Annotated in this window: 39 protein-coding genes and 1 pseudogene (1 of these 40 running past the window's edge); 23 read left to right on the forward strand and 17 right to left on the reverse strand. The window is 70.7% G+C overall.

Features of this window, described 5'->3' with window-relative positions; genetic code table 11:
* The coding region (locus FPZ47_RS01010; RefSeq protein WP_145039309.1) for a septum formation family protein at positions 1-1,193 on the reverse strand (1,193 nt) is incomplete at its 3' end.
* Positions 1,194-1,305: 112 nt separating this feature from the next.
* Here FPZ47_RS01010 and serS point away from each other — a divergent pair.
* A complete protein-coding gene (gene serS, locus FPZ47_RS01015; RefSeq protein ID WP_144956063.1) occupies positions 1,306-2,565 on the forward strand; it encodes a serine--tRNA ligase in 1,260 nt (419 codons plus the stop codon).
* A gap of 125 nt (positions 2,566-2,690) precedes the next feature.
* On the opposite strand, the gene FPZ47_RS01020 is transcribed toward serS, so the two are convergent.
* Positions 2,691-3,182 (reverse strand): DUF2834 domain-containing protein, encoded by a 492-nt coding sequence (locus FPZ47_RS01020; protein WP_144956060.1) that lies wholly within the window; start codon positions 3,180-3,182, stop codon positions 2,691-2,693.
* Between the two features lie 88 nt (positions 3,183-3,270).
* Between FPZ47_RS01020 and FPZ47_RS01025 the strand changes: the two genes are divergently transcribed.
* Together FPZ47_RS01025 and FPZ47_RS01030 are read left to right on the forward strand one after the other, a co-directional pair.
* Positions 3,271-3,894, forward strand: coding sequence for a TetR/AcrR family transcriptional regulator (locus tag FPZ47_RS01025; RefSeq protein ID WP_144956057.1), 624 nt, complete (start codon positions 3,271-3,273; stop codon positions 3,892-3,894).
* A gap of 122 nt (positions 3,895-4,016) precedes the next feature.
* Positions 4,017-5,600 (forward strand): phytoene desaturase family protein, encoded by a 1,584-nt coding sequence (locus FPZ47_RS01030; protein ID WP_144956082.1) that lies wholly within the window; start codon positions 4,017-4,019, stop codon positions 5,598-5,600.
* Here the strand turns inward: FPZ47_RS01030 and FPZ47_RS01035 are convergent, their stop codons facing one another.
* Positions 5,601-7,334: an AMP-binding protein gene (locus tag FPZ47_RS01035; protein WP_144956054.1), complete on the reverse strand. Its 1,734-nt coding sequence runs from the start codon at positions 7,332-7,334 to the stop codon at positions 5,601-5,603.
* A 211-nt stretch (positions 7,335-7,545) separates the two neighbouring features.
* On the opposite strand from FPZ47_RS01035, the gene FPZ47_RS01040 reads away from it, so the two are divergent.
* From FPZ47_RS01040 to FPZ47_RS01050, 3 genes are read left to right on the forward strand one after another with little or no spacing between them, the layout of a single operon-like run.
* The gene (locus FPZ47_RS01040; protein ID WP_168209319.1) at positions 7,546-11,127 is read left to right on the forward strand and encodes a type I polyketide synthase; all 3,582 of its coding nucleotides are present in this window, start codon (positions 7,546-7,548) and stop codon (positions 11,125-11,127) included.
* A complete protein-coding gene (locus FPZ47_RS01045) occupies positions 11,090-12,532 on the forward strand; it encodes a condensation domain-containing protein (protein WP_144948070.1) in 1,443 nt (480 codons plus the stop codon). Before FPZ47_RS01040 ends, FPZ47_RS01045 begins: the two co-directional genes overlap by 38 nt.
* 19 nt (positions 12,533-12,551) lie before the next feature.
* On the forward strand, positions 12,552-15,743 hold the full coding sequence (locus tag FPZ47_RS01050) for an MMPL/RND family transporter (protein ID WP_144948067.1): 3,192 nt from the start codon (positions 12,552-12,554) through the stop codon (positions 15,741-15,743).
* A 13-nt stretch (positions 15,744-15,756) separates the two neighbouring features.
* On the opposite strand, the gene FPZ47_RS01055 is transcribed toward FPZ47_RS01050, so the two are convergent.
* From FPZ47_RS01055 to FPZ47_RS01065, 3 genes are all read right to left on the reverse strand, one after another.
* Positions 15,757-17,628: a PPE family protein gene (locus FPZ47_RS01055; protein WP_210419799.1), complete on the reverse strand. Its 1,872-nt coding sequence runs from the start codon at positions 17,626-17,628 to the stop codon at positions 15,757-15,759.
* A gap of 183 nt (positions 17,629-17,811) precedes the next feature.
* The gene (locus tag FPZ47_RS01060; RefSeq protein WP_144948064.1) at positions 17,812-18,885 is read right to left on the reverse strand and encodes a PE-PPE domain-containing protein; all 1,074 of its coding nucleotides are present in this window, start codon (positions 18,883-18,885) and stop codon (positions 17,812-17,814) included.
* Positions 18,886-18,914: 29 nt separating this feature from the next.
* Entirely contained in the window at positions 18,915-19,592 is a 678-nt protein-coding gene (locus FPZ47_RS01065) for a GAP family protein (RefSeq protein ID WP_144948061.1), read from the reverse strand.
* Positions 19,593-19,749: 157 nt separating this feature from the next.
* Between FPZ47_RS01065 and FPZ47_RS01070 the strand changes: the two genes are divergently transcribed.
* Positions 19,750-21,180, forward strand: coding sequence for a condensation domain-containing protein (locus FPZ47_RS01070; RefSeq protein ID WP_144948058.1), 1,431 nt, complete (start codon positions 19,750-19,752; stop codon positions 21,178-21,180).
* Here FPZ47_RS01070 and FPZ47_RS01075 read toward each other — a convergent pair.
* From FPZ47_RS01075 to FPZ47_RS29160, 3 genes and pseudogenes are all read right to left on the reverse strand, one after another.
* Positions 21,164-21,508, reverse strand: a complete 345-nt coding sequence (locus tag FPZ47_RS01075) for a hypothetical protein (RefSeq protein ID WP_144948055.1) — start codon at positions 21,506-21,508, stop codon at positions 21,164-21,166. The two genes, FPZ47_RS01070 and FPZ47_RS01075, sit on opposite strands and share 17 nt — an antisense overlap.
* Positions 21,505-23,055, reverse strand: a complete 1,551-nt coding sequence (locus FPZ47_RS01080) for an MBL fold metallo-hydrolase (protein WP_144948053.1) — start codon at positions 23,053-23,055, stop codon at positions 21,505-21,507. The genes FPZ47_RS01075 and FPZ47_RS01080 overlap by 4 nt, the downstream gene beginning before the upstream one ends.
* Before the next feature lie 48 nt (positions 23,056-23,103).
* Positions 23,104-23,253: pseudogene (locus tag FPZ47_RS29160) on the reverse strand (aminoglycoside 3'-phosphotransferase); the annotation flags it as partial.
* A 97-nt stretch (positions 23,254-23,350) separates the two neighbouring features.
* Here FPZ47_RS29160 and FPZ47_RS01090 point away from each other — a divergent pair.
* The 4 genes from FPZ47_RS01090 to FPZ47_RS01105 all read left to right on the forward strand — a co-directional run bounded on the left by FPZ47_RS01090 (position 23,351) and on the right by FPZ47_RS01105 (position 26,612).
* Positions 23,351-24,118, forward strand: a complete 768-nt coding sequence (locus tag FPZ47_RS01090; RefSeq protein WP_144948050.1) for a lysophospholipid acyltransferase family protein — start codon at positions 23,351-23,353, stop codon at positions 24,116-24,118.
* Positions 24,118-24,873, forward strand: a complete 756-nt coding sequence (locus tag FPZ47_RS01095) for a lysophospholipid acyltransferase family protein (RefSeq protein WP_144948047.1) — start codon at positions 24,118-24,120, stop codon at positions 24,871-24,873. Before FPZ47_RS01090 ends, FPZ47_RS01095 begins: the two co-directional genes overlap by 1 nt.
* A 40-nt stretch (positions 24,874-24,913) precedes the next feature.
* Positions 24,914-25,699, forward strand: a complete 786-nt coding sequence (locus FPZ47_RS01100; protein ID WP_144948044.1) for a lysophospholipid acyltransferase family protein — start codon at positions 24,914-24,916, stop codon at positions 25,697-25,699.
* 97 nt (positions 25,700-25,796) lie between these two features.
* A complete protein-coding gene (locus FPZ47_RS01105) occupies positions 25,797-26,612 on the forward strand; it encodes an HAD family hydrolase (protein WP_144948041.1) in 816 nt (271 codons plus the stop codon).
* 3 nt (positions 26,613-26,615) lie between these two features.
* Here FPZ47_RS01105 and FPZ47_RS01110 read toward each other — a convergent pair whose 3' ends face one another.
* Together FPZ47_RS01110 and FPZ47_RS01115 are read right to left on the reverse strand one after the other, a co-directional pair.
* On the reverse strand, positions 26,616-28,268 hold the full coding sequence (locus FPZ47_RS01110; RefSeq protein ID WP_246133260.1) for an LGFP repeat-containing protein: 1,653 nt from the start codon (positions 28,266-28,268) through the stop codon (positions 26,616-26,618).
* A 134-nt stretch (positions 28,269-28,402) separates the two neighbouring features.
* The gene (locus tag FPZ47_RS01115; RefSeq protein WP_210419800.1) at positions 28,403-29,299 is read right to left on the reverse strand and encodes a PirG; all 897 of its coding nucleotides are present in this window, start codon (positions 29,297-29,299) and stop codon (positions 28,403-28,405) included.
* A 212-nt stretch (positions 29,300-29,511) separates the two neighbouring features.
* Here FPZ47_RS01115 and glf point away from each other — a divergent pair, with 212 nt between their 5' ends.
* The 12 genes from glf to FPZ47_RS01180 all read left to right on the forward strand — a co-directional run bounded on the left by glf (position 29,512) and on the right by FPZ47_RS01180 (position 49,111).
* On the forward strand, positions 29,512-30,723 hold the full coding sequence (gene glf / locus FPZ47_RS01120) for a UDP-galactopyranose mutase (RefSeq protein ID WP_144948035.1): 1,212 nt from the start codon (positions 29,512-29,514) through the stop codon (positions 30,721-30,723).
* Positions 30,720-32,615 carry a glycosyltransferase gene (locus FPZ47_RS01125; protein WP_144948032.1) on the forward strand — a complete coding sequence of 632 codons (1,896 nt, stop codon included), beginning with the start codon at positions 30,720-30,722 and terminating at the stop codon, positions 32,613-32,615. Before glf ends, FPZ47_RS01125 begins: the two co-directional genes overlap by 4 nt.
* Entirely contained in the window at positions 32,608-33,204 is a 597-nt protein-coding gene (locus FPZ47_RS01130; protein WP_144948029.1) for a phosphatase PAP2 family protein, read from the forward strand. The genes FPZ47_RS01125 and FPZ47_RS01130 overlap by 8 nt, the downstream gene beginning before the upstream one ends.
* Entirely contained in the window at positions 33,197-34,108 is a 912-nt protein-coding gene (locus FPZ47_RS01135) for a decaprenyl-phosphate phosphoribosyltransferase (RefSeq protein WP_144948027.1), read from the forward strand. Before FPZ47_RS01130 ends, FPZ47_RS01135 begins: the two co-directional genes overlap by 8 nt.
* A complete protein-coding gene (aftB, locus tag FPZ47_RS01140) occupies positions 34,095-36,071 on the forward strand; it encodes a terminal beta-(1->2)-arabinofuranosyltransferase (RefSeq protein ID WP_144948024.1) in 1,977 nt (658 codons plus the stop codon). The genes FPZ47_RS01135 and aftB overlap by 14 nt, the downstream gene beginning before the upstream one ends.
* A 399-nt stretch (positions 36,072-36,470) precedes the next feature.
* Positions 36,471-37,532: a diacylglycerol acyltransferase/mycolyltransferase Ag85A gene (ag85A, locus tag FPZ47_RS01145; protein ID WP_144948021.1), complete on the forward strand. Its 1,062-nt coding sequence runs from the start codon at positions 36,471-36,473 to the stop codon at positions 37,530-37,532.
* A gap of 109 nt (positions 37,533-37,641) precedes the next feature.
* On the forward strand, positions 37,642-38,556 hold the full coding sequence (locus tag FPZ47_RS01150; RefSeq protein WP_144948019.1) for an esterase family protein: 915 nt from the start codon (positions 37,642-37,644) through the stop codon (positions 38,554-38,556).
* Between the two features lie 87 nt (positions 38,557-38,643).
* On the forward strand, positions 38,644-39,654 hold the full coding sequence (gene culp6, locus FPZ47_RS01155; protein WP_144948016.1) for a carboxylesterase Culp6: 1,011 nt from the start codon (positions 38,644-38,646) through the stop codon (positions 39,652-39,654).
* Between the two features lie 174 nt (positions 39,655-39,828).
* On the forward strand, positions 39,829-41,721 hold the full coding sequence (gene fadD32, locus FPZ47_RS01160) for a long-chain-fatty-acid--AMP ligase FadD32 (RefSeq protein ID WP_144948013.1): 1,893 nt from the start codon (positions 39,829-39,831) through the stop codon (positions 41,719-41,721).
* Between the two features lie 13 nt (positions 41,722-41,734).
* Positions 41,735-47,059: a polyketide synthase Pks13 gene (gene pks13 / locus FPZ47_RS01165; protein WP_144948010.1), complete on the forward strand. Its 5,325-nt coding sequence runs from the start codon at positions 41,735-41,737 to the stop codon at positions 47,057-47,059.
* Positions 47,059-48,639 (forward strand): acyl-CoA carboxylase subunit beta, encoded by a 1,581-nt coding sequence (locus FPZ47_RS01170; RefSeq protein ID WP_144948007.1) that lies wholly within the window; start codon positions 47,059-47,061, stop codon positions 48,637-48,639. The genes pks13 and FPZ47_RS01170 overlap by 1 nt, the downstream gene beginning before the upstream one ends.
* Before the next feature lie 178 nt (positions 48,640-48,817).
* The gene (locus tag FPZ47_RS01180) at positions 48,818-49,111 is read left to right on the forward strand and encodes a Rossmann-fold NAD(P)-binding domain-containing protein (protein WP_144948004.1); all 294 of its coding nucleotides are present in this window, start codon (positions 48,818-48,820) and stop codon (positions 49,109-49,111) included.
* Between the two features lie 106 nt (positions 49,112-49,217).
* Here the strand turns inward: FPZ47_RS01180 and FPZ47_RS01185 are convergent, their stop codons facing one another.
* The 6 genes from FPZ47_RS01185 to FPZ47_RS01210 all read right to left on the reverse strand — a co-directional run.
* Complete coding sequence (locus tag FPZ47_RS01185) at positions 49,218-50,990, reverse strand: acyl-CoA dehydrogenase family protein (protein WP_144948001.1); 1,773 nt, start codon at positions 50,988-50,990, stop codon at positions 49,218-49,220.
* Positions 50,991-51,011: 21 nt separating this feature from the next.
* Positions 51,012-51,779, reverse strand: coding sequence for a Crp/Fnr family transcriptional regulator (locus FPZ47_RS01190; protein WP_144947998.1), 768 nt, complete (start codon positions 51,777-51,779; stop codon positions 51,012-51,014).
* Between the two features lie 11 nt (positions 51,780-51,790).
* Positions 51,791-52,162, reverse strand: a complete 372-nt coding sequence (locus FPZ47_RS01195; RefSeq protein ID WP_246133262.1) for an FHA domain-containing protein — start codon at positions 52,160-52,162, stop codon at positions 51,791-51,793.
* 68 nt (positions 52,163-52,230) lie between these two features.
* Entirely contained in the window at positions 52,231-52,698 is a 468-nt protein-coding gene (locus FPZ47_RS01200; RefSeq protein ID WP_144947995.1) for a hypothetical protein, read from the reverse strand.
* 180 nt (positions 52,699-52,878) lie between these two features.
* Positions 52,879-56,136, reverse strand: a complete 3,258-nt coding sequence (locus FPZ47_RS01205; protein ID WP_144947992.1) for an arabinosyltransferase domain-containing protein — start codon at positions 56,134-56,136, stop codon at positions 52,879-52,881.
* Positions 56,133-57,671, reverse strand: the final stretch of a protein-coding gene (locus FPZ47_RS01210) for an arabinosyltransferase domain-containing protein (RefSeq protein WP_144947989.1). The gene runs 1,725 nt beyond the window's last position; 1,539 of the gene's 3,264 nt are visible here — the last part of the coding sequence; the start codon falls outside the window, past its right edge; its stop codon occupies positions 56,133-56,135. Before FPZ47_RS01210 ends, FPZ47_RS01205 begins: the two co-directional genes overlap by 4 nt.

Raw genomic sequence — 57,671 nt, forward strand, 5'->3', positions numbered from 1 at the left:
GCCGGGGCCTGCGGAGGGGGCGCGGCCGGCTGCTGGTGCGGGAGGTGCTGGTTGTTCGGCGGGACCGGGTTCGCCGGCGCGCTGGGCGGGCCGGCCGGCGCCTGGACGGGGATCGGCTGCAGCGTGAGCCGCTCCTCGGGGATGTCCGGCGGCGGCACCGGCGGCTGGCCGTTGATGAGCAGTTCGCCTCCGGCGCCGTTGACCAGCGTGGCCCAGCCCCCGGTGCCCAGCGTCGCGCCGATGCTGCACGCGACCTCCCGGCTGCCCGCCGACCAGCTGGGCAGCGAGACGGTCGGATAGATCAGCGTCAGGGTGGTGGTGCGCAGCTTGACGGGCGCCAGGTAGGCGTCCGTCATCTTGGTGCACGCGTCCTTGATGAAGGCGTCCTGGTCGGGCTCCGCGGGCAGCGACCCGGGGAACTTCTCGGCCAGGTTCACCGTGCCGGTGACCTCCATCGCGTGCGGGGCCGCGCAGTCGACCGGGACGTCGATCGGCTGGTTGGTCGCCGGGTCGATGCCCAGGCAGGTGCCGGCTGGCCAGACCTTGGACTGGTCGATGTCGGCGACCCTGCCCTTGAAGACCTGCTGCTGATTGTTCGCGCCGGGCAGCTGCAGCCCGCACAGCATGCGGCGCTCGCCGGACTGCCGCCAGGCCCGGTCGCCGGGCCACAGCAGGCTCACCGTGAACCTGCTGTTGGGGTCGAACTTGGATCCGAGGTAGTTGCGGACCGCGGGTTCGCATTGCTCCTGGGTGATCTGCTGGATGCGGGCCGGCGACGGCGGTTCGGCCTTGGGCCCGTATTCGGAGCCGGGGAAGGTCCGCATGTCGACGGACTCGGCGACCTCGAACTTGTGGTCGTCGGCGCAGCCGACGATGGTTGCGGACTCCGGGCCGAGGTCCGGCCACATCAGGCAGTCGCCGGCGGCGGCGCGGTTGAAGGCGGCGTCGCTCTTGCTGCCTGTGCTGGCGACCGGATCCGCGTCGAGGTAACCGGCCAACCGTCCCGGTCCGGTGCCGGCGACCGGGATCGCGGTGACCAGCCCGGCGATCATCAGGCCACCGAGAGCGGTGAGCAGCAGCCCGCGCCGCGTGGCCCGCGCCCGCACGGCGCGAAGCGTACGCGGCCGGCCCGGTCCAGGCGAAGTGCTGGCTTCCGGGGCTTCGGGTGCGGGGGCTTCCGACATCTGCTCCATTCTGACAGGAGCCGCACAGCCGCGTGACCAATGTTGCGGATGTAGTTTCGTGGGATCGGCCGGGCGGGACGCTCCGCCGTCGGGCCGGAGCGGCGAAAGTAGTCTCAGGGCCGTGATCGACCTGAAGCTGCTCCGGGAAGACCCCGACGCCGTACGCCGTTCCCAGCTCAGCCGCGGTGAGGACCCGGCGCTGGTGGACAAGCTGCTGGAAGCCGATGCCGCGCGCCGGGCAGCGATCTCGGCGGCCGACTCGCTGCGCGCCGAGCAGAAGGCCGCCAGCAAGAGCGTGGGCGCCGCCGCGGTCGAGGAACGCCCGGCCCGACTGCGGCGCGCCAAGGAGCTCGCCGAGCAGGTCAAAGCCGCCGAATCGGACCAGGCCGCGGCCGAGGCGGCGTTCACCGCGGCGCACCTGGCGATCCCCAACGTGATCGTCGAGGGGGTCCCGGCCGGCGGGGAGGACGACTTCGCCGTCCTCGACGTGGTCGGCGAGCCGGCCGTGTTCGTCGACCCGAAGGACCATCTGGAGCTCGGGGAGTCGCTCGGTCTCATCGACATGCAGCGCGGCGCCAAGGTGTCCGGCTCCCGGTTCTACTTCCTGACCGGGCGCGGGGCACTGTTGCAGCTGGGCCTGCTGCAGCTGGCCCTGCGGCTCGCCGTCGAGAACGGCTTCGTCCCGATGATCCCGCCGGCGCTGGTGCGCCCCGAGGTGATGGCCGGCACCGGATTCCTCGGCGCCCACGCCGACGAGGTGTACCGGGTGGAGGCCGACGACCTGTACCTGGTGGGCACCTCGGAGGTGCCGCTGGCCGGGTACCACGCCGACGAGATCGTGGACCTGTCCGGCGGCCCGCTGCGGTACGCGGGCTGGTCGTCGTGCTTTCGGCGGGAGGCCGGCAGCTACGGCAAGGACACCCGCGGCATCATCCGGGTGCACCAGTTCGACAAGGTGGAAGGGTTCGTCTACTGCGTGCCCGACGAGGCCCAGTCCGAGCACCAGCGGCTGCTGGGCTGGCAACGCCAGATGCTGGCGCAGATCGAGGTGCCGTATCGGGTGATCGACGTCGCCGCGGGCGACCTCGGCTCGTCGGCCGCGCGCAAATTCGACTGCGAGGCGTGGGTGCCCACTCAGGGGACCTACCGGGAGCTGACGTCGACGTCGAACTGCACCACCTTCCAGGCGCGCCGGCTGTCGACCCGTTACCGCGACAGCCAGGGCAAGCCGCAGACCGCGGCCACCCTGAACGGGACCCTGGGCACCACGCGATGGCTGGTGGCGATTCTGGAGAACCACCAGCAGCCCGACGGAAGCGTGCGGGTCCCGAAGGCTCTCGTCCCGTTCGTCGGCGCCGAGATCCTGGAGCCGCGGGCCTGAGGCGTCGACGTCCGGCGGGGTGCCGGCGCCGCGCTGTACGCGGCCAAACGCCGCGGCGCAAACCCGGCCGGCCGTCACGTGCTCCCGACGTCGTGCGGCGGCGACGGGCCAGCGCCTGGAAAACGCTAGGCGTCCACGGTTGTCGGCGCGGTGGCCGATCGCGCGTGCCGATGTTGGCGCTCGACGGTGGCGAAGTAGAAGGCGAACGCGAAGGCGAAGCTGGTGAACAGGCTGGACACGAAGTACAGCCACGGATGCCGCAGCCCGCGGCGACGGCCGTCGACGATCGTGAACAGCGGCAGCAGAATCACGTTGGCGATCGTGTAGTCCTGGCCGGCCGAGCTGGCCGCGGGGTTGGTGAACATCAGCCGGATGTAGTCCGCCCAGCTGCCGGGCCCCCACAGGGGGTTCGTCGACCCCTGCGCGTACTGCTGCACGAAGTGGATGTTGAACCACCAGCCCAGGACGACCGACGCGATGCCGACGGCGTAGTAGACGAACTCCAGCGGGGAGAACAGGGGACCCCCGGCGGGGCGGGCGAACACCTTCGGGTTCGACGCGACGATCCAGCCGATGACCGCGAGCCCGAGAACCGCGTGCACGAGAAGCGAGACCATGGGCGCAGTCTCCCTGCGCCCGCCAGTTATGTCAATATTGACATAACCGACATAATCGACATAACGTCCGGTGCGGTAGGTTACTGCCATGGCCAGGCCCGCGCAGACCGTGCGCAGCGAGCGCACCCGGGAGGCGCTGCGCCAGGCCGCGGCGGTGCGATTCCTGGCCCAGGGCGTCGAGGACACGTCGGCCGAGCAGATCGCCGCCGACGCGGGGGTGTCGCTGCGGACCTTCTATCGCCACTTCAAGTCCAAGCATGATTTGCTGTTCGCCGACTACGACGCCGGTCTGCACTGGTTTCGGGCCGCGCTGGACGCCCGGCCCGCCGACGAGCCGATCATCGATTCGGTGCGGGCGGCCATCTTCTCGTTCCCCTACGACGTGGACGCGGTCACCAAAATCGCGTCGCTGCGCGAGGGTGAGCTCGACCCGGGCCGGATCGTCCGCCACATCCGGGAGGTCCAGGCGGACTTCGCCGACGCCGTGCAGGCGCAGCTGCAGCGACGTAGCTGTGCGGCGGAGCCGCGCGGGCAGTCCCCGGACGCCCGGCTGCGCATCGCGGTGACCGCGCGCTGCATCGCGGCCGCGGTGTTCGGCGCGATGGAGGTCTGGATGCTCGGCGACGACCGCTCGCTCGGCGAACTGGCGCGGGTCTGCCATGCGGCGCTGGAGTCGGTGCGGGTCGGCATCGCCGGCACCGGGTTCACCTGACCCGGCTTTCGTCATAATTGACCTTCGTCATCATTGACAATGACTTTCGTCATAATTGACAAAACTTCGGCTTCGTGCCAGCCTCCTCTCATTCCCGGCGGCTGGACATGACGGGGCGGGACATGACGGGGCTGGACATGACGTATGACGCGATAGTCGTCGGTGCCGGGCACAACGGGCTGACCGCGGCGGTGCTGCTGCAGAAGGCGGGTCTGCGGACCGTGTGCCTGGACACCAAGCTCTACGCCGGTGGGATGGCCTCCACCGTGGAGCTTTTCGACGGATACCGGTTCGAGATCGCCGGGTCGGTGCAGTTCCCGACCTCGTCGGTGGTGGTCGGGGAACTGGGCCTGGACACGCTGCCGACGATCGACCTCGACGTGATGTCGGTGGCGCTGCGCGGGATCGGCGACGACCCGCTGGTCCAGTACAGCGACCCGATCAAGTTGTTCACCCACCTCAACGAGGTGCACGGGGCCGACGCCGTCAACGGCATGGCGGGGCTGATGGCGTGGAGCCAGGCGCCGACGCGGGCGCTGGGCCGGTTCGAAGCCGGAACCGCGCCCAAGACCTACGACCAGATGTATGCCTGCGCCACGAACGAATTCGAGCGCTCGGCGATCGCCGACATGCTGTTCGGGTCGGTGACCGACGTGTTGGACCGCTACCTGCCGGACCGCGAGAAGCACGCCGCGCTGCGCGGCTCGATGACCGTGCTGGCCGTCAACACCCTCTACCGCGGGCCGGCCACGCCCGGCAGCGCCGCGGCGCTGGCCTTCGGCCTGGGCGTTCCCGACGGCGACACCATGCAGATGAAGAAGCTGCGCGGCGGGATCGGCGCGCTCACGGCGCACCTGTGCGAGCTGCTCGAAAGCCACGGCGGCGAGGTCCGCCTGCGCACCAAGGTCACCGAGATCGTCGTCTCCGACGGCCGGGTGACCGGGGTGCGCACCGAGGCGGGCGACACCATCGGCGCCCCGATCGTCGTGTCCGGCATCGCGCCCGACGTCACAGTCAACGACCTGATCGATCCGGCGGCGCTGCCCGCCGACATCCGCGCCCGCTACGCGCGCACCGACCACCGCGGCAGCTACCTGCAGATGCACTTCGCCCTGGACGAGGCCCCCGGGTTCGCGGCGCCCTACGAGGCGCTCAACGAGCCGGCCATGCAGGCGTCGATCGGCCTGTTCTGCACGCCCGAGGAAGTGCAGCAGCAGTGGGAGGACTGCCGCCGCGGAATCGTCCCGGCCGATCCGACCGCGGTGTTGCAGATTCCCTCGCAGAACGACCCCGGCCTGGCGCCGCCCGGCAAACATGCCGCCTCGGCGTTCGCGCTGTGGTTCCCCATCGAGGGCGGCGACGACGCGGGATCCTATGGCCGGGCCAAGACCGAGATGGGTCAGCGCGTGATCGACAAGATCACCCGGCTCGCGCCGAACTTCGAACGCAGCATCATCCGGCACACCACGTTCACGCCCAGGCACATGGGCGTGATGTTCGGGGCGCCGGGCGGCGACTACTGCCACGGGCTGCTGAACCCCGACCAGATCGGCCCCAACCGCCCGGGCCCGAAAGGGTTTGTCGGCCAACCGCTTCCGATCGACGGACTGTACCTGGGCAGTGCCGGCTGCCACGGTGGGCCGGGGATCACCTTCATCCCCGGCTACAACGCCGGCCGCGCGGCGCTCGACGAACGGCGCGGCTAGCTAGGTTTCCAGGCGGGTGAACAGGCCGCTTCGGTAGAGGCGGACGCACTCCGCTCGTCTGACCTTGCCGCTCGTGGTGATCGGGATGCAACCGGGGGGGACCAGCACGACATCCGAAACGCCCACGCCGTGCCCGGCCGAGACCGCCGCGGTCACCTCCCGCGTGACCGCGGCGAGCCGGTCCGCGTCCGCATCGCCGCGCGCCCCGAGTTCGGCGACGGCTACCAGCCTCTCGGTACTGTCGCCGGGAACCGCGATCGCCGCGCAGCGGCCCCGGGTGATCTCCCGGATGGTCGCTTCGATGTCGTCGGGAGAATGGTTGCGCCCGTAAACGATCAGCAGGTCCTTGATGCGGCCGATCACGAACAGTTCGCCGGCGGAAACGAAGCCGGAATCGCCCGTTCTCAGCCAGGGTGACTCGGGTGTGCCGGGCGACGGCGCGGCGATTCTCCCGCCGAAGGTTCGCTCCGTCTCACCCGGCCTCCGCCAGTAGCCGGCCGCCACGTTGTCGCCGAGCACCCAGATCTCGCCGACGGTGCCCTCCGGACGCTCGGCGCGGGTGTCGGGGTCGACGATCCGCACCAGCGGCGATGCCCGCAGGGGGTAGGCGACCAGCGCGGTGCCCGACGCGTCGGGGCACCGCCGGGCGCGGCCCGCGGCGAGTTGCCCGGAGTCGAAGTGGGCGATCGTCGCCGGCCGGCCGGGATCGCCGGTCGCCACGTACACCGTGGCCTCGGCGAGCCCGTAGGAGGGCCGGACGGCCGAGGGGCGGAGGTTGAAGCGGGCGAAGCGCTCGGCGAAGCGGCCGAGGGTCGCGGGTTGGACGCGTTCGCTACCGCTGAGGATGGTGTGCACACCGCCGAGATCGAGGCCGGCCATGTCGTCGTCCGGCGTCTTGCGCGCGGCCAGTTCGAACGCGAAATTGGGGGCCGCCGAAAATCCCCGAGAATTGTTCGCCAGCAATTGCATCCACCGGGCGGGCCGCTGCAGAAACGACGCCGGACTTGTGAGCACGGCGTGAAATCCGCCCAATATCGGCGCGCACACTCCGAGCACAAGACCCATGTCGTGATAAAACGGCAGCCACGACACCAGCGTGAGGTCCGGCGGTGCGACGCCCCCGCTGTCGGCGAAATAGCCGGACATCAGCTGCGCGAAATTCGCCAGCACGTTCTGGTGGGAAATGATCACGCCCGCCGGTTGACGTGTCGATCCCGACGTGTACTGCAGGTAGGCGGTGTCGGTGAAACCCGCGCGGCCGTGACTATCCGATTTCATCGGATGGTCGCCGTTCAGCAAATCGACCTCGATGATCGCCGGGGTGCAGACGCACGGCCCCGCCGCAATCCGCCGGGCGACATCGTCGACGGCGGAGGATGTCGTGAGAATTGCGGTGGGCGTGGCATCGCGCAGCACCGCATCGACGCGTTCGTCGGCGGTGCCCCCAAGGGGAACGGAAAGCGGAACCGCGATGATTCCGGCCTCCAGCGCGCCCAGAAAAGCCACGACGTAATCGAGCCCCTGCGGCGCAAGCAACACGGCGCGGTCACCGGGTGATGCACGACGCCGGAGTTCCCCTGCGACGGCGAGCACCCGCCGATACGTCTGCGACCACGTGAGGCTTTCGGTGATCCCGGCCGGGTCCCGCTCGTAGTCGACGAACGTGAAACCCGTGCCGTCGGGCTGCAGGTTGACGCACTCGCGCAGCATCGCCGGAACGGAACGCACGATCATGAGGCGCCACCCTACCTGCGGGCGATTTTGCCGCGAACTCGCGAATTCCGACTGCGCCGGCGGGGCGGCGGCTAGGCTGTCGCTCAACTTGGCGTGCGGCATACGGCCCCGATGCGGGGTGGCGGTGCCGCCGGCGACGCCCCAGGTGCCCGGCCGGATCGGAACCGGCGACAACGGCATCGACCGCTGGTGACAGAGGGGGTTGACTTACGTGGGCCAGCCACGTGTGACTCCGGTCGCCGTCGTCGGCATGGCGTGCCGACTGCCCGGGGGGATCGACTCTCCCGAATTGCTGTGGGCGGCGCTGCTCGATGGTGACGACGCGCCGGCCGAACCGCCCCGGCAGCGATGGGATGCGGACGTTTTCGACTGCGACTTCTTCGGGATCGGCGAGCGCGAGGCCGTCGCGATCGACCCGCAGCAGCGGCTGCTGCTGGAGGTCTCCTGGGAGGCGGTGGACCGCGCCGGCCTGCCCGCCGAGGCGCTGGCCGGCTCGTCGACCGGCGTGTTCGTGGGCCTGACGCACGGGCCACACGGATTGCCCGGCAACGGTTTCGGGACGGCGTCCGGGTGGATCGCCCACGCCGTCGGGTCGCACGGCCCGGCGATGACGGTGGACACCGACTGTTCCTCCGGCCTGACCGCCGTCCACCTGGCATGCCGCAGCCTGCACGAGGGCGAGAGCGACCTCGCGCTGGCCGCGGACGGGTTCGCGCCGGGCGAGGGCGCAGCCGCGCTGGTGCTCAAGCGGTTGCCCGACGCGCTTGCCGGCGGCGACCGGATCCTGGGTGTCATCCTCGGCACGGCCGCCACCCACGCCCCGCCCGCGCGGGCCGCGGCCTGCCTGCGGGCGCTGGCCGCGGCGGGCGTGGACGCGAGCACCGTCGGGATGGTGCAGGCGTACGGCGCGGCCGCCGCGATCGGTGGTCCCGCCGGACATGCGGGCGTCGCGGAGGTGTACGGCGTCGACGCGCCCTGCGCCCTGGGGTGGGTGGGGACCGGCGGGGGGATGCTGGCCCTGATCAAAACTGTCCTGGCCGTCGGTCACGGGGTGGTCCCGCGCGCTCCGCGCCTCGACCGCCTGCCCGGGGAGCTCGGTGATGTCGACACCAAACTCTTTGTCCCACAAGCGAGTACGGCGTGGCCCGCGCACGGTCGGGCACCCCGGCGCGCGGCGGTGTCGGCGTACGCGGCCTCGGGGACCAACCTGCACGCCATCGTCGAAGAGGCCCCGCCCCACGGGGCGGGCGCATCCGCCCCGCCGGGTGCGGCCGCGTTCCTGCTGTCGGCTTCCTCGGCCGACGCGCTGCGGGAGACCGCGCACCGGCTCGCGGGCTGGGTGCACGAGCGCGCGCACACCGTGGTGCCGTCGGACCTGGCCTACACACTGGCGCGCCGGCGCACGCACCGGCCCGTGCGGACGGCGGTGATCGCCGGCGGCGTCGAGGAGCTCGTCGCCGGCCTGCGGGAGGTGGCCGGCGGCGCCACCGCGTACCGGCCCGCGGTGGGCAGCGACGACCGCGGGCCGGTGTGGGTGTTCTCCGGCGCGGGCTCGCAGTGGGCGGCGATGGGGGCCGACCTGCTGGTGAGCGAACCGGTGTTCGCCGCGACCGTGGCGACGCTGGAACCGCTGATCGCCGAGGAGTCCGGATTCTCGGTGACCGCCGCGATGACCGCGCCCGAGGTGGTGGCCGGAACCGACCGGGTGCAGCCGACGCTGTTTGCGATGCAGGTGGCGCTGGCCGCCACGCTCGGGTCCTACGGGATCCGCCCGGGCGCCGTCATCGGTTACTCGCTGGGCGAGGCCGCGGCGGCCGCGGTGGCGGGAGCGTTGTCGCTGCAGGACGGGGTGCGGCTGGTCTGCCGCAGCTCCCGCCTGATGGCCACGGCCGCCGGCCCGGCGGCGATGGCGTCGGTGGAGCTGCCCGCGCTGCGCGTGCGGTCCGAGCTGACCGCCCTGGGCGTCGACGACGTCGTCGTCGCGGCGGTGACCTCGCCGCAGACCGCGCTGATCGCCGGGTCCCCGGAGTCGGTCCGCGCGCTGCGCACCGCGTGGCAGAGCCGCGGGGTGACGGCGCGGGACGTGGCCGTCGATGCCGTCGGCATGGCGCACACCCCGCACGTCGACCCCGTCCTCGATGAGTTGGCCCGGGCGCTGGCGCTGCTGCGCCCGACGGCCCCGCAGGTGCCCTACTACTCGGCGACCCTGTTCGACCCGCGCGAACGACCGGCGTGCGATGCCGGCTACTGGGCGGACAACCTGCGCCACACCGTGCGGTTCTCCGCGGCGGTGCGCGCAGCGCTCGACGACGGGCACCGCGTCTTCGCCGAGCTGTCCCCGCACCCGCTGCTGACCGACGCAGTCGGGCACACGGCCGCCGCCGCCGGCACGCCGGTGGCCGCGTTGGCCGTCATGCGGCGCGGGGAACGGCCACCGCACGGGCTCCTGGGCGTGCTGGCCGAGCTGTACCACGCGGGCGCGGCGGTGGATTTCTCGGTGCCCTACCCGCGGGGCCGCCTGCTCGACGCGCCGCCGGCGGCCTGGACCAGGCGCCGCCTGCCGGGCCGTCGCGCCGGCGCCGACGGTCACGGGCGGACCGGCGTGAGCGTCGCGGTCCATCCGCTGCTGGGGGCGCACGTGCCCCTGCCCGAGGAACCCGAGCGGCACGCCTGGCACGCCGACGTCGGCACGGGTGCGCTGCCCTGGCTGGGCGATCACCGGGTCCACGACGTGCCCGCTTTCCCGCGGGCCGCCTACTGCGAGATGGCGCTGGCCGCGGCGCGGGCCGTCCTGGGTGACACGTGCGAGGTCCGTGACGTGTCCTTCGAGGCGATGCTGCTGCCGGACAAGGAAACTCCGGTGACCGCGGTCGCGTCGGTGACGGCGCCGGGCCGCGCCGAGTTCACGGTCCAGACGCCCCGCGACGGGGGTGGGCAGCTCCGGCTGGCGTCGGCGGCGCTGCACGCGGCGCACGCCGACGACCGGCCATCCGGGCACGACGTCCCCGCGTTGCTGGCGGCGCACCCGTCCCGGGTGGACGGCGGCGAGCTGCGCCGGGGCTTCACCGGCGCGGGGGTGCGGTATGGGCCCGCGTTCGCCGGCCTGGCCGCGGTGCACGTAGGGGATGGTTCGGTGCTGGCCGAGGTCGTGCCGCCCGGTTCGATCCGCCCCCACCAGGGCCACTACGGGATCCACCCCGCGCTGCTGGACGCGTGTTTCCAGGCGGTCGGGGCGCACCCGGAGATCCGCAACGGCAACGGCGGTTCGCTTCCGCCGTCGGGCCTGCGCCGGCTGCGCGCCTACGCGTCCGCCCGGACCGCCCGGTACTGCTACGCGCGGGTGACCAGCGCCGCCGCGGGCGCGCTCGAAGCGGACCTCGAGCTCCTCGACGACGTGGGCGCCGTCCTGGTCGCCGTGTGGGGCCTGCGACTGGGTACCGCCCGTTCCGGGGGTGCGGACCGTGCCACCAGCGAATTCCGCGCCGAACTGGACGACGTGCCGCCGGAGGAGTGGCCCGCGCGGATCCGGCAACTGGTCTCCGAGCAGGCCGGCCTGATCCTGCGCCGCGCGGTCGACCCCGACCGTCCGCTGCCCGAGTACGGGCTGGACTCGCTGGGGGCCCTCGAACTGCGCACCCGTCTCGAGGCCGAGACGGGAATACGGCTGGCGCCCAACGACATCAGCACCACCGCGCACCGCCTGGCGGATCACCTGTACGACCAGCTGGGCGGGCGCCGAGATACGGGAGGCAGCAGTGCGCGTAGGCCCACTCGATGTGTCGACGGTCAGTGACTGGGACCCCGGTCCCGGCTCGCTGGTGTCCTGGCACCCGTCGCCGGCGGCCCGCGCCAAGGCCCTCGCCGCGCCGGTGAGCACGGTGCCGCCCAGCTACATCCAGGCCCGGCACCTGCGCAGCTTCACCGAGCAGGCCGCCCGGGGCCGGGACCACTCGAGGCTGCTGATCGCCTCCGTCGACGTGGACGGCCGGTGCGACCTGCGCGCGATGTCGTACGTGATCAACGCGCACCTGCGGCGGCACGACACCTATCGCAGCTGGTTCGAGTACCGCGACGCCGACCACATCGTCCGGCACACCATCGCGGACGCCGCCGACATCGAGTTCGTGCCCACCGGGCATGGCGACCGGACGAGCCCGCAACTGCGGGAACACATCGTGGCCACACCCGGCCCGCTGCACTGGGATTGCTTCAGCTTCGGGACGATTCAGCGCGCCGACGGCTTCACGTTCTACGCCAGCATCGACCATCTGCACGCCGACGGGCAGTTCGTCGGCGCGGGGCTCATGGAGTTCCAGACGATGTACGACGCGCTCGTCACCGGCGCTCCGCCCGTCGCGCTGCCTCCCGCCGGCAGCTACGACGACTTCTGCGTCCGGCAGCGCGCGTACACCTCGGCGTTGACCGCGGATTCGCCGGAGGTGGCCGCGTGGATCGGCTTCGCCGAGGCCAACGACGGAACCTTCCCGGCGTTCCCGCTGCCGCTGGGTGATCGGTCCCTGCCCTGCGGCGGCGACCTGCTCGGCGTGACCCTGCTGGACCGGGAGCAAACCGAGCGGTTCGACGCCGCCTGCGCCGCGGCGGGCGCCCGTTTCGTCGGGGGCATGTTCGCCTGCATCGCCCTGGCGGTCCACGAATTGACCGGCGACGAAACCTATTTCGGCCTGACACCCCGAGACACGCGCAGCACCGAGGCGGACTTCATGACGCAGGGCTGGTACACCGGGCTGATCCCGATCACCGTCCCCGCCGCCGCGCCGTCCTTCGGCGCCGCGGCCCGCGCCGCACAGGCGTCGTTCGACTCGGGTGCGGACCTCGCGCGGGTGCCGTTCGAACGCGTCGTGGAGTTGGCGCCGTCGCTGGTCCGGCCCCGGCCGCTGTTCTCGCTGGTCAACTTCTTCGACGCCCAGGTGAGCCCGCTCTCGGTGCTGACGAAGATGTTCGAGGGCCTGCCTGTCGGTGCGCGCAGCGACGGCCGCGTCACCTATCCGCTGAACACGATGGTCGGCCGGTTCGACGAGACCGCCGTCGCCGTGCTGTTCCCGGACAACCCGGTCGCCCGCGAATCCGTGACCCGGTACCTGGCGGCGGTGAGATCGGTGTGCGTGCGCGTCGCCGACGGCGAACCCGCCGCGGCACCGGGCGGCTCCCCCGCGCTGCGGCGGCAGCAGGCGTGCTGACGGCGGGTGCCCCGAGGCGATGAACGAGACCAGCCGATCCGGTGACGCGGGCGTGTTCCCGCGGCTGGGTCGCGCGGTCGTCCGATGGCCGTGGGCGGTGATCGTCTGCTGGGCCGCGCTCGCGGGCGTGCTGTCGCTGACCATGCCGTCGCTGGAAGAGGTCTCCCTGACCCATCCGGTGGACATCCTGCCGCCCGGTGCGCCGTCGTCCGTCGCGAACCAGCGCATGACCGCGGCGTTCGACGAAGCCGGGCTGGACAGCCTGGCGGTGGTCGTGCTGGCCGATCCCAGGGGGCTGCGCCCGGCCGACGAAGCCGTCTACCGCAACCTGGTCGGCACGCTGCGCCGCGACACCCGGGATGTCGTGATGCTGCAGGACTTCCTGGCGACGCCGCCGCTGCGCGACGTCATGACCAGCAAGGACCACAAGGCCTGGATCCTGCCGGTCGGGCTGCCGGGCGAGTTGACCTCGCGGCAGTCGAAACAGGCGTACGCGCGGGTCGCCGACATCGTCAGGCACGCGGTCGCCGGGTCCACGCTGCGGGCCGATCTGACCGGCCCCGCGGCCACCGTCGCCGATCTCAACCTGACCGGGCAGCGGGACAGGACCCGGATCGAGCTGGCGATCCCGCTGTTGTTGTTCGTCATCCTGCTGGTCATCTACCGCAATCCGGTCACCATGATGCTGCCGCTGCTGACGATCGGCGTGTCGGTCCTCGTCGCGCAGCGCGTGGTGGCGGGGATCGGGACGCTGGGCCTGGGCGTCGCCAACCAGACCGTCATCTTCATGACCGGCATGATGGTAGGCGCGGGGACCGACTACGCCGTCTTCCTCGTCAGCCGCTACCACGACTACCTGCGGCAGGGCGTGGACTCCGACCGGGCGGTCGTGCAGGCGTTGGCCTCCATCGGCAAGGTGATCGCCGCCTCCGCGGCCACCGTCGCGGTCACCTTCATGGCGATGATCTTCACCCGGCTCGGGATCCTGCGAACGGTCGGCCCGGTGCTCGGTGTGTCGATCGGGGTGGTGTTTCTGGCCGCGGTGACGCTGCTGCCGGCCCTGCTGGTGCTCACCGGACGCCGTGGCTGGGTCGCACCGCGCCGCGAGCTGACCCGTCGGCTGTGGCGCCGGTCCGGAATTCACATCGTGCGGCGGCCCCGGGCGCATCTGCTGGCGAGCGCCCTGGTGCTGGTCATCCTGGCCGGCTGCGCGGGCATGGCCCACTACAACTTCGACGAGCGCAAGAGCCTGCCGCCCTCGGTCGCCAGCTCGGTCGGATACGCCGCTCTGGACCGGCATTTCCCGCCCAACTTGATCGTTCCCGAGTACCTGGTCGTCGCCTCGCCGCGCGACCTGCGCACGCCGCGAGGCCTCGCCGACCTGGAGGAGATGGCACGGCGGGTCAGCCAGGTGCCGGGTGTCGCGGCGGTGCGGGGCATCACGCGACCCATGGGCCAGCCGCTGGAGCAAGCCAGGGTGTCCTGGCAGGCCGGCGAGGTCGGCGACAAGCTGCAGGAGGGCGCCGGGCAGATCACCGGGCACACCGGAGATCTCGACAAGCTGACCAACGGCGCCAATCTGATGGCGGCCAAGCTGGGCGACGTGCGGGAGCAGGTGAACCGCGCCGTCGCCACGGCCGGCGGTCTCCTCGACGCGCTGTCCTACCTGGGGAACGCCTTCGGCGGCAACCGGACACTCAGCGAACTCGACGGAGCGGCGAAACTGGTCAGCGGCATGCGTGCGCTCGGCGACAGCATCGGCGCCGACGCCGATTTCGTGGCCGGCAACTCCGACTGGGCCGGCCCCGTGCTGGGCGCACTCGACGGCAGCCCGATGTGCGACGCCGAGCCGGGCTGCGTCAGGGCGCGGACGCAACTGCGGCGCATGGTCACCGCACGCGACGACGGAACCCTGGGCAAGCTCTCGGAGCTGGCGCGGCAGCTGCGGTCGACGCACGCCCTGCAGACCCTGGCGGCCACGGTGTCCGGGTTGCGCCGGGCGCTGAGCACCGTCGTCGGCGCCCTGGGCGCGCTGGGGATGGGTGACCCGGGCGGCGTGCGGGGCAAAGTCAATTTCCTGCGGCAGGGGGCCAATTCGCTTGCCGACGGGAGCCGGCAGCTGGCCGACGGGGTGCAGTCGCTGGTCGACCAGGTCAAGAAGATGGGCCTCGGGCTGGGCGAGGCGTCGGATTTCCTGCTGGGCATGCGCGACGACGCGACGACGCCGGCGATGGCGGGGTTCTACATCCCCCGGCAGGTGTTGTCGTACGCCCTGGGCGCGGGCGAGAAGCCCGCCGCGATGCCGCCCGGGGCGCGGGACCTGTTGGGCGGCTTGAACGTCAACGAACTCAGGAAACTCGCTTCGGCCTTCGTCTCACCCGACGGGCACGCGGTGCGGTACCTGATCCAGTCGAACCTCGATCCGTTCGGCACCCCCGCCACGGACCAGCTGCGCGCGATCACGGCCGTCGCCCGGGGCGCCCAGCCGAACACCACGCTGGCCGATGCCACCGTCTCGGTGGTGGGTTTACCGGCCGTGCTCAAGGACATGCGCGACTACTCCGATCACGACGTCCGGCTGATCGTCGGCATGACCATCTGCATCGTATTGCTGATCCTGATCCTGTTGCTGCGCGCGGTCGTTGCGCCGCTGTACCTGATCGGTTCGGTCATCGTGTCCTACATGTCGGCGCTGGGTATCGGCGTCATCGTGTTCCAGTTCCTGCTTGGCCGCGAGTTGCATTGGAGCGTACCGGGATTGACCTTCGTCGTGCTGGTCGCCGTGGGCGCCGACTACAACATGCTGCTCGTCTCGCGGTTGCGTGACGAGTCGGCCGCGGGCCTGCGCTCCGGGGTGATCCGCACCGTGGGCTCCACCGGCGGGGTGATCACCGCGGCGGGGCTGATCATGGCCGCCTCGATGTACGGCCTGCTGTTCGCCAGCCTCAGCAGCGTCGTCCAGGACGCCTTCGTCCTGGGCACCGGGCTGCTGCTGGACACCTTTCTGGTCCGCACCGTCACGGTGCCGGCCATCGCGGTGCTGGTGGGCGAGGCGAACTGGTGGCGTCCGTCGTTCCGCCGGCCGTTACGACGCGACCGCCGGCGCAGCCGCCCAACCGCGCGCAAACCGCTGCTGCCCGAGGAACTGCGCGCGTCGGCCGACGCCGAGGACCTGATCGGCTTCCGGATGGATCACGGCCTGCGGCTCTGAGGTCGCTGCGGTATCAGAAGTTCAGCCCGACCCGGGACGTGCCGGTGTTGTTGGCGCCCACGTTGCCGGTGCCCGAGTTGAAGAAGCCCGTGTTGCCGGATCCGCTGTTCTGCAAACCGATCTGGCCCGATCCCACGTTCCCGTAGCCGCTGTCCCCGCTGCCCATGTTGTACCAGCCCGAGGTGCCGTCGCCGGTGTTGTCAAAGCCGGAGGTCCCGATGCCAGTGTTGCCGTAGCCGGAGCTGGTGTTGCCGGTGCTGGTCACCAACCCCAGCCCGGTGTTGGCGCTGCCCGCGTCCCAGACGCCGGTGTTGGTGCTGCCCGAGTCGTAGAAGCCGGTGTTGGTGCTGCCGGAATTCCCGAAACCCGTGTTCATGCTGCCCGAGTCGCCGGCCCCGATGTTTCCGGTGCCGGAACTTTCGACGCCGATGTTGTGGTTGCCGGCGTTGAACGGGCCCACGTTGTAGTTGCCGCCGTTGTCGAGGCCCACGTTGTGGTTGCCCCCGTTCCAGAGGCCGACGTCCTGGACACCCGAGTTGGCCGAGCCGACGTCCGCGTAGCCCGAGTTGGAATATCCCTGGTCGTAGCTGCCGGAGTTGCCGAAGCCCGTGTTGAAGCTGCCGCCGTTGCCGAAGCCGAGGTTTCCGTTGCCCGAGTTCCAGAAGCCGTGGTCGACGTTGCCGGAGTTCAGGAGGCCGACGTCGTTGTTTCCCGAGTTGAAGAAGCCGACGTCGTTGTTGCCGGAGTTGAACAGGCCGATGTCCCCGGTGCCGGAGTTGAACGGATCGCCGAGGTGGACCGTGCCGGTGCTGGTGTCGAAGTAGAGGTTGCCGATGCCGACCTCGTTGCTGCCGGTCAGGCCCAGGCCGACGTCGTGGCTGCCCGTGATGCCCAGGCCGACGTCGTTGTTGCCGATGATCGCGGACCCGAAGTTGTCGTTGCCGTTGTTCCCGTAGCCCACGTTGACGCCGCCGTTGTTCCCCATGCCCACGTTGAGCGTGCCGTTGTTGCCGAATCCGACGTTGCCGTAGCCGGTATTGCCCTCGCCCGCATTGGAGTTGCCGAGGTTTCCATTGCCGGCGTTGCCCGAACCGAGGTTTCCGTTGCCCACGTTGAGGCTGCCGACGTCCCCGCCACCGATGTTGTAGCCGCCGACATTGCCCTTGCCGTAGTTGAGACTGCCGATGTTGCCGCTGCCGAGGTTGAGGTTCCCGGTGTTGCCGCTGCCGAGGTTGTAGTTGCCGGTGTTGCCGTTGCCGAGGTTGTAGTTGCCGGTGTTGCCGCCGCCCCCGTTGCCGCTGCCGGTGTTGCCGCCGCCCAGGTTCAAGGTGCCGGCGTTGCCGTAACCGAGGTTGGTGGCCAGGCTCTGCAGCTCCTGGATGATCGGCGTGAGCGGTGAGGCGGCCGCCGAGGCCCCGGCGTGGTAGCCGAACATCGCGCCCACATCCTGGGCCCACATCTGCTCGTATTCGGCCTCGGTGGCCGCGATCGCGGGGGCGTTCTGCCCGAACAGGTTCGACGCCACCAGCGAGACCAGCTGGTTCCTGTTCACCCCGACCAGCACCGGATGCACCGTCGCCGCCTGCGCGGCCTCGAAGGCCGCCGCCGTGGCCCGCAGCTGCTGCGCCGTGTGCGACACGTGCCCCGCCGCGGTGTTGAGCCATCCGGCCAACGGTGCCGCCGCGGCGGCCATCGACACGGCCGCCGGGCCCTGCCACGCCTGACCGGTCAACGTCGAGATCACCGAGCCGAAAGACGATGCCGCCGAGCTTAATTCGGCACTCAGCCCGTCCCAGGCCGCCGCCGCCGCCAGCATCGGACCCGGCCCCGCACCCGTGAACATCCGCGACGAGTTGACCTCGGGCGGCAACACCGGATAGTTCATCACGCCGATCCTTCCCCCACCCGGGTCGTTTCCCCGGTCACGAACGTCGAGCGCCCCGGCCATCGCCGGCGACCGCGCACCGAGCGTACGACCTGCGGGACGGATCTGTCGGCAGATCGAGCGTTTTCACCGAGTGGCGGTCAAGCTCTCGGCATTACCGGAGCGGCCGGGGCGCGCCCGGGGTCATTTCCGTTTGGGGAGCAGTCTTCTGATCGTCCCCAGCACGCCCTTGCCGCCCCGCAGGGCGCGGGCGCCCCGGAGCGCGTTCGTTGCGGCCGTGGCGGCGCTGACGCCGGTGGTGGTGCTCGACAGGGGAATGCTGATCGAGGGGGCGATGGCCGGAGCGTGGCCGACTCCGCCGAGCAGCCGGACCGGGTTCGCGGACGGCGCGGGCCCCGGGGCGTAGGCCCGGTCGATCATGGGCCGCAGCACCGCGTCGAGCGTCCCCGCCGCCTCGGGGGGCAGGCCGGCCATGTCCACCAGCGCCCGGACCAGCGGGAGTTGGCCGCCGCGGATGAGGTAGGTCGTCGTGGTGGCGCCCAGGCTGTTGGTCGTCGTCGTGACGTCCCACGGGGCGACGCGGGCGGGGTCGGAGAATGCGGTGGCGCTGTGGCCGTAGTACCCGCCCGCGGCGACCGCGTTGAGATCGGCGAGCAGGTTCCCCACGTGGTTGGGCGGGTCGGAGAAGATGTCGTATTGGCCGACGACGTTGACCGTGTCGTACTGGCTTTCCACCGGGGCCGGGACCGTGTAGTCGATTACGGGGACGTGGGTTCCCGGCTTGAACGCACGGGACAGCAGGTTGTCGGGGTCACCGGCTTTGATGAACGTCAGCTGACCCGGCGGCGGCGCCGTCGGGTCGTTGGCCAGCCGCGCCTGTTCGCGGTCGAGCGCCAGCGCACCCTGCGACAGCCCGGCCACCGAGATGGGCCCGCCGGTGCCACGGATGGCCGCGTCGAGGTTGTCGGCCCCGGTGGCCACCGAGTTGCCGACGGTCGGCGACTGCCAGCCGGTGAGCGGCCAGAAGCTGCCCGGATACGCAATGACGCGCCGCGTCGCCTCGGGGCTGTAGTAGTTGGCGCCGATATCCGGCTGCGTCGCGGGGTCGAAGTGGTACAGCGACCGCAACGGCTTGTACGGGGACGGCTCGGTGCCGGGCACGATCAACGCGGTGTCGGCGGACGCGACACCATCGCCGAACGGTGCCGCCCACGTCGTCAGCACCGCCGTCACCGCCCCGACCAGCAGCCTGTTCATGATGTCTCCCGGTGCCGATCCATCGATCCTCAGAGCCTGCTCAACCCGAGCGTGAGCATGAGGCAGCCGCCCGCCCCCACCATGAAACCGGCGCCGCGTTGCGTCCGGGCCCGCAGCCAGTCCCTCAGCGCCGCCGCGGCGGCGCGCGTCTGCCGCGGCGCCACCAGGTAGCTCAGCAGCGGGATCTCGGCCATCGCGAACGCGACGGCGTTGAACGCGAGCAGGGCTTCGGCCCGCGCCGCCGGCGCGGCAGCCGAGGCCAGGATGGCCGCCATCGCCCCCAGGTAGTTGGCGGACGGCAGCGCGGCGCCCATCCCGGCGACCGCGGCGACGTACAGCGAGTCGCCGTGCAGGAGCTGTCGCGCGGTCGCCGACAGCCACCCGGCGCGGGCCGGCGGTGCCGGTTTCGCCGGAACCCGGCGCAGGAACCTGGCCGACACGCCGGTGACCAGCAGCACCGCGACGAGCAGCGCGACCAGCCCGGTGGAGATCTGCACCCCGGCGACGGTGAGGTGCCCGGCCAGCGGGGTGGCACCGATCAGGAACAGCAGGACCAGGCCCACCCCGACCCCCATTGTCACACCGCCGCACAGGAATACGAGCAGTTGCACCAGGGGACGGCGCCGGTTCAGCATGAGGACCACCAGACCGATGCGGACCGGTTCGAGCACCACCGAGAGCCCCAACAAGAGCACGGTGGACCACATGGTGGTGAACCTACTGCACGCGCGGCGGCGCCGTGCGGAAAACTCGCGGTACGACGGCCGGGTCCGTGGACGTTTCCGCCGCCGTCGCACTCCCGAACGCGCCTCACCGGGTAAGCTCACAACCTCGGGGCCGGGTGCGGCGGCAGGACGGGGGGACGTGTTCGGCATCACCACACTGCAGGACTGGACGCCGTCGCGCGGACCGGTCGTCTGTTGGCACGCCTCGCCCGCGGCGATGGACAGGGCCCGGCAGGCGCCGGTCAGCGCGGTGCCGCCCAGCTATCAGCAGGCCCAGCATCTGCGCCGTTACCGCGAACACGCGGCCCGGGGTCTCGATCTGTCGCGGCTGATGATCTTCACCTGGGACGTGGCCGGCCGGTGCGATGTGCGGGCGATGAGTTTTGCCCTCAACGCGCACCTGCGGCGCCACGACTCCTACCACAGCTGGTTCGACTGCGAGGCTTCGGGGCGCATCGTGCGACACACCATCGCCGATCCCGCCGGCATCGAGCTCGTGCCGGTCGAGCATCCGGAGATGACGGCGGCGGATCTGCGCCACCACATCGGTGCGCCGCACCCGTTGCGGTGGGACTGCTTCGTGTTCGGAATCGTGCAGAGCGACAACCACTTCACCTTCTATGCGAGCATCGCCCACCTGCTGGTCGACCCGATGGTCATGGGCGTGCTGTTCACCGAGATCCACGCGATGTACGGCGCGTTGGTGGGCGGCGAGCCGCCCGTCGCGCTGCCGGATGCGGGCCGCTACGCCGACTACTGCCTGCGCCAGCAGCGGGACGCGGCCGCGCTGACCGTGGAGTCTCCCCGGGTCCGCGGGTGGATGCGCTTCGCCGCCGACAACGGCGGGACCCTGCCGTACTATCCGTTGCCGCTGGGCGACCTGTCGGTGCCCCATGCGGGCAAGCTGATCACGGAAACGCTGATGGACGAACGACAGTCGGAGCGGTTCGAGGCGGCCTGCGTCGCGGCGGGCGCCCGCTTCAGCGGCGGGGTCTTCGCCTGCGCCGCCCTGACGCAACGCGAGTTGACCGGCGCCGACGCGTTCGCCGTGGTCACCACCACCGATACCCGCAGGACCGCAACGGAACTCGCCACGATGGGCTGGTTCACCGGGCTGGTCCCGGTCAGCGTCCCCGCGGGCGCGACGCTTTTCCCCGACGCCGCCCGCGCGGCGCAGGCCTCCTTCGACGCGGGCCTGGAGTTGGCGACGGTGCCGTTCGACCGCGTGGTGGAGTTGGCCCCACCCGCGATGGGGCTCACCAGGCCCCGGCCCGGCAACTTCGTGATGTCCTTCCTGGATGCCAGCATCGCCCCCCTGTCCACCGTGGCCAACTCCGACCTGAATTTCAGGATCTACGACGAAGGCAGGATCTCCCATCAAGTATCGATGTGGGTCAACCGCTTTCAGCACGAGACGACGGTGACGGTGCTGTTCCCGGACAATCCGGTCGCCCGCGAATCCATCGACCGCTACCTGGGGGCGATGAAATCGGTGTACGCGCGCGTCGCCGACGGCGGGCACGGCCGCAGCCTGGCCGGTGCGCGCCCCGCCGCTACCCGCGCTGACTGATCAGCTCGTCGAGCAGCGCCAGGAACTCCTCCGGGCGCTCCGGGGTGCACGCCGGGCTGGGCCAGGTCCCCGGCACGTCCAGCGTGACCAGCAGCGACTTGAACGGTCGGCGGATGTCCAGGGGCAGCCAGCGGCGGAAGTCGGAGCTGCCCCAGATGCGGAACCGCTGGGCGAACAGGCCCAGCGGTTCGGTCTTGTAGCCGCGGACGTTGTCCAGCGCGATCACCTTCGACGTGCCGGACGGAAAGTGGTAGCGGCGCAAGGTGATCGCCGCCCGGTCCAGTTGGACCAGGCCGTCGTCGTAGGACTGGCCGTGGGCCCGGCTCACACCCGCGAGCTCCGCAGCTGATGTCCCCGCGCGGTCAGGCAGTGGCCGTCCGCCAACCGCCACTGCCATCCGTGCAGATTGCACGTCAACGTGTCGCCTTCCACCACGCCGAATTTGGAGAGATCGGCCTTGAGGTGGGGGCAACGGCGCTGCATCTGCCAGCCCTCCATCGTGATCGACGCGGAGTCGTCGTGCGTCTCGGCGAACCATCCGTCGGCGTAGGCGATCCGTTCGCCGGTCAGGCACTTGAAGAACGTGTACAGGTATTCGTTGTAACCGCCGATCCGCCAGGCCGTGAAGCGGGTGGACAAGAAGATGGTGTTCACCCAGTCCGGTTCGCGGTCGCGCAGCACCGTGCGCACCAACTCGGGCGCGATCGTGAAGCCGTAGCGCACGCGTTCGTCGGGAATCCGTTCGCGCACCGTCCTTTTGGGGAAGTCCAGGATCACCGTCTCGGGGCCGATCGCCAGCTCGACCGGGTAGCCGATGCCGTCGCAGATCTCGCCGCTGGCCAGCATGATCGGCTCGAACAGCGCGCGCAGCGGCTCGAGCAGCGGCTCCCCGACGGCCGGGGCCCAGCCCGCCTTCTCCGCGGCGATGACGGGCGCCATCCGGTCGGCGTAGTCGGCGATGTAGTCCGCCTTGCCGGTGGTGAAGATCGCCTCGACCCGGTCCTCGGGCAGCGGGTGGCGCAGCGCGGTCAGCGTCGCGCCGGAGAACTCCGCGGTCGACCCGGGGATCATCAGCAGCCCGCGGTCGTGCCCATGGCTGCGCATCTGCTCCAGGAAGACCATCTGGTCGGGGAAGATGTTGGCCGGGTCGGAGCCGTCGTCGTTGAGATGGCGCAACCCGGGGTCCAGGAAGCACGGCGGTCCCGCCGACGGCACCACCCACGTCGCCCCCACCTGGGCGATGTACTGGCGCGCCCGGTCCATCCCGCGCTGCCGCTTCTGGATGCCGAAGGACTCCTTGGCCCGCGCCGGCATGTCGTAGACCATCGGGTACCAGATCGCCCCCGAGTACTGCAGCATGTGCACGTCGATGTGGCCGAATTCGCTTGCCAGCACGTCCAAGTCGACCGGACGGGCGTCGTTCATGTTGAAAACCGTTGTGGTGCCGTCGGAAACCGCCAGCGCCGAGTCGCCGATCGGGCCGTCGGCGGGAGCCCGCAGGGCGATGACCATGACGTCGAGGTCGCCCTTGGGCCCGCTGACCCGGTGCTTGACGGAGTCGGCGGTCTCGAAGAACCGGTGAAAGCCCAGCTTTTCCAGCTCGTTGCGCAGGTCGGGGACCGGGAAGTCCGGCAACAGCACCACCGCGTCCTTGTTGACGTGCTCCCGCAGGTTCCGGGCGTCGAAATGGTCCTTGTGCAGGTGGGAGACGTAGAGGTAGTCGCAGTCGCCCAGCGCGTCCCAGTCCAGCGTGCTGTTGTCGGGGAACGGGAACCAGGAGGCGAAGTAGGCCGGGTTGACCCACGGGTCGCACAGGATGCTGCCCGCGTGGGTCTGGATCAGAAATCCGGCGTGGCCGACGCTGGTGACCTGCACAAATTCCCTTCGGCTCGGGGTGAGGTTACGGCTCCTCAGCCCCTGAGCTTAGCGCGCGGCGGCATCGTCGGCCCGCCACAACCGCCGGTAGAAGGCGATGCGGGCCGGGTCGGCCCACCGATCCGCCACGCCGAGGCCGCCGAGGTCGACGTGCCCGCAACAGTGGCCGTCGGCGCCGACCAGGGTGTTCGGGGCGCACCGGCGGGGGCGAGGACGGGGGCGAGGAGGAGAAGGGCATTTCGCTCTTTCCGGCACTTCGGGCGGCACACAGCCGGGCGCACTAGGCTGGAATGCTGTGGAACCGGCATACGGGACTGTCATCCAACTTGCCCGCCTGGTGTGGCGGGTGCAGGGCCTGACCATCACCGTTACGGGCATCGAGAACCTGCCGGCCACCGGCGGTGCCGTCGTGGCGATCAACCACACCAGCTACCTCGACTTCACGTTCGCGGGTTTGCCCGCCTACCGGCAGGGCCTGGGCCGCAGAGTGCGGTTCATGGCCAAGCAGGAGGTCTTCGACCACAAGCTCACCGGGCCGATCATGCGCAGCCTGCGGCACATCCCGGTGGATCGGCAGCAGGGCACCGCCTCCTACGAGGCCGCCGTGCGGAACCTCAAAGACGGCGAGCTGGTGGGCGTCTATCCCGAGGCCACCATCAGCCGCAGCTTCGAGATCAAGGAATTCAAGACGGGGGCCGCGCGGATGGCGATCGAGGCCGGGGTGCCGATCGTCCCCCACATCGTCTGGGGCGCGCAGCGGATCTGGACCAAGGGGCATCCCAGGAAGCTGTTGCGCCCCAAGGTGCCGATCACGGTGCTCGTCGGCGAACCGATCGAGCCGACGCTGGGCGTGGCGGAGCTCAACGGCCTGTTGCACTCGCGCATGCAGCACCTGCTGGAACGGGCGCAGGAGGAATACGGACCTCACCCGGCCGGTGAGTTCTGGGTCCCGCGCCGCCTCGGCGGGAGCGCGCCGTCGCTGGCCGAGGCGGCCCGCATGGACGTGGAGGAGGCGGCGGCGAGGGCGGCGCGGCGTGCCGAGGGCGCGGGTGGTCCGGACTGATGGCGGAGCCGACGTTCCGCAGCCTGGAGATCCTGGCCCAGCTGATGGTCCTGGCCACCGGCACCCGCATCACCTACGGCGGCGAGGAGAACATCCCGGAGCGGGGCGGGGCCGTGGTGGCCGTCAACCACACCAGCTACGTCGACTTTCTGCCGGCTGCGCTGGCCGTGCACCGGCGCCGCCGCCGGCTGAGGTTCATGATCAAAGCCGAGATGCAGGAGGTGAAGGTGGTCAACTTCCTGATCAGGCACACCGGGACCATTCCGGTGGACCGGCACGCGGGGGCCGGCGCCTACGTGGTCGCGGTGCAGCGGCTCCGCGAGGGCGAGCTGGTCGGGGTGTATCCGGAGGCCACCATCAGCCGTAGCTTCGAGCTCAAAGAGTTCAAGACCGGCGCCGCCCGCATGGCGGGGGAAGCCGGGGTGCCGATCGTGCCGCTTATCGTCTGGGGGGCGCAGCGGATCTGGACCAAGGACCGGCCGCGGCAGCTGGGTCGCAACAACGTGCCGATCGCGGTGCGGGTGGGTCCGCCGCTGCGGGCGCACGCCGGCGTCGCCGAGACCGGTGCGGCGCTGCGCGCGGCCATGACGACGCTGCTGCATCAGGTCCAGGAGCGCTACCCGCACGAGCCCGGGGCGTACTGGGTGCCGCGGCGGCTGGGTGGCGGCGCGCCGACCCCGGCCGAGGCGGCCCGGATCGAGGCCGACGAGGCGGCGGCCCGGGCCCAGGGACGTTCGCCGGGCCAGGCGCGCTGAAAGGTGCGGTAATAAGGTGCGGTAAAAGGGGAGGAAAGACATGGCCGAGCCGTTTTTTCGTTTCGCGGAGACGATCGTCCCGCCCGTCGTGGCGATGAACGGGACGAAGATCACCTACGACGGGCTGGAGAACATCCCGGCGCGGGGCGGGGCGCTGATCGCCCTCAACCACACCAGCTACCTGGACTGGCTGCCCGCGTCGCTGGCCGCCCACCGGCGCAAGCGGCGCCTGCGCTTCATGATCAAGGCCGAGATGGCCGACGTGAAGGCGGTCGACTACGTCATCCGCCACGCCCGGCTGATCCCGGTGGACCGCCGCGACGCGCACGACGCCTACGCGGCGGCCGTCCGGTACCTGCGCGAGGGCGAACTGGTCGGCGCGCACCCCGAGGCCACCATCAGCCGCAGCTACGAGTTGAGGGCCTTCAAGACCGGCGTGGCGCGGATGGCGCTGGAGGCGCAGGTGCCGATCGTCCCGCTGATCGTCTGGGGCGCCCACCGCATCTGGCCCAAGGATCATCCCAAGAAGTTGCTCCGCAACAAGATCCCGATCACCGTGGCGGCCGGCCGGCCGCTGCCGCCGCGCGGCGACCCCGAGCAGCTCAACGCGGCATTGCGGCAGGCGATGAACGCGCTGCTGTACCGGGTCCAGGAGGAATACCCGCACCCGGAGGGCGAGTTCTGGGTGCCGCGGCGGCTGGGTGGCGGCGCGCCCACCCAGGACGACTCCCGGGCGATGCGGGCGGCCGAGCTGCGGCAACGGGCGCAGAAGTACGGGCACGACGGCGTGACGCCACCGGGGCGCGCGCAAGACGGAATCCACTGACGGCGGGCGGATCGTCTCGGTGACCCCAAAATGACGGTGGCCCCAAATGACGGTGACGCAAAAATGACGGTGACGCAAAAATGACGGTGGCGCAAAAATGACACTGCCGGCGCTCATCGCCTGTGACGTCGACGGCACGTTGTTCGACGACGACGACACCATCGGCCCCCGCACGCGCGAGGCGGTGCGGGCCGCCGTCGCGGGCGGGGCGCAGTTCGTCCTGGCGACCGGGCGCCCACCGCGCTGGATACGACCGGTCGTCGAGGAGCTCGGCTTCGCGCCGATGGCGGTGTGCGCCAACGGTGCCGTCATCTACGACCCCGGCAGCGACCGGGTGGTGTCGGCGCGCATGCTCGACGTCGACACCCTTGCCGAGCTGGCCGAGCTCGCCGTGCGCGTGATCCCCGGCGCCGGTCTGGCCGTCGAGCGGATCGGCGAACGCGCCCACGACACGGCCACCCCGCAGTTCATCAGCTCGCCGGGCTACGAGCACGCGTGGCTGAATCCGGACAACACCGAGGTGTCGATCGAGGACCTGCTCAGCGCGCCGGCGATCAAGTTGCTGATCCGCCGGGCCGGCGCCCGCAGCGCGGACATGGCCGCCGCCCTGGCCCGCCATGTCGGCATCGAGGGCGACATCACCTACTCCACCGACAACGGCCTGGTGGAGATCATGCCGCTGGGGATCAGCAAGGCCACCGGTGTCGAGGAGCTCGCCAAGGCGTCGGAGATCGTCAGCGGCGAGGTGCTGGCCTTCGGTGACATGCCCAACGACCTGCCCCTGTTGCGGTGGGCCGGTCATGGGGTGGCGATGGGCAACGCCCATCCCGAGGTGCGTGCCGCCGCCGACGAGGTCACCGCGCCCAACAGCGACGACGGGGTGGGGCGGGTGCTGGAACGCTGGTGGCTCTGACGACTATACGGGCGGGTGGGTCGGCAGCGAGAAGTGTTCGGCCGGCACCTGGGGCCCGCTCGGGGACTGGGTCGACGACGGGCTCGACAGCGGGGTGGTGATGCCGTCGACGACCTCGGTGACGTCCCCGGTGAGACGCTCGAAGTTCACGGTCCCGTGCGCGAAGTTCTGCGTGATCTGAAGGGGCTCTTGGATTTCCGCGCTCGTCGGCAGCCCCAGCGGGCCGCGTTCGTAGCTCAGGGACGCCCACGCGTTGTAGATCGCGCCCGTGACCGGTTGGGGGCCGGTCACCGGCGACCAGTACATCGCGCCCCGGGCGAAGGTGGCGAAGCGGGCGCCGCCCTCGGCGTCGGCTTCGGGCGACGTCGGCGCCCCCAGCACGCTGTTCATCCCGCCGATCTCCTGCCAATGCTGGTAGATCGCACCGCCCTCCAGCGCCTTGATCAGCTCTTCCGGCGGGTCGTTGAAATGCGATGCGATGTCCCGGATTTCGTCCATCAGCGCGTAGGCGGCATTGCCGGGGCAGTCGGTGTTCCCGACGTCGCGGTGGGTGAAGATGGTGGGCAGGTCGGCGATGGCGCCGGCCGGGAACGTGGTGTAGTGACTGCCCGCCGATTCGAGCGCGACCCTGCCCTTGGGGTCCACGCCGTCCATGCCGAGGCGCCAGCCGAGCAACCGGCCGACGGTGCGGAGCTGGATTGGCGTCGGGGGCACGTCGTCGAAATCCCCGATCATGGCCACGCCCCAGGTGTTTCGGTTGAAGCCGCCGGTGTGGAACGCCTCGACCGGCTTGGTGAGGCCCCCGGCGCTGCCCTCGAACACCTGGCCGTACTTGTCGACCAGCGCGTTGTAGGCGATGTCGCACCAGCCCAGGGTCTTGCTGTGGTAGGTGTAGATGGCCTTGACGATGCCCGCCGATTCCAGTGGGGAATAGTCGTTGCTGCCGGCGGTGTGGTGGATGACCGCCGCGCGAATTCCGTTGTCGTACTGCGGGGTACCGCAGCGCAGTGACTCGTCGGCGCCCCACTCGGCCCGGCTGATGACGGCCGGCGCCTGACCCGGCATCAGCACCCCCGACGGCGGCGTCCACTGGTTCTCCGCCGGCGTCTGCGGTGGGGAGATGAGGACCGCGGAGATGTTCTGCCCGAAGCTTTGCTCCTTGGCCGCCGGTTGGTAGCCCAGGCCGGTGTCCGGGTGTGCGGCGCCCGGCGCCGCCGGCGCCCGGGTCACCGCCGCGTCCATCGGGCGGGTGACGGCGATCTGCACCGTCGTGGTGGTGCCGACGAACACGGGATCGGTGCTGCGGGGCCCCTCCGTCGCGCTGTCGGGCTGCGGGTCGTCGGGGGCGGCGGTCTCGTAGTCGGTCTGGTACCACGGTCCCCACGTACCGTCGGGCCGTCTGGCGCGCACGCGGGTCGAACTGCCTGCCAGGTCGCCGGTGAGGGCGACCAGTGAGAACGGTGTGTCCTGCGTGAGCTCGCGGACCGTGACACCGCCGCCCAGCCCGACCAGCGGCTGCTCGGTGAGCTGCGTGTCGCGGGCCGGCGGCGGGGCCGCGGCGTGCTTGTCGCGGACCACGTCGGCCACCGACGCGACGATCACGACGGTCGCCGCGAAAGCGGTGAGCAACATCGTGGGCGCGCGGCGGGACGACACGGGGCCGATGTTACGTGTGTTTCTCGTGTTATTTATGTGGCGACACGGCGCCGGTCGCAGAAACCCCGACGTTCGACGGCACCGCAGAGCCACACAACTCTGCGGTGCCGTCAGGTGACAGGATTTTCGAGCTGCTAGACGGGCGGCGCCGCCGCCGGGACGGCCGCTGCGGCGGCGGGCAGGGCACCGGCGACACCGGGCAGGGCGCCGGCGGCACCGGGCAGGGCACCGGCGGCACCGGGCAGGGCGCCGGCGGCACCGGGCAGGGCGGCGCCGCTCTGCTGGAGCTGCTGCGTGATCGCCGGCATCGCCAGGCCCTTGATCAGGTCGATGGCCTGACCGGCGCCGAGTTGGTTGGCGGCCTGCATCACGTCGTTGACCAGCCCGCCGCCGCCGCTGCTGCCGGACGGCGTGCCGCCGCCCAGGGTGGACGGGTCGCCGAGGATCGGGTAGGTCCCGTCGGCGCCGGGGTCCAGGCCGGCCGGCGTGCTGATCGGCACCTCGCCGGCGCCGCCGACGGGACTCAGGCCCGGCGTGAGCCCGGCGGCCGGACTGGTGAGGCCGGGGGTGGTCGGGCCGCCGGCGGGCAGGCCCGGTGTCGTCGGCAACGCGGCGGTGGGGGCGAGCCCGGTAGCCGCGGGCGTCAGGCCCGGACTGGTCAGGCCCGGGTTGGTCAGGCCCGGACTGGTCAGGCCCGGACTGGTGAGGCCGGGGTTGGTCAGGCCCGGAGTTCCCAGGCCGGGACTCGTCAACCCCGGGCTGGTCAGGCCGGGCGCGGCCCCGGCGCCCCCGGTCAGCGCGGGCACCGGAGGCATGTTGATCCCGAACTGGGACAGGCCCTGCGACAGCGCGCCCATCAGCTCGTTGGGCAGGTCGGAGATCATCGCCGCCTGCGTGAATTCGTGGTGCTCGGGTGTCTTGCTACCCGATGTCGCCTCGTAGACCAGGAAGTATGCGCAAGGACTCGCCACTGCCACGGCGGCGACCGCGCTCATGGCTGTCGAAAGCTTGCGTCGGCGTCGGTTCGGCACGGAAGTCTCCTCAATCTAGCTTCAAACCAGCTCTGTGTTCGTGTCGGCGCGTCCTGCCCGTCGAATCCGGCATGACCCACACACAGTCGATGGTACGAGTGGGAATGCTGTGACTGGAGTGGCGATATTGAATCGTGAGCCAATCGCGACGTAGGTCAACCCGAACGCCCCTGGCTCGTCAAATGGGTTGGGCCCGCGCGGTCGGATACCCTATGCAACCGATGACCGCTCGTTTCGACCTCCTCGTCGTGGGTTCCGGGTTCTTCGGCCTGACCGTCGCCGAGCGCGTGGCTACCCAACTCGGCAAGCGCGTGCTCGTCGTCGAACGCCGCCCGCACATCGGCGGCAACGCCTACTCCGAGGCCGAGCCGCAGACGGGGATCGAGGTTCACAAGTACGGCGCCCACCTGTTCCACACCTCCAACAAGCGGGTCTGGGACTACGTGCGGCAGTTCACCGAGTTCACCGGCTACCAGCACCGCGTGTTCGCGATGCACGCCGGGCAGGCCTACCAGTTCCCGATGGGGCTGGGCCTGGTGTCGCAGTTCTTCGGCAAATACTTCACCCCGACCGAGGCGCGCGCCCTGATCGCCGAACAGGCCGCCGAAATCGACGCCGCGGATGCGCGCAACCTCGAGGAGAAGGCGATCTCGCTGATCGGCCGGCCGCTCTACGAGGCGTTCGTCAAGGGCTACACCGCCAAGCAGTGGCAGACCGATCCGAAGGAACTCCCGGCGGCCAACATCACCCGCCTGCCGGTGCGCTACACCTTCGACAACCGGTATTTCAGCGACACCTACGAGGGCCTGCCGGTGCACGGCTACACGGCCTGGCTGCAGAACATGGCCGCCGACGACCGCATCGAGGTCCGCCTCGACACCGACTGGTTCGACGTCCGCGACCGGCTGCGCGCCGACAGCCCGGACGCGCCGATCGTCTACACCGGCCCGCTGGACCGCTACTTCGACTACGCCGCAGGCCGTCTCGGCTGGCGCACGCTGGACTTCGAGCTGGAGGTGCTCCGCGACTGCGGCGACTTCCAGGGCACGTCCGTGATGAACTACAACGACCTGGACGTCCCGTACACCCGCATCCACGAGTTCCGCCACTTCCACCCGGAGCGGGACTACCCCACGGACAAGACGGTGATCATGCGGGAATACTCGCGATTCGCCGGGGACGACGACGAGCCCTACTATCCGATCAACACCGAGGCCGACCGCACCGTGCTGGCCGCCTACCGGGCCCGGGCGAAGTCCGAGACCGCGTCGTCGAAGGTGCTGTTCGGCGGCCGGCTGGGCACCTACCAGTACTTGGACATGCACATGGCCATCGCCAGCGCGCTGAACATGTACGACAACATCCTCGCGCCGCACCTTCGCGACGGCGCGCCCCTGAGTGACGTGGGAGAGACGGGCGTATGACCGCCGTGAGCCTGCTGGCCCGAATCATCCTGCCCCGACCGGGGGAGCCCCTCGACGTGCGCAAGCTCTACCTCGAGGAGTCGACCACCAACGCCCGGCGCGCCCACGCCACCACCCGCACGTCACTGCAGATCGGCGCGGAGTCCGAGGTGTCGTTCGCCACCTACTTCAACGCGTTCCCGGCCAGCTACTGGCGGCGCTGGACGATCTGCAGGTCGGTCGTGCTGCGGGTCGAGGTGACGGGCGCGGGCCGCGTCGACGTCTACCGCACCAAGGCCACCGGCGCGCGGATCTTCGTCGAGGGCCGCCAGTTCGCCGGCAGCGACGACGAGCCGTGCGCGGTCGAGATCGAGGTGGGGTTGGCGCCGTTCGAGGACGGCGGCTGGATCTGGTTCGACATCACCACCGACACTCCGGTCGCCCTGCGCTCCGGCGGTTGGTACGCCGCCGAACCCGCCCCCGGCACGGCCAGCATCGCGGTCGGCATCCCGACGTTCAACCGGCCGGCTGACTGCGCCAACGCGCTGGCCGATCTCACCGCCGACCCGCTGGTCGACGAGGTCATCGGCGCGGTGATCGTGCCCGACCAGGGCGTGCGCAAGGTGCGCGACCATCCCGACTTCCCGGCGGCGGCCGCCCGGCTGGGCAACCGGCTGACCATCTGTGACCAGCCCAACCTCGGCGGGTCGGGCGGCTACAGCCGCGTCATGTACGAGGCGCTGAAGAACACCGACTGTCAGCAGATCCTGTTCATGGACGACGACATCCGCATCGAGCCCGACTCGATCCTGCGGGTGCTGGCGATGCACCGCTTCGCGCGGACCCCGATGCTGATCGGCGGCCAGATGCTCAACCTGCAGGAGCCCTCCCACCTGCACATCATGGGCGAGGTGGTGAACCGGGCCAACTTCATGTGGACCGCGGCGCCGCACGCCGAGTACGACCACGACTTCGCCGAATACCCGCTGAGCGACACCAACGACAAGAGCAAGCTGCTGCACCGGCGCATCGACGTCGACTTCAACGGCTGGTGGACGTGCATGATCCCGCGGCAGGTCGCCGAGGAGTTGGGACAGCCGCTGCCGCTGTTCATCAAGTGGGACGACGCCGAATACGGCCTGCGGGCCGCCGAGCACGGCTACCCGACCGTGACGCTGCCCGGGGCAGCGATCTGGCACATGGCCTGGAGCGACAAGGACGACGCGATCGATTGGCAGGCCTACTTCCACCTGCGCAACCGGCTGGTGGTCGCGGCGATGCACTGGGACGGTGACGTCACCGGACTGGTCCGCAGCCATCTCAAGGCGACGCTGAAACACCTTGCTTGCCTTGAATATTCGACGGTGGCGATCCAGAACAGGGCCATCGACGACTTCCTGGCCGGCCCCGAGCACATCTTCTCGATCCTGGAGTCGGCGCTGCCCGAGGTGCACCGCATCCGCAAGCAGTACCCGGACGCGGTCGTCTTGCCGGCGGCCAGCGAGCTGCCGGCGCCGTCGCACCAGAGCAAAGCGATGAAGCCGCCGGTCAATCCCGTCTCGATCGGCTACCGGCTGCTGCGGGGGATCGTGCACAACATGACCGCCGCCGACCCGGAAGCCCACCGGCGCCCGGAGTTCAACGTGCCCACCCAGGACGCGCGCTGGTTCCGGTTGTGCACGGTCGACGGCGTCACCGTGACGACGGCCGACGGCTGCGGCGTCGTCTACCGGCAGCGCGACCGGCGCAAGATGTTCACGCTGCTGGCCGCCTCGCTGCGGCGGCAACAGCGGCTGGCGAGCCGGTTCGACGAGATGCGCCGGATCTACCGCGACGCGCTGCCCGCGCTGTCCAGCACGCAGAAGTGGGAGACGGTGTTGCTGCCGGCCCCCGGCAAGCCCGAGCATGCCTGAGGCAGGTCAATCCCCGGCGCCGCGCGGCGAGGCGGCCGTCATCGTGGCCGCGCAGGCGGCGCTGGCCGGGCGCCCCGGGGCGCTGACCGCGGCCCGCGGACTGTCCCACTTCGGCGAGCACAGCATCGGCTGGCTGGCAGTGGCGTCGGCCGGGGCGGTCCTGTCCCCCGCAAGCGGGCGGTACCCCCAGCCGGAGCGCCGCCGGGAGTGGCTTCTCGCAGGCGCGGGCACGTTGGCGGCGCACGCCGCCGCGGTGCTGGTCAAACGCGTGGTGCGGCGGCAACGGCCGCATCACCCGGCCGTCGCGGTCAACGTCGGCACCCCCAGCCGGCTGAGCTTCCCGTCGGCGCACGCCACCTCCACGACGGCGGCGGCGATCCTGCTGGGCCGGGCCACCGGGCTGCCGGCCGGGCTGTGCCCCGCGGTCCTGGTGCCGCCGATGGCGCTGTCGCGGATACTGCTCGGCGTGCACTATCCCAGCGACGTGGTTTTCGGCGTGGCGCTCGGCGCCGCGGTCGCCCGCCTTGCACTCTGGGTGGATGGTGATCGGGTCTCGGCATCAGGCCGATACGGAGGGTCGAATGAGTGAGGACGTGGTGGTCGAACCTCCGGCGAACCTGATCACCGGGGTGGTCAGGGCGGTGCGCCCGCGGCAGTGGGTCAAGAACGTGCTGGTGCTGGCCGCGCCGCTGGCCGCGTTGGGCGGCCCGCTGCACTACAACCACTACACCGAGGTGCTCACCAGGGTGTCGGTGGCGTTCGCGGTGTTCTGCCTGGCGGCCTCGTCGATCTATCTGATCAACGACGTGCGCGACGTCGAGGCCGACCGCGAGCACCCCACCAAGCGGTTCCGGCCGATCGCGGCCGGCGTGGTGCCCGAATGGCTGGCCTACACCCTGGCGGCCGTTCTGGGGGTGGCGTCCCTGGCGCTGTCCTGGCTGGCGACGCCGAACCTGGCGCTGGTGATGGCCGTGTACCTGGCCATGCAGCTGGGTTACTGCTACGGACTCAAACATCAAGCGGTGATCGACATCTGCATCGTGTCGTCGGCGTATTTGCTCCGCGCCATCGCCGGCGGCGCCGCCACCGATATCCCACTCTCGCAGTGGTTCCTGCTGACGGCGGCGTTCGGGTCGCTGTTCATGGTGGCCGGCAAGCGGTACGCCGAGCTGCAGGTCGCCGAGCGCACCGGGGCCCGGATCCGCAAGTCGCTGGAGAGCTACACCAGCACCTACCTGCGGTTCGTGTGGACCATGTCGGCCACGGCGGTGGTGGTCTGCTACGGGCTGTGGGCGTTCGAGCGCGACCACCATTCCGGATCCTGGTTCGCGGTGTCGATGGTGCCGTTCACCATCGCGATCCTGCGCTACGCCGTGGACGTCGACGGCGGGCTGGCCGGCGAGCCCGAGGACATCGCGCTGCGCGACCGGGTGCTGCAACTGCTCGCGCTGGCCTGGATCGCCACAGTCGGAGCCGCGGTTGCCTTCGGCTGAAGCCCACCCCGGCGCCGTCAGGACGACGCGCCGGCGGCCGCCCGTCCGGCGGGTCTTCCGCACGGCGTTCCCCTACGACACCGTGGTGCGCACCAGCCTGTGGGCCGGCGTGGCGGTGGTCTGCGCCCTGTTCGCGTGGGGTGCCTGGCAGCGGCGCTGGATCGCCGACGACGGGCTGATCGTGCTGCGCACCGTGCGCAATCTGCTGGCCGGCAACGGGCCGGTGTTCAACGCGGGCGAACGGGTGGAGGCCAACACCTCCGCGGCGTGGACCTACCTGATGTATCTGGGCAGCTGGGTCGGCGGGCCGCTGCGCATGGAATACGTGGCGCTGGCGTGTGCGCTCGGGCTGTCGGTGCTGGGCGTGGCCCTGCTGATGCTGGGCACCGGCCGGCTGTACGCGCCCAGCCTGCGGGGCCGCAAGGCCGTCATGCTGCCCGCCGGGGCGCTCGTCTACATCGCGCTGCCCCCGGCGCGCGACTTCGCCACCTCGGGTCTGGAAAGCGGGCTGACGCTGGCCTACCTGGGCCTGCTGTGGTGGATGATGGTCCGCTGGGGCCAGCCGGTGCGCAACCGCCCGGAATCCCCGTTCTTCCTCGGCGTGCTGGCCTTCGTCGCCGGGTTCAGCGTCCTGGTGCGGCCCGAGCTGGCGTTGATGGGTCTGTTGGCGCTGTTGATGATGCTGATCGCGGCCCGGACGTGGGCCCGGCGCGGCCTGATCGTGGCGGCCGGGGGACTGCTGCCCGTGGCTTACCAGATCTTCCGGATGGGTTATTACGGCCTGCTGGTGCCCGGCACCGCGCTGGCCAAGGACGCGGCCGGCGACAAATGGTCCCAGGGCATGACCTATCTGGCGAACTTCGACGCGCCGTACGCGGTGTGGGTGCCGGCGGTGCTGCTGATCCCGCTGGGCGTCCTGCTGGCGGCGGCGCGCCGCCGGCCGTCGTTCCTGCGCCCCATGCTGGCGCCCCACTACGGGCGGATGGCGCGCGCGGTGCAGAGCCCGCCCGCTGTGGTCGCCTTCGTGCTGGTCAGCGGGTTGCTGCAGGCGCTGTACTGGATCCGTCAGGGCGGCGACTTCATGCACGGGCGGGTGTTGCTCGCGCCGCTGGTCTGTCTGCTCGCCCCGGTCGCGGTGATCCCGGCGCCGATTCCCGACGGGCAGGACTATTCGCGCGAGACCGGCTACTGGGTGGCCGGGGCGGCCGGTGCGCTGTGGCTGGGTGTGGCCGGCTGGTCGCTGTGGGCGGCGAACTCGCCCGGGATGGGCGACGACGCCACCCGCGTCGCCTACACCGGCATCGTCGACGAGCGCCGTTTCTACGCGCAGGCCACCGGCCACGCCCACCCGACGACCGCCGCCGACTACCTGGACTACCCGCGGATGGCCGCCGTCCTGTCGGCGCTCGACAACACCCCGGACGGCGCGTTGCTGCTGCCGTCTGGCAACTATATCCAATGGGACATCGTTCCGATGGCCCGCCCAGCGCCGGGCAGTCCCGCGGACGATGTAGCGTCGCAAACGCCAGCGCACGCAGTGTTTTTCACCAACCTCGGCATGGTCGGCATGAACGTCGGGCTCGACGTCCGGGTGCTCGACCAGATCGGGCTGGCAAATCCACTCGCGCAGCACACGCAGCGGCTGCAGCACGGCCGCATCGGCCACGACAAGAACCTCTTCCCGGACTGGGTGATCGCCGACGGCCCCTGGGTGAAGGTGTATCCGGGGATTCCGGGCTATCTGGATCAGCAGTGGGTCGCCGAGGCGGAAGCGGCCCTGCGCTGCCCCGAGACCCAGTCGGTGCTGGGATCCATCCGCGCCCCGATGACACCGCACCGCTTCGTCTCCAATGTCCTGCACTCCTTCGAGTTCACCCGGTACCAGATCGACCGGGTGCCGCGCTACGAACTCGCCCGGTGCGGGCTGCCGGTGCCCGAGGAGACCCCGCCGCCGCGCGAGTGAAGTCGTGCGGCCCCGCGCGGTCCTTGCGGGAGGCGATTTTGTGACAAATCTCGAATCGGTCACGACGACGGCGCGCCCCCCGCGGACACCGAGCCGGCAGCAACCGCGCATCGGTGCCCCACCTGCGCGCCACCGCGGTCCGGCACATGCGCCCGAGGGCGGATTCCCGGCCGCCACCGCGCCGGTAATCCGCCGGAATCCGCGGCCGGACGGGGCTTTGCGCGCCGCTCTCGATGTGAGCGGGGGCCCGCAGGTGTGGTTGACTACACGAGCACTGCTGCGCCTTGCGTATGCAGGACTACGTAATTCGCGTGGTAATTCGCGTGCGAGATGACGCGATAGACCGCGATAGGACGATGCACCCGGATTCGGATGCACCGAAAGGATGAGGAAGCAAGGATGACGCTTGTCGACAGGTTGCGCGGCGCCGTGGCGGGGACGCCACGTCGGCTCGTGGTGGGGGCCGTTGGCGCGGCGCTGCTCTCGAGTGTGATCGGCGCCGTGGGGGGCTCGGCGACCGCGGGGGCGTTCTCGCGCCCGGGTCTTCCGGTGGAGTACCTGGAGGTGCCCTCCGCGGCGATGGCTCGCGATATCAAGATCCAGTTCCAGAGCGGCGGCAACGGTTCGCCGGCTCTGTACCTGCTCGACGGCATGCGTGCGCAGGACGACTACAACGGCTGGGACATCAACACCCAGGCGTTCGAGTGGTACTACCAGTCGGGCATCTCGACGGTCATGCCCGTCGGCGGTCAGTCCAGTTTCTACTCCAACTGGTATCAGCCCGCCTGCGGCAAGGCCGGCTGCACCACCTACAAGTGGGAGACCTTCCTGACCAGTGAGCTGCCGCAGTGGCTGAACGCCAACCGCAGCGTCAAGCCCACGGGCAGCGCCGCGGTGGGTCTGTCGATGGCCGGCTCGTCGGCGCTGATCCTGGCGGCCTACCACCCGCAGCAGTTCGTCTACGCCGGCTCGCTGTCGGCGCTGCTGGACCCGTCGCAGGGCATGGGCCCGTCGCTGATCGGCCTGGCCATGGGCGACGCCGGCGGCTACAAGGCGTCGGACATGTGGGGCCCCAAGGACGACCCCGCCTGGGCGCGCAACGACCCGACGCTGCAGGTCGGCAAGCTCGTCGCCAACAACACCCGCATCTGGGTGTACTGCGGTAACGGCAAGCCGTCCGACCTCGGCGGCGACAACCTGCCCGCGAAGTTCCTCGAAGGCTTCGTGCGCACCAGCAACCTGAAGTTTCAGGACGCGTACAACGCCGCCGGCGGGCACAACGCGGTGTTCAACTTCGACGACAACGGCACGCACGACTGGCCGTACTGGGGCGCGCAGCTGCAGGCCATGAAGCCCGACCTGCAGTCGACGCTGGGCGCCACGCCCGGCGCCGGCCCCGCCGCCACCAGCTCCGGCACCGCCAGCGGCGCAGCCGCGGGCAACGCCGGCGCCGGTAACTGAGCCACAGCAAAGCGATCAGCGGCGGTGTGAGCTGTTTCACCACCCTGGGTTCCGGCCGGGCCGCGGCCTGGCTACTGTGCAGACAACGACGAGACGATGGAGGGTGGCCATGAGGGTCGTACGGGGTCTTCCGACGCTGCTGCGGATGCTGTGCATCGCCGCGCTGTCGGTGGGGTTCAGCGGTGTGGTGGCGGTGGGCGGCTCGGCCGGCAAAGCCGACGCGGCCGGCTACGAAAGCCTGATGGTGCCGTCGGCGGCGATGGGCCGCGACATCCCGGTGGCCTTCCTCAAGGGTGGCCCGCACATGGTGGTGCTGCTCGACGCGTTCGACGCCGGCCCCGACGTGAGCAACTGGGTGACCGCGGGCAACGCGATGAACACGCTGGCCGGCAAGGGGATCTCGGTGGCGGCGCCCGCCGGGGGCGCCTACAGCATGTACACCAACTGGGAGCAGGACGGCAGCAAGCAGTGGGACACCTTCCTGTCCAGCGAGCTGCCGGACTGGCTGGCCGCCAACCGGGGCCTGGCGCCCGGCGGTCACGCCGCCGTCGGCGCCTCCCAGGGCGGCTACGCCGCGATGGCGCTGGCCTGCTTCCACCCCGACCGCTTCGGCTTCGCCGGCTCGCTGTCGGGGTTCGTGTACCCCTCGGACACCACCACCAGCGGTTCGATCCTGGCAGGCCTGCAGCAATTCGGCAGCGTCGACGGCAACGGGATGTGGGGCGCCCCGCAGCTCGGCCGCTGGAAATGGCACGACCCCTACGTGCATGCCTCGCTGCTGGCGCAGAACAACACCCGCGTGTGGGTGTACAGCCCCACCACCGAAGGGGCCAGCGATCCCGCCGCGATGATCGGCCAGGCCGGCCAGGCGATGGGCAACAGCCGGATGTTCTACCAGCAGTACCGCAGCGTCGGCGGGCACAACGGGCACTTCGACTTCCCCGGCGGCGGCGACAACGGCTGGGGCTCCTGGTCGGGCCAGCTCGGCGCGATGTCGGGCGACATCGTGGGCGCCATTCGCTGAGGCGGCGAGCCGGTACCGTGGAGAAGGTGCAGCAGGAGGCTGGCCGGCCGCGCCGCTGCGACTTTCCGACTGTGCCGGCAGGAGAACATGGCAACCAACGCGCGGCGTAAGCGCCACCGGATGCTCGCCTGGGCCGCCGCCCTGTCGGTGGCGGGCGTGGTGTTGCTGGTGCTGGTGGCCGTCGTGGTGCTGCTGCGCAGCTCGCAGCCGCCGCCGACCGCCGTGCCGCCCGGGGTGCTGCCGCCGGCCTCGACGACGACGCACCCCCACAAGCCCCGCCCGGCCACTCAGGACGCCTCCTGCCCCGACGTGGACCTGGTCGCCATTCCCGGCACCTGGGAGTCGGCCCCGGACGACAATCCGCTCGACCCGACGGAATTCCCGAACGCGCTGCTGCTCAAGGTGACCGGGCCGCTGCGCCAGGAGTTCCCGTCCTCCCGGTTGGAGACCTACACCGTCCCCTACACGGCGCAGTTCAACAACCCGCTGAGCGGCGACACGCAGATGTCGTACAACGCGAGCCGGGCCGAGGGCACCCGCGCGACGGTCAAGGCGATGACCGACATGAACACCAAGTGCCCGTTGACCAGCTACGTACTGATCGGTTTCTCGCAGGGCGCGGTGATCGGCGGCGACCTCGCCAGCGACATCGGCAACGGCCGCGGCCCGGTCGACGACGACCTGGTGCTGGGCGTGACGCTGATCGCCGACGGGCGCCGCCAGCCGGGGGTGGGCAACGACGTCGGCCCCAACCCGCCCGGGGAGGGTGCCGAGGTCACCCTGCACGAGGTGCCGATGCTGTCCAACCTCGGCCTGACCATGACCGGTGCGCGGCCGGGCGGTTTCGGTGCGCTCAACGACAGGACCAACGAGATCTGCGCCCCCGGCGACCTGATCTGCGCCGCCCCGAACGAGGCCTTCAGCGTCACGAACCTGCCGACCACGCTGAACACGCTGGCCGGTGGCGCCGCGGGACCGGTGCACGCGCTGTACGCCACGCCGCAGTTCTGGAGCATGGACGGGGAACCCGCGACCGCGTGGACGTTGAACTGGGCGCGGGGACTGATCCAGAACGCACCGCATCCCAAACACGGGTGAGGGGACACAAGCCTCAGGTAGGTCGGAGCCGGACGGGATCAGCTGTACCTTGTGATTTGGTGTGCCGCGAACGGCCCCGTAACATTAAGAGAAATTTAAGAGCAACCAGGATTCAGTCGCGCACCCGATCGGGTCGAAGCCGGCCAGCGTGCACAGAGAGCACAGGAGAGCGGTATGCCTTACCACAACCCGTTCATCGTGAATGGGAAGATCAGGTTCCCGGACAACACGAACCTGGTCAAGCACGTCGAGAAGTGGGCGAGGGTCCGCGGCGACAAGCTGGCTTATCGGTTCCTCGACTTCTCCACCGAACGCGACGGCGTGGCGCGCGACATCGTGTGGTCCGATTTCAGCGCGCGCAACCGGGCCATCGGCGCCCGTCTGCAGCAGGTCACCCAGCCCGGTGACCGTATCGCCATCCTGTGCCCGCAGAACCTGGACTACCTCGTCTCGTTCTTCGGTGCGCTCTACTCCGGCCGGATCGCGGTCCCGTTGTTCGACCCGGCCGAGCCGGGCCACGTCGGCCGGCTGCACGCGGTGCTCGACGACTGCACCCCGTCGACGATCCTGACCACCACCGAGGCCGCCGAAGGGGTCCGCAAGTTCATCCGCGCCCGGTCGGCCAAGGAGCGGCCCCGCGTGATCGCCGTCGACGCGGTGCCCAACGAGGTGGCCGGCACGTGGCAGGAGCCTGAGGCCAACGAGGAGACCACCGCCTACCTGCAGTACACCTCCGGCTCCACCCGCACACCGACCGGCGTGCAGATCACCCATCTGAGCCTGCCCACCAACGTGCTGCAGGTGCTGAACGCGCTGGAGGGCACCGAAGGCGACCGCGGGTGCATGTGGCTGCCCTTCTTCCATGACATGGGCCTGATCACGGCGCTGCTGTCGTCGGTGCTGGGCCACAACTTCACCTTCATGACGCCGGCCGCGTTCGTGCGCCGGCCCGGCCGCTGGATCCGCGAACTGGCGCGCAAGCCCGGCGAGACCGGCGGGGTGTTTTCCGCCGCGCCGAATTTCGCGTTCGAACACGCCGCGCTGCGCGGCCTGCCGCGCGACGACGAGCCGCCCCTGGACCTGAGCAACGTCAAGGGGATCCTCAACGGCAGCGAGCCGGTGTCGCCGGCGTCGATGCGCAAGTTCTACGAGGCGTTCGCGCCCTACGGCCTCAAGGAGGAGGCCATCAAGCCGTCGTACGGCCTGGCCGAGGCGACGCTGTTCGTCTCGACCACCCCGATGGACGAGAAGCCGAGGGTCATCCACGTCGACCGGGACGCGCTCAACAAGCAGCGTTTCGTGGAGGTGCCCGCCGACGCGCCCAACGCCGTCGCGCAAGTTTCCGCCGGCAAGGTGGGCGTCGACGAATGGGCAGTCATCGTCGACGCCGACACCGCCAGCGAGCTGCCCGACGGGCAGATCGGCGAGATCTGGCTGCACGGCAAGAACCTGGGCGTCGGCTACTGGGGCAAGGAGCAGGAGTCGACCGAGGTCTTCCGCAACATCCTCAAGTCGCGGATCAGCGAGTCGCACGCCGAGGGGGCCGCCGACGACGGCCTGTGGGTGCGCACCGGCGACTACGGCACCTACCACCGGGGGCACCTCTACATCGCGGGGCGGATCAAGGACCTGATCATCATCGACGGCCGCAACCACTACCCCCAGGACCTCGAGTACACGGCGCAGGAGTCCACCAAGGCGTTGCGGGTCGGCTACGTGGCCGCCTTCTCCGTCCCGGCCAACCAGCTGGCGCAGGTGGTGTTCGACAACCCGCACGTCGGCATCAAGTTCGACCCGGACGACTCCTCCGAGCAGTTGGTGATCGTCGGGGAGCGCGCCGCGGGTACGCACAAGCTGGAATACCAGCCCATCGCCGACGACATCCGGGCTGCCATCGCCGTCGGGCACGGGGTGACGGTGCGCGACGTCCTGCTGGTGCAGGCCGGGAGTATTCCGCGTACCTCCAGCGGCAAGATCGGGCGCCGCGCGTGCCGTGCCGCTTACCTCGACGGAAGCCTGCGCAGCGGCGTCGCGTCCCCGACCGCCTTCGCCAACGACTCCGACTGAACCCACCGAACCCATGGCTGACACAGAATCTGGACCTGGCACGAACCCCGAAAACCTGCCCGCGGTCGCCGGCGGCGACGCCACCGGCACAATGACGGTCCCCGAGATGCGCCAGTGGCTGCGCAACTGGGTGGGTAACGCCGTCGGGAAGTCGCCGGACGAGATCGACGAGTCGGTGCCGATGGTGGAGCTGGGGCTGGCGTCGCGCGACGCCGTGGCGATGGCCGCCGACATCGAGGACCTGACCGGTGTCACGCTGTCGGTCGCGGTGGCGTTCCAGCATCCGACCATCGAGTCGCTGGCCACCCGCATCGTCGAGGGCGAACCGGAGGCGGACACGTCCGCCGACGGCGACATGGACTGGACGCGCACGGGCCCCGCCGAGCGCGTCGACATCGCGATCGTGGGTCTGTCCACCCGCTTCCCGGGTGACATGGACACCCCCGACGCAACGTGGCAGGCGCTGATGGAGGGCCGCGACGGGATCACCGACCTGCCCGAGGGGCGGTGGGAGGAATTCCTGGCCGAGCCGCGGCTGGCCGAGCGGGTGGCCAAAGCCCAGACCCGCGGCGGCTACCTGAAGGACATCAAGGGCTTCGACTCGGAGTTCTTCGCGGTGGCCAAGACCGAGGCCGACAACATCGACCCGCAGCAGCGGATGGCGCTGGAGCTGACGTGGGAGGCGCTGGAATACGCCCGCATTCCGGCGTCCAGCCTGCGCGGGCGGGCCGTGGGCGTGTACGTCGGTGTCTCCAACAACGACTACGCCATGATGGCGGTCTCCGACCCGACGAGCGCGCACCCGTACGCGATCACCGGCACCGCCACCTCGATCATCGCCAACCGGGTCTCCTACTTCTACGACTTCCGCGGGCCGTCGGTGGCGGTCGACACCGCATGCTCGAGCTCGCTGGTCGCCATCCACCAGGCCGTGCAGGCGCTGCGCAACGGCGAATGCGACGCCGCGGTGGCCGGCGGGGTCAACGCGCTGATCACGCCGGCGGTGACGCTGGGCTTCGACGAGATCGGCGCCGTCCTGTCGCCGGACGGCCGGATCAAGGCGTTCTCGTCGGACGCCAACGGCTACATCCGCTCCGAGGGCGCCGGCATGCTGGTCCTCAAGCGCGTCGAGGACGCCCGCCGCGACGGCGACCAGATCCTGGCCGTCATCGCCGGCACCGCGATCAACCACGACGGGCGGTCCAACGGCCTGATCGCCCCCAACCAGGACGCGCAGGCCGACGTGCTGCGCCGGGCCTACAAAGACGCCGGCATCGACCCGCGCAACGTCGACTACATCGAGGCACACGGCACCGGCACCGTCCTCGGCGACCCGATCGAGGCCGAGGCCCTGGGCCGCGTCGTGGGCAGGGGCCGTCCCGCCGACCGCCCGGCGTTGCTCGGCGCGTTCAAGTCCAACATCGGGCACCTGGAGTCCGCGGCGGGAGCGGCCAGCATGGCCAAGGTGGTGCTGGCGCTGCAGCACGACAAGCTGCCGCCGTCCATCAACTTCGCCGGCCCCAGCCCCTACATCGACTGGGACGCGGTGCATCTGAAGGTGGTCGACCAGGCCACCGACTGGCCGCGGTACGGCGGGTACGCGCTGGCCGGCGTCTCGAGCTTCGGATTCGGCGGAGCCAACGCCCACGTCGTGGTGCGCGAGGTCCTGCCCCGTGACGTCGTGGCCCGTGAACCCGAACCTCAGGCCGAAGCCAAGGCGGCCGCCGAACCCGCCGAGGCGCCCACCTTGGAGGGCCACTCGCTGCGGTTCGACGAGTTCGGCGAGATCATCACCGACACGCCCTTCGGAGCAACCGCGGCGGAGGAGGCCGAGCCCGAACTTCCGGGCGTCACTGACGAGGCGCTGCGGCTCAAGGAAATCGCGCTCGAAGAGCTGGCGGCCCAGGAGGCCGCGGAACCGACCACGCCGCTCATCCCGCTGGCGGTGTCGGCGTTTCTGACCTCGCGCAAGAAGGCCGCCGCCGCCGAGCTGGCCGACTGGATGGAAAGCCCCGAGGGCCAGGCGTCCTCGCTGGAGTCGATCGGCCGGTCGCTGTCGCGGCGCAACCACGGCCGCTCGCGCGCGGTGGTGCTGGCCCACGACCACGACGAGGCCATCAAGGGCCTGCGGGCGGTCGCCGAGGGCAAGCAGCGCCCGAACGTGTACAGCGTGGACGGGCCGGTGACCAGCGGGCCGGTGTGGGTGCTGGCCGGGTTCGGCGCCCAGCACCGCAAGATGGGCAAGAGCCTGTACCTGCGCAACCCGGTGTTCGCGGAGTGGATCGAGAAGGTCGACGCCCTGGTGCAGGACGAGCTGGGCTACTCGATCCTGGAGCTGATCCTCGACGATTCGCAGGACTACGGCATCGAGACCACCCAGGTCACCATCTTCGCGATCCAGATCGCGCTCGGCGAGCTGCTCCGCCATCACGGCGCCAAGCCGGCCGCGGTGGTCGGCCAGTCCCTGGGCGAGGCCGCGTGCGCCTACTTCGCCGGCGGCCTGTCGCTGCGCGACGCCACCCGCACGATCTGCTCGCGCTCGCACCTGATGGGTGAGGGCGAGGCGATGCTGTTCGGCGAGTACATCCGGCTGATGGCGCTGGTGGAGTACTCCGCCGACGAGATCGCGACGGTGTTCGCCGACTTCCCCGATCTGGAGGTGTGCGTCTACGCCGCTCCCACCCAGACCGTGATCGGCGGCCCGCCCGAGCAGGTCGACGCGATCATCGCCCGCGCCGAGTCCGAGGGCAAGTTCGCCCGCAAGTTCGCGACCAAGGGCGCCAGCCACACCTCGCAGATGGACCCGCTGCTCGGGGAGCTCGCCGCCGAGCTGCAGGGCATCAAGCCGATGAGCCCGACGGTCGGGATCTACTCGACCGTGCACGAGGGCAGCTACATCAAGCCCGGTAGCGACCCGATCCACGACGTCGACTACTGGAAGAAGGGTCTGCGGCATTCGGTCTACTTCACCCACGGGATCCGCAACGCCGTCGACAGCGGGCACACCACCTTCCTGGAACTGGCGCCCAACCCGGTGGCGCTGATGCAGGTGGGCCTGACGACCGCGTCGGCAGGTCTTCATGATGCCCAGCTGATCCCGACGCTGGCCCGCAAGCAGGACGAGGTCTCCTCGATGATCTCGGCCATGGCCCAGCTCTACGTCTACGGCCACGACCTGGACATCTGGACGCTGTTTTCCCGGAGTTCGGCCGCGCGCTTCGACCCGCAGGACTACGCGAACATCCCGCCGACCCGGTTCAAGCGCAAAGACCACTGGCTGACGGTGTCGTTCTCCGCGGGCGCCAGCTCGGTGATCATGCCGGGCGCCCACGTGGCGCTGCCGGACGGCCGCCACGTGTGGGAGTACACATCCCGGGGTCTGACGAATCTGCCCGAGTTGGTGAAAGCCGCTGCCGCCGAGGTGCTTCCGGATGCGCAACTGACGGCCGCCGAGCAGCGCGCGGTTCCGGGTGAGGGCGCGCGGCTGGTGACGACGCTGACCCGGCACCCCGGCGGCGCCGCGGTTCAGGTGCACGCCCGCATCGACGAGTCGTTCACGCTGGTGTACGACGCGCTGGTCACCCGGGGCGGTTCCGAGTCGGTGCTGCCGGCCTTCACCGCTCACGTCGGCGCCGCGACGGCGGTCGCCGCGGCTGCGCCGACCGCGCCGGAGGCCCCGGCCGGCGACGCCGGGGCCGAAACGCTGACGGACAGCCTGACCAACCGGTACTTCTCGGCCGCCATGGGCAAATGGTCGCCGGACTCGGGCGAGAGCATCGGGGAGCGCCTCGGCCTGATCGTCGGGTCGGCCATGGGTTACGAACCCGAGGACCTGCCGTGGGAGGTGCCGCTGGTCGAGCTGGGCCTGGACTCGTTGATGGCGGTGCGGATCAAGAACCGCGTCGAGTACGACTTCGACCTGCCGCCGATCCAGCTGACGGCGGTGCGCGACGCCAACCTGTACGCCGTCGAGCAGCTGATCCAGTACGCGGTCGAGCACCGCGACGAGGTCGGCCAGCTGGCCGAGCACCAGAAGACGCAGACGCCCGAGGAGATCGCCAGGGAGCAGGCGCAGCTGCTCAGTGGCGTCACGCCGGCGCCGGATCCGCAGGCCGAGCCCGAGACCCAGGGACCGCCGGCGTCCGGCGTCCCCGTCCCGCCGCCCCCGACCGACCCGTCGGGCCCCACGACCAACGGTGCCAAGCCGGATCTGGCCGAGGCGATCAACCAGCAGGCGGTGGCCAAGGCGCTCAACGCCGACGTGCCGCCGCGCGACGCCGCCGAGCGGGTCACGTTCGCCACCTGGGCGATCGTGACGGGCAAGTCCCCGGGCGGCATCTTCAACCCGCTGCCCAAGGTGGACGAGGAGACCGCCGCCACGATGGCGCAACGGCTCTCCGAGCGCGTCGACGGGGCGGTCAGCGCGCAGGACGTGCTGACCGCGGAGACCATCGAGGCGCTGGCCGAGACGGTGCGCGGCCACCTCGAAGCCGGTGAACTCGACGGCTTCGTGCGCACCATCAGGGCGCCGCGGGACGATTCGCAGATACCGGTGTTCGTGTTCCACCCGGCCGGCGGTTCCACCGTGGTCTACGAGCCGCTGCTGAACCGGTTGCCGGCGGACACCCCGATGTACGGCCTGGAGCGCGTCGAAGGGACCGTGCAGGAACGGGCCGCCCAGTATGTCCCCAAACTGCTGGAGATCAACGGGGACAAGCCGTTCGTGCTGGCCGGGTGGTCGCTCGGCGGCGCGCTGGCCTACGCGTGCGCGATCGGGCTCAAGCGGATGGGCGCGAACGTGGCGTTCGTCGGCATGATCGACACCGTCCGGCCCGGCGAGGAGATCCCGCAGACCAAAGAAGAGACCCGCAAGCGCTGGGACCGGTACGCGAGGTTCGCCGAGCGCACCTTCAACGTCGAGATTCCCGCGATCCCCTACGAGCAGCTCGAAGAGCTCGACGACGAAGGCCAGGTCAAGTTCGTGCTGGACGTCGTCCAGCAGAGCGGCGTGCAGATTCCGGGTGGCATCGTCGAGCACCAGCGCACGTCGTACCTGGACAACCGGGCGCTGGAGACGGTCCGGATCGAGCCCTACGACGGCCACGTCACCCTCTACATGGCCGATCGCTACCATGACGACGTCATCGAGTTCGAGCCGCGCTACGCCGTTCGCCGGCCGGACGGTGGCTGGGGCGAGTACGTGTCCGACCTCGAGGTGGTGCCGATCGGTGGCGAGCACATCCAGGCCATCGACGAACCGATCATCGGCAAGGTGGGCGCGCACATGACCCACGCCCTGAGTGAGATCGAGCGCCACACGAGTGAGGTAGGCAACTAGTGACGGACACAGCTCCAGGGCCGGCTCCCGTTCAGCACAACACGGCCGAGAAGCTGGCCGAGTTGCACGCCCGCCTGGAGCTGGCCAAGGAGCCCGGCGGTGAGAAGGCCGTCGCCAAGCGCGACAAGAAGGGCATTCCCAGCGCCCGCGCGCGCATCCACGCGCTGGTCGACCCCGGTACGTTCCTGGAGATCGGCGCGCTGGCCAAGACGCCCAACGACCCCAACGCCCTGTACGGCGACGGCGTGGTCACCGGCCACGCCCTGATCGACGGCCGCCCGGTCGGGGTGTTCTCCCACGACCAGACCGTCTTCCAGGGCTCGGTCGGTGAGATGTTCGGCCGCAAGGTCGCCAAGCTGATGGAGTGGTGCGCGATGGTCGGGTGCCCGATCGTCGGCATCAACGACTCCGCCGGCGCCCGCATCCAGGACACCGCCACCTCGCTGGCCTGGTACGCCGAGCTGGGCCGCCGCCACGAGCTGCTGTCGGGGCTGGTGCCGCAGATCTCCGTCATCCTGGGCAAATGCGCCGGGGGAGCGGTGTATTCGCCGATCCAGACCGACCTGGTGGTGGCGGTGCGCGACCAGGGCTACATGTTCGTCACCGGCCCCGACGTCATCAAGGACGTGACGGGCGAGGACGTCACGCTCGACGAACTGGGCGGCGCCGACCACCAGGCCCGCTACGGCAACATCCACCAGGTGGTCGAATCGGAGGCCGCGGCGTTCCAGTACGTGCGCGACTTCCTGTCCTTCCTGCCGTCCAACGCCTACGACAAGGCGCCGGTGGTGAACCCCGGCCTGGAGCCGGAGATCACCGCGAGCGACCTCGAGCTCGACTCGATCGTGCCGGACTCGGACAACACGGCCTACGACATGCACGAGATCCTGCTGCGGATCTTCGACGACGGCGACTTCCTCGACGTCGCCGCGCAGGCCGGGCAGGCCATGATCACGGGCTACGCGCGGGTCGACGGCCGCGCCGTCGGTGTCGTCGCCAACCAGCCGATGCACATGTCCGGGGCGATCGACAACGAGGCCTCCGACAAGGCCGCGCGGTTCGTCCGGTTCTGCGACGCCTTCGACATCCCGCTGGTCTTCGTCGTGGACACCCCCGGCTTCCTGCCCGGGGTGGAGCAGGAGAAGAACGGCATCATCAAGCGTGGCGGGCGGTTCCTGTACGCGGTGGTCGAGGCCGACGTGCCGAAGGTGACGATCACGATCCGCAAGTCCTACGGCGGCGCGTATGCCGTGATGGGCTCGCGGCAGCTGACCGCCGACTTCAACTACGCCTGGCCGACCGCGCGCATCGCGGTGATCGGCGCCGACGGCGCCGCGCAGTTGCTGATGAAGCGCTTCCCGGATCCGACGACCCCGGAGGCCCAGCAGATCAAGCGGGACTTCATCGAGGGCTACAACTTGAACATGGCGATCCCGTGGATCGCCGCCGAACGCGGCTTCATCGACGCGGTCGTCGAACCGCACCAGACGCGGCTGCTGATCCGCAAGTCGATGCACCTGCTGCGCGACAAGCAGCTGTGGTGGCGCACCGCGCGCAAGCACGGCCTGATCCCGGTCTGAGTTCACGCTCGCGGCGCGGGCGCCCCGTCGATGAGCGATTGGGTGCCCAGCACGATCGCCGGGGCGAGGCGCTCGGCGTCCTCGGTGGCGGGTTCGGCGGTGTAGTTCATGATGCGGATGTCGTCGGCGGCGACGATGAGTGTGTCGCAGTCCAGCGGGATGTGCCCGACGCATCTCGGTGATCGTGATCGAGCCGGGATTCATGCCGGGCACCGGGCTGAGCAGAGCGCACGGCACCGCAATGCAACGGATAGGACGGGTCATCGAGCGAATCCCCGGTGTCTTTTCGCCCGGAAAGTCCGGACCGGCGCTCGCGTCGATCGCCCTCGACGACCGCTGGGCGCACCTGCGCGGCGGTGCGTTCGTCGTCAAAGACCAAGAGCGCCAGGTCAAACCGTTCGCGCAGGATCCAGTCCGGGAGGCCCGGCTGTGGGATGCCACCGCCGGGCTGCTGAACACCGCCCGCAACTAGAGCAGTGGTGGCGACCCGCGGCGCCCGGCTACGCCGTGCTTGCGATCGCCGCTGGAGAGATGGTGGCGACCCGCGGCGCCCGGCTACGCCGTGCTTGCGATCGCCGCTAGAGGCTCAACGCGCCGTCGGCCAGCTCGTCGAAACGGTCCAGCGCCTCGTCGGACTCGGCGTCGATGCCGCGCAGCGGACCCCGGTCGGCCAGGTAGCGCTGCGTGTACAGCCGGGCGACGAGCGCTTTGCGGTCGTCGCCGCGGGCCTCCCGCTCCCAGGCGGCCTGCTCGGTGAGCAGGGCGCCGGCGTAGACGTCGCCCATGAACTGGGCCAGCGGGAACAGCCGCGCCTCGGCGGTGTCGCGGTCCAGCTTGGCCCAGGCCGTGACGGCCGCGTCGAGGTCCTCGATGCGCCCGGCGACCAGCCGGGCGGTTGCGTCGTCGTCGGACACCGCGACCGCGTCGCGCAGCCGCGCCAGCAGCGTCTCGTGCGCGCGGGACTGCTCGATGCCGCGGCGCACGTCGAGGCACAGGATGTTGTCGGGGCCCTCCCAGATGGTGTTGACCTGTCCGTCGCGCAAAAGCCTCGCCACCGGCCAGGTCTCGATGTAGCCGTTGCCGCCGTGGATCTCGATGGCGTCCGACGCCGCGGTGATCCCCAGCCGGCACACCTTCAGCTTGGTGACCGGCACCGCGATGCGCTGCCGCGGACCGGGGCGCCGGCGGTGGTTGGTGGCCCCGGTGCCGTCGAACACCAGCGCCAGCGCGGCCTCGACGTCGACGATCATCTCGGCGAGCTTGCGCCGCATCAGCGGCTTGTCGGCCAGTGCCCCGCCGAACGCGTGGCGCTGCCGCGCGTAGCACAGCGACTCGACCAGGGCGCGGCGCGCGTTGGCCAGCCCGAACAACGCGATGCCCAGCCGCGCGGCGTTGGTCAGCTCCATCATGCGGCCCAGCCCCTTGCCGTCGGACGGGGTGGACGCGTCGCTGGGCTCCCCGGACAGCAGGAACGCCTCGGCGTCGACGAACTCGACCTCGCCGGAGGCCACCGAGCGGGTGCCCAGCTTGTCCTTGAGGCGGCGCACCCGCACCCCGTTGCGCGATCCGTCGCGGCGGGTGCGCAGCACCAGGAAGTTGGCGACCCCGCGCGACGAGTCCGGGGCGCCCTCCGGCTTGGCCAGCACGACGAAGGCCTCACCGGCGCAGTTGGACGCGAACCACTTGAAGCCGTTCAGCAGCCAGGAGTCACCGGTGCGGGTCGCGGTCGTCTCCAGCGCCCCCAGGTCGGAACCGCCGGTGCGTTCGGTGAGCAGCTGCGCCGTCTCACCCGCCCACTCGCCGGAGGCGAACTTGGCCAGCACGTGCTCGCGCACGTCGGCCGGAGCGTAGGCCGCCACCAGCGACTGCACCATGCCGCCGCCGGTGCCCAGCGCGCAGCCCATCCCGATGTCGGCCTGGTTGAGCAGGTAGTTCGACGCGAACAGCGGCAGCGCCGAACTCATCTTGGCGGCCTTCGCCTCGGAGCGCAGCACCTGCTGGGCGTCCAGCACCGCGCGCTTGGACTGGGCGAACGACTCCGGCATGACGACCCGGCTGACATCGTGTCCCCACCGGTCGTAGCGCTCCAGCCGGGGCGGGTTGCGGTCGGTCTCCTCGGCCCACCGCGCCACCGGGCCGCCCATCAGCTCACCGATGCGCGACAGCTGCGGCTCCACGGCGGCCAACTCGTCGGACCGCAGGTAGTAGGCCATGGTGGCCTGCAGCGTGGGATCGGTGCGGTACCAGTTGAGACCGACGGCGCCGCGGTAGTTCTCCGTCTGGTAGCGCTGCGCCTTCTCGGGGGTGGAGAAGGGCAGCCGGTCCACCGACTCGGGGGCGTAATCGCTCATGACGTGACGGTATTACAGGGGTCACGCCGACGCGCGCAGCGGTCGCCTCCGATACGCGCCTGTTCCGCCGCCCGCGCCGCGGCGGGCCAGCGCGTCGGGGTCCAGGATCAGCACGCTCTTGCCGTCCGGCCGGATCCAGCCGCGGGCGGTGAACGTGCGCAGCGCCTTGTTGACCGTCACGCGGTCGGCCCCCACGAGCTGCGCCAGCTCGTCCTGGCTGAGCTCGTGCTCCAGGCGCAGCCCGTCGGCCTCGGGGGTGCCGAAGCGCCCGCCCAGCAGCAGCAGTTGGCGCGCCACCCGGCTCGCCACGTCGCTGGAGACCAGCTCGACCTGTTGCTCCTCGGCGTGGGTGAGCCGCTGCGCCAGGGATTGGAGCAGCTGCTCGCCGATCACCGGCCAGCGAGCGATCCAGGTGCGCAACGTGGCACGGTCCAACCACACCGCGCGCACGTCGGTGATCGCGCTCGCCGTGCAGCTGCGCGGGCCCGGATCGAACACCGCGAGCTCGCCGAACGCGTGCGTCGGGCCCAGGATCGCCCGCAGGTTCTCGCGGCCCCCCGGGCCCCGCAGGCTGATCTTCACCGTGCCCGAGACGATGACGTGCACCCGATCGCCCGGGTCGCCCTGGGTGAATATTGTTTCGCCCGAACGAAATTCGTCTGTGTACAGCTGCCGGGTCAACGCCGACGCCGCGGCGGGCTCGACGTGACGCAGGATTCCCGCCCGCCTCAGGGTCTGGGCCAGGATCCGGTCCTCGTCGCCCGACGTGACATCGGGTGCGGCGCCCATCGGAGCCCTCCTCATCCGGCCAGGAAAACCAGGCGGAAATTGCCGAGCTGCAGTTCGTCGCCGTGGGACAGCGCCGCCGAGTCGACCGGCTCCCTGTTCAGATACGTGCTGTTGAGGCTGCCGAGGTCCACGATGCGGAACGCGTCGGCGCCGTCGTCCCTGCGTATTTCGGCGTGCCGGCGACTGACGGTGATGTCGTCGAGGTAGATGTCGCTGGCGGGGTGGCGGCCGATGGTCGCAACCGGCGCGTCCAGCAGGAACCGGGCTCCGACGTTGGGGCCGCGCTTCACGACCAGCAGGGCCGACCCGCGCGGCAACGCCTCGACTTCGGTGTCGTCGCCCGGCCAGGCGAGCTCGTCGCGGACATCGGCGAGCGAGGCCAGGTGGGCCGTGTGGTCGTCGGGCGCGTGGCCCCGCTCGCTCGCGTCCTGCGCGGCGCTCCGGTGGCGGATCACGCGGCCCGCGGGAGGTCGGGCGCCGCCATGGCGGCCGGCGACGTCGGCCGGGCCGCCGCGGGCCACCAGCCGACGTAGGTAAGGTACAGCCCGACGAAGGCGAACGCGACGCAGAGGGAGACCCACAGGCCCTGCGCGCCGATCATGCTGTCCGCCAGCGAGACGAAGGCCTGGGGGAAAGACAGCAGCAGCACCCCGCGCAGGGTGATCAACCAGCCCAGCAGCGACACGGTGATCGCGGCCGCGCCGTGCCAATACTGGTGTGCTGCGACGACGATCAGGCCGGACAGCAGGACGAACGCACCGGCAACCCAGGTCCACAGCGAATTCGCCTCGAACTGCGCCAGCAGCGCCTGCATGTCCGAGGCGCGCGCCACGGCGGTGACGTCGACGATGACGAGAAAAAGGCCGAGCACGCGCGCGAACATGCGGGTCCTGGCCTGCGATTCCGGTGGAGCGTTCATTGCCGTGCCTCCGTGTGATGCCGGTCCCATACCTGAATCGGACCACCCGGGACAGCGCCGGGCTAGGGACCGAAGTCCCGTTCGTGCGGACCTATGGCCCTGCCCCGGCGCGCATGATCGGCGCCGGTGTTCCCCGGCGCGGACGCCCTGGTCGTCACCGCCGCCACGAACTCCCCCGCGTCAGGGCTTGATGCGGATCGGTCCCGGCGACCACCAGCCGGTGCGGGTCGCGGTGCCCAGGTCCAGCTGGGCGGGACGCGCCTGCGCGATGGTGTCGAACTTGCGCAGCGATCCCCAGTCGCGGCCCCAGTCGTGGGACAGATACGTCGACATCACGTGGGCGCGCAGCAGCAGGTCGGTGATGCCCAGCAGCCCGCCGTTGACGCCGTCCTCCCAGGTGTCGGTGTCCTGCTTCTTGGCGTTGTAGTCCGGCGTGATGCGGAACTTCGGGATCTCGGTGACGCCGTTGACGTGCAGCATCGGGTGCTGGCACGGGAAGGCCAGCCCGACCGCCCAGTCCATCAACACCGGCTGCGACGAGCCGACGTATTCCTGCACGGAGCGCAGTTCGGGCACCCGCGGCGGGGTCACCGCCACCCAGTCCTCCGGCGTGAGGGAGAGGTCCTCGGCCACCAGCCGGACCGCGACCGCGTCGGCGGGCATCTGGGACCGGGCGAAGCGCAGGTTGCGCCACACCTTGGGTTGTTCGCCGTAGAGGTCGTAGGGCGTCAGCCGGCCGGCCGGGACGATGCCGGTGGTGGGGTCGCCGCCGGGGCCGGGCCTGCCGTACTCCAGCACGACGGTCTGCCCGGCGGTGTGGCCGTGCAGGATGCTGTTGCCCGTGATCCTGCCCGCGGCGGTGACCACCAGCAGGGGGTGCCCGTCGTCCGGCTTGGGCAGCCGATACCACGCCGACGTCAGCCTGCTCTGCTGCTGGGGACCGGTGGTGTAGCTGCCCGCCAGCGGAACCCGGTCGGGGTCCAGGCCGTAGGGCAGCGGCAGCATGGAGCCGTTGATCCCCGGCGACTTCAGCTTGGTGGGCCCGTACCAGTCGTAGTCGGTGCCCGGCTGCGGGACCGCCGTCTCCCGGACCGCCTCGGCCAGGGTGCGTTCCGGGACGCCGTTGGGCGTGAACCCGGTGGGGTCGACTCCGCCCAGCGGTCCCAGCGGGCCGTAGTCGCCGGGCAGGGGCGTCATGAAGCCGGCGTTGCTGTCCGGCTCGACGAGCACGTCGTCGGCCAGCGCGCAGCCCCCGGAGAACTCCCGCAGGTTGTCCCAGCCGTTGGAGTAGGTGGGGTACTGGCGCACGATCCCGGCCACCATCGACGCGACGAACACCAGCGCCATCAACCCGGCCGCGATCGGCACCGGCGCCGCCGTGACGGCCCGCGCCAGCCGGCCCTCCCCGCGCTCGCGCGAAGCGAAGTGCAACCACACCGCCCAGCCGGCCGCGACCACGAAGAGCGCGAAAACCATTGTGCTGATGCTGATCCCGCCGAGCCTGGGCATGATGTTGTTGAACGGCACGCCGTAGCTCGAGACGTACCACCAGCCGTTGGTGGTGGCGAAACACAGCGCCAGCACGAACAGCACCGCCGCGGTGAACGCCATGCGGTTGCGCGACCAGCGCAGCACCCGGTGCGACACCAGCACCGTGGTCAGCGCGGCCATCGCCGCGCCCACCGCGGCGAACAACCCGAAGTGGTGGACCCACTTGGTGGGGGTGAACATCAGGAAGAACATGGTCGCGAAGATGACGCCCATCAGCCGCCAGGCGGGCCCGCGGGCCACGCCGGGAACGCGCTTGCGCCGCAACATGATGAACACCGCGGTGAACAGGCACAGCGCGGTGATCAGGAAGCCGAACCGGCGCGACAGCGAGCCGTCGACGGTGGGCAGGATCAGGTAGTAGTAGCGCAGGTTCTCGGTGTACCAGGCCTGGCTGGGGCCGATGTCGGTGCGGATCCGGGTGGCCTCCAGCACCGTCGACAGCGTCTGGTCGGCGAACACGACGGTCAGGATGACGAAGCCGGCGGCCAGCATCGGGGCCACCAGCGGCCAGGTGCCGACCAGGCGGTGCCGTTTGACCATGATCCGCACCACCGGGCGGCCACCGGCGATCAGGGCGGCGACCGCGATCAGACCGGTGGGCTGCACACCCAGGGTGAAGGCGGCGGTGACGACGGCCAGCGCCGCCGGCGTCACCCGCGAGGCGCACATCGAGCGCTCGATCAGCACGTAGGTGATCAGCGAACCCAGCGCGATGATCGGCTCGGGCCGCAGTCCGTTGTTGAACGGCATCCACGCGGTCAGCAGGACCAGGCCGGCCGCCCAGTTGGCGGCCGTGCTGCCCGTGACCGCGGGCCCCAGCCGGGGCAGCACCTCACGCGAGAGCAGCAGCCAGCACACGAGCCCGGCGACCAGGTCGGGCAGCCGCATCCACAGGCTGCCGTCGCTGACGTGGGTCATCAGCGCCAGCAGGTTGTAGTACCAGCCGAACGGGTCCTCCGGGCTGCCGAACCAGCGGAAGTAGTTGGACATGTAGCCGGCGTGGTCGGCGACGCGGGCCATGCCCAGGATGTAGCCGTCGTCGGAGGAGTTCGCGCCGATCACGTGCCAGAGCAGGAAGCCGAAGATCACCGTGGCGTCGACCAGGGTGAACGTGCGCCAGCGGGTGGGGATCAGCCGGTGCATGCGGCGCCCGTCCAGCTGGTCGAGGCGCCACAGCGCGATCAGCGCGACGATGGTCGCCACGACGGCCAGCACCATCGCCGTGAGCTTCAGCGTGGTCGGGGTGGTGGAGAACCGGGTGTCGATCGTCGCGGAGAGCCGCAGGCCGGCCGGGGCGGGGCCGGTCAGGTCGGTGAACACCCCGACGATCTGGGGTCGCAGGTTGGGATCGGGGAAGCCGCCGCGCACGGGCCTGCCCGCCGGATCGGTCAGCCCGACGAAGGTGGCGAAGGTGCCGGCCCGGGTGGAGGTGATCTCGATGCGCTGACAGTTCGGGGACGCCACCCGGTCCCGCGGCGCGCTGGCGATCACCACGTTGCGGTCGGTGACGTCGACGCGCTGGCGCCCGGCGACGACGAACAAGGCGTTGAGCGCGGCGTCCTTGCCCTTCTTGGGTGCGGTGCTCAGGACCACGCCGCCCTCGGGCGGCAGGGCGCGCAGCACCGAGCACGGCACGCTCGCCGTCACGTCGACCGGGGTCAGCGAGATCAGCGGCGCCGTCACGCTGTCGAGCTGGCCGCGCCCATCCACGTGTTGGGGCCAGTTCAGCGTGGCGGTGGTCTGCACGACGGGCAGCAGCGGCGTGGCGACCGACAGGAGGAAACCGACCAGCCCGGCGATCGTCGCGACCCAGCGCGTCGCCCGCACGTCCCGGCGGGTGACGCGGCTCGCGGGGGCCCCGCGGCGTTCGGAGTTGATGACGCTCATGGGAGGGCTCGAATCGGTCCTTTGCGGCTCCAGCCGGGCACAATGGTCACGCCCGGCACGACGGCGGCGTCGGGGGCTTTCGCTGCCGGCACCAAACGGTGGTACTGCTCGACGGAGCCCCAGTCGCGGTGCCAGTCGCCACGGAGGTAGGTCGCGACGGTCGAGGTGTACATCATCGCCTGGGTGAACAGGAACGGACCGCCGGCTTCGCCGGCCTGCCAGCCGTTCGACGACGCCGCCGTCTGCTTGTGTTCGGGCATGATGCGGTAGTCGGGGAGTTCGGCGACGCCGAGGTGTTCGGCGAACGGCCGCTGGCACGGGAAGTTCGCGGCGGTCGCGACGTCCATCAGCACCGGTGTCCGCGATCCGAGCAGCTGCTGCAGGGTCTGCAGCACCGGGACCCGCGGCGGGGTGAACGCGAACCACTGTTCGGAGCTCAGGTTCGGGTCGTAGGCGACGATGCGCGCCACGTTGGCCTCCGGCGGCGCCCAGGCCAGCGGGAACCGCAGGTTGCGCCACGCCGGCTCCGGTCCGACGTCGATCGGCTGCACCTCGTTCAGCGGCTGGGTGCTGCCGTCGGGGCGCGTGACTCCCCACTGCAGCTTGAGCGACTGCCCGTAGGTGAACGTGCCGTCCTCCTTGTAGGACCAGATGGCACCGGCGGCCGAGACCACGACCAGCGGACGGTCCGGTGTGCGGGGCGGCAGCTGGTACCACGCGGAGGCCGCCGTGGCGGCCAGCGAGTTCTCGCCGTAGCTGCCCATCACCGGGGTGCGGGCGGGGTCGAGCCCGAACGGCAGGGCCGCGTGCGACCCGTTCACCCCGACCGGCCCCCTGCCGCCGGCGGTGCCCGCGGAGTCGCTCATGGTGGCGTTGGGCTTGTTGGGGGAGGCGTCGGAGTTCACCACCCCGGGTTTGGTCACCACCGGGTAGGACCGCAGGTCGTCACCCACCCCGTCGGGTTTGAAACCCACCGGGTCGAGCCCGCCGAGCGGGCCGTCGGGCCCGAACCGCTGGCCGGGGGCCGGCCGCAGCATCCCGGCGTTCGGGTCGGGTTCGGCCAGCACGTCGTCGGCCATCGCGCAGCTGGTGAGTCCGGACGTGATGGCCGCGAGGTTGGCCTTGCCGGTGGTGTAGAGCGGGTAGCGGAACACCACGCCCTTGGCCAGCGAGGCGACCTCGCCGATCACCATGATCGACGCGACCACCAGCAGCGGGGTCGAGGCCAGCACCCGATTGCGCCGGTTGTCCTTGACCTCGGTGTGCCCGGCGTAATCCATCCGGAAGTGGTACCAGGCCCCCAGCAGCCCGGTCAGGATCGACAGCGTCAGGAACATCGACGTCACCGGGTGGCTGGCGACCACCGGCGGGATGTCGTACCAGGGCACCCCGTAGTTGTTGACGTCGAACCAGCCGTTGACGCCCGAGGTGGCCCACGCCAGCACGAACAGCAGCGCGGTGACGTAGAGCGTCAGGTTGCGCCGGCTGTGCAGGCCGATCCGGGCGAAGGCGAACGCGGTGACGGCGCCGAGGAG

Origin of the sequence: Mycobacterium helveticum (genome assembly GCF_007714205.1) — a bacterium.
GTDB classification, from domain to species: domain Bacteria; phylum Actinomycetota; class Actinomycetes; order Mycobacteriales; family Mycobacteriaceae; genus Mycobacterium; species Mycobacterium helveticum.

Bases quoted from the DNA above. Each gene is read 5' to 3' on its own strand.
- FPZ47_RS01020 (WP_144956060.1), bottom strand. From the start codon at position 3,182: ATGGTCTCGCTTCTCGTGCACGCGGTTCTCGGGCTCGCGGTCATCGGC.
- FPZ47_RS01025 (WP_144956057.1), top strand. From the start codon at position 3,271: ATGGCCAGGCCCGCGCAGACCGTGCGCAGCGAGCGCACCCGGGAGGCG.
- FPZ47_RS01030 (WP_144956082.1), top strand. From the start codon at position 4,017: ATGACGGGGCTGGACATGACGTATGACGCGATAGTCGTCGGTGCCGGG.
- FPZ47_RS01035 (WP_144956054.1), bottom strand. From the start codon at position 7,334: ATGATCGTGCGTTCCGTTCCGGCGATGCTGCGCGAGTGCGTCAACCTG.
- FPZ47_RS01050 (WP_144948067.1), top strand. From the start codon at position 12,552: ATGAACGAGACCAGCCGATCCGGTGACGCGGGCGTGTTCCCGCGGCTG.
- FPZ47_RS01055 (WP_210419799.1), bottom strand. From the start codon at position 17,628: ATGAACTATCCGGTGTTGCCGCCCGAGGTCAACTCGTCGCGGATGTTC.
- FPZ47_RS01060 (WP_144948064.1), bottom strand. From the start codon at position 18,885: ATGAACAGGCTGCTGGTCGGGGCGGTGACGGCGGTGCTGACGACGTGG.
- FPZ47_RS01065 (WP_144948061.1), bottom strand. From the start codon at position 19,592: ATGTGGTCCACCGTGCTCTTGTTGGGGCTCTCGGTGGTGCTCGAACCG.
- FPZ47_RS01095 (WP_144948047.1), top strand. From the start codon at position 24,118: ATGGCGGAGCCGACGTTCCGCAGCCTGGAGATCCTGGCCCAGCTGATG.
- FPZ47_RS01100 (WP_144948044.1), top strand. From the start codon at position 24,914: ATGGCCGAGCCGTTTTTTCGTTTCGCGGAGACGATCGTCCCGCCCGTC.
- FPZ47_RS01105 (WP_144948041.1), top strand. From the start codon at position 25,797: ATGACACTGCCGGCGCTCATCGCCTGTGACGTCGACGGCACGTTGTTC.
- glf (WP_144948035.1), top strand. From the start codon at position 29,512: ATGCAACCGATGACCGCTCGTTTCGACCTCCTCGTCGTGGGTTCCGGG.
- FPZ47_RS01125 (WP_144948032.1), top strand. From the start codon at position 30,720: ATGACCGCCGTGAGCCTGCTGGCCCGAATCATCCTGCCCCGACCGGGG.
- FPZ47_RS01130 (WP_144948029.1), top strand. From the start codon at position 32,608: ATGCCTGAGGCAGGTCAATCCCCGGCGCCGCGCGGCGAGGCGGCCGTC.
- FPZ47_RS01135 (WP_144948027.1), top strand. From the start codon at position 33,197: ATGAGTGAGGACGTGGTGGTCGAACCTCCGGCGAACCTGATCACCGGG.
- ag85A (WP_144948021.1), top strand. From the start codon at position 36,471: ATGACGCTTGTCGACAGGTTGCGCGGCGCCGTGGCGGGGACGCCACGT.
- FPZ47_RS01150 (WP_144948019.1), top strand. From the start codon at position 37,642: ATGAGGGTCGTACGGGGTCTTCCGACGCTGCTGCGGATGCTGTGCATC.
- culp6 (WP_144948016.1), top strand. From the start codon at position 38,644: ATGGCAACCAACGCGCGGCGTAAGCGCCACCGGATGCTCGCCTGGGCC.
- fadD32 (WP_144948013.1), top strand. From the start codon at position 39,829: ATGCCTTACCACAACCCGTTCATCGTGAATGGGAAGATCAGGTTCCCG.
- pks13 (WP_144948010.1), top strand. From the start codon at position 41,735: ATGGCTGACACAGAATCTGGACCTGGCACGAACCCCGAAAACCTGCCC.
- FPZ47_RS01185 (WP_144948001.1), bottom strand. From the start codon at position 50,990: ATGAGCGATTACGCCCCCGAGTCGGTGGACCGGCTGCCCTTCTCCACC.
- FPZ47_RS01190 (WP_144947998.1), bottom strand. From the start codon at position 51,779: ATGGGCGCCGCACCCGATGTCACGTCGGGCGACGAGGACCGGATCCTG.
- FPZ47_RS01200 (WP_144947995.1), bottom strand. From the start codon at position 52,698: ATGAACGCTCCACCGGAATCGCAGGCCAGGACCCGCATGTTCGCGCGC.
- FPZ47_RS01205 (WP_144947992.1), bottom strand. From the start codon at position 56,136: ATGAGCGTCATCAACTCCGAACGCCGCGGGGCCCCCGCGAGCCGCGTC.